This window comes from Actinomadura sp. KC06, assembly GCF_004348735.1.
GTDB lineage: Bacteria > Actinomycetota > Actinomycetes > Streptosporangiales > Streptosporangiaceae > Spirillospora.
This window is the reverse complement of sequence record NZ_SMKT01000036.1, coordinates 1-54,104: the sequence shown is the minus strand read 5'-3', so window position 1 is coordinate 54,104 and position 54,104 is coordinate 1. Positions and strand designations below refer to the sequence as shown.

General features: G+C 69.6%; 62 protein-coding genes, 2 tRNA genes and 1 pseudogene (1 of these 65 running past the window's edge). 27 read left to right on the top strand and 38 right to left on the bottom strand.

The features are described from left to right. The 5 genes from E1287_RS14435 to E1287_RS14415 form a co-directional block, all read left to right on the top strand. Window positions 1-565: the 3' portion of a bifunctional 4-hydroxy-2-oxoglutarate aldolase/2-dehydro-3-deoxy-phosphogluconate aldolase gene (locus E1287_RS14435; RefSeq protein WP_131965429.1), read on the top strand. The gene continues 77 nt to the left of window position 1, outside the view; the window shows 565 of its 642 coding nt (coding positions 78-642); its start codon lies beyond the left edge, outside the window; it ends in the stop codon at window positions 563-565. Beyond that, the gene (locus E1287_RS14430) at window positions 562-1,647 is read left to right on the top strand and encodes a sugar kinase (protein ID WP_131965428.1); all 1,086 of its coding nucleotides are present in this window, start codon (window positions 562-564) and stop codon (window positions 1,645-1,647) included. The genes E1287_RS14435 and E1287_RS14430 overlap by 4 nt, the downstream gene beginning before the upstream one ends. 18 nt (window positions 1,648-1,665) lie before the next feature. Next, window positions 1,666-2,049 carry a Rid family detoxifying hydrolase gene (locus E1287_RS14425; RefSeq protein ID WP_131965427.1) on the top strand — a complete coding sequence of 128 codons (384 nt, stop codon included), beginning with the start codon at window positions 1,666-1,668 and terminating at the stop codon, window positions 2,047-2,049. Beyond that, a complete protein-coding gene (locus E1287_RS14420; RefSeq protein ID WP_131965426.1) occupies window positions 2,049-3,194 on the top strand; it encodes a hypothetical protein in 1,146 nt (381 codons plus the stop codon). Before E1287_RS14425 ends, E1287_RS14420 begins: the two co-directional genes overlap by 1 nt. Before the next feature lie 116 nt (window positions 3,195-3,310). Continuing rightward, complete coding sequence (locus tag E1287_RS14415; RefSeq protein WP_207934214.1) at window positions 3,311-4,144, top strand: SAM-dependent methyltransferase; 834 nt, start codon at window positions 3,311-3,313, stop codon at window positions 4,142-4,144. Between the two features lie 9 nt (window positions 4,145-4,153). Here E1287_RS14415 and E1287_RS14410 read toward each other — a convergent pair whose 3' ends face one another. Together E1287_RS14410 and E1287_RS14405 are read right to left on the bottom strand one after the other, a co-directional pair. Further along, on the bottom strand, window positions 4,154-5,152 hold the full coding sequence (locus E1287_RS14410) for a sigma-70 family RNA polymerase sigma factor (RefSeq protein ID WP_243719007.1): 999 nt from the start codon (window positions 5,150-5,152) through the stop codon (window positions 4,154-4,156). Further along, entirely contained in the window at window positions 5,149-6,036 is an 888-nt protein-coding gene (locus tag E1287_RS14405; protein WP_131965424.1) for an alpha/beta hydrolase, read from the bottom strand. Before E1287_RS14405 ends, E1287_RS14410 begins: the two co-directional genes overlap by 4 nt. Window positions 6,037-6,199: 163 nt before the next feature. Here E1287_RS14405 and E1287_RS14400 point away from each other — a divergent pair, with 163 nt between their 5' ends. Continuing rightward, window positions 6,200-6,841 carry an SIMPL domain-containing protein gene (locus E1287_RS14400; RefSeq protein WP_207934213.1) on the top strand — a complete coding sequence of 214 codons (642 nt, stop codon included), beginning with the start codon at window positions 6,200-6,202 and terminating at the stop codon, window positions 6,839-6,841. Between the two features lie 45 nt (window positions 6,842-6,886). Next, entirely contained in the window at window positions 6,887-7,435 is a 549-nt protein-coding gene (locus E1287_RS14395) for an SUKH-4 family immunity protein (RefSeq protein ID WP_165969002.1), read from the top strand. A gap of 186 nt (window positions 7,436-7,621) precedes the next feature. On the opposite strand, the gene E1287_RS14390 is transcribed toward E1287_RS14395, so the two are convergent. The 3 genes and pseudogenes from E1287_RS14390 to E1287_RS14380 all read right to left on the bottom strand — a co-directional run bounded on the left by E1287_RS14390 (window position 7,622) and on the right by E1287_RS14380 (window position 9,862). Continuing rightward, window positions 7,622-8,356 (bottom strand): class I SAM-dependent methyltransferase, encoded by a 735-nt coding sequence (locus E1287_RS14390; protein WP_131965421.1) that lies wholly within the window; start codon window positions 8,354-8,356, stop codon window positions 7,622-7,624. A gap of 38 nt (window positions 8,357-8,394) precedes the next feature. Continuing rightward, window positions 8,395-8,648 (bottom strand): annotated as a pseudogene (locus E1287_RS14385) (hypothetical protein); the annotation flags it as partial. 155 nt (window positions 8,649-8,803) lie between these two features. After that, on the bottom strand, window positions 8,804-9,862 hold the full coding sequence (locus E1287_RS14380; protein ID WP_243719005.1) for a PP2C family protein-serine/threonine phosphatase: 1,059 nt from the start codon (window positions 9,860-9,862) through the stop codon (window positions 8,804-8,806). Between the two features lie 463 nt (window positions 9,863-10,325). Between E1287_RS14380 and E1287_RS14375 the strand changes: the two genes are divergently transcribed. Next, window positions 10,326-10,769 carry a hypothetical protein gene (locus tag E1287_RS14375; protein ID WP_131965420.1) on the top strand — a complete coding sequence of 148 codons (444 nt, stop codon included), beginning with the start codon at window positions 10,326-10,328 and terminating at the stop codon, window positions 10,767-10,769. Window positions 10,770-10,899: 130 nt separating this feature from the next. Here the strand turns inward: E1287_RS14375 and E1287_RS14370 are convergent, their stop codons facing one another. The 11 genes from E1287_RS14370 to E1287_RS14320 form a co-directional block, all read right to left on the bottom strand. Then, window positions 10,900-12,543 (bottom strand): ABC transporter permease, encoded by a 1,644-nt coding sequence (locus E1287_RS14370; RefSeq protein WP_131965419.1) that lies wholly within the window; start codon window positions 12,541-12,543, stop codon window positions 10,900-10,902. Next, a complete protein-coding gene (locus E1287_RS14365) occupies window positions 12,543-13,502 on the bottom strand; it encodes an ABC transporter ATP-binding protein (protein ID WP_131965418.1) in 960 nt (319 codons plus the stop codon). Before E1287_RS14365 ends, E1287_RS14370 begins: the two co-directional genes overlap by 1 nt. 389 nt (window positions 13,503-13,891) lie before the next feature. Beyond that, window positions 13,892-15,577, bottom strand: a complete 1,686-nt coding sequence (locus E1287_RS14360) for a Na(+)/H(+) antiporter subunit D (RefSeq protein ID WP_131965417.1) — start codon at window positions 15,575-15,577, stop codon at window positions 13,892-13,894. Then, window positions 15,567-15,836, bottom strand: a complete 270-nt coding sequence (locus E1287_RS14355; protein ID WP_131965416.1) for a hypothetical protein — start codon at window positions 15,834-15,836, stop codon at window positions 15,567-15,569. Before E1287_RS14355 ends, E1287_RS14360 begins: the two co-directional genes overlap by 11 nt. Next, window positions 15,833-17,326: a proton-conducting transporter membrane subunit gene (locus E1287_RS14350; protein WP_165969001.1), complete on the bottom strand. Its 1,494-nt coding sequence runs from the start codon at window positions 17,324-17,326 to the stop codon at window positions 15,833-15,835. Before E1287_RS14350 ends, E1287_RS14355 begins: the two co-directional genes overlap by 4 nt. Next, window positions 17,323-18,804 (bottom strand): monovalent cation/H+ antiporter subunit D family protein, encoded by a 1,482-nt coding sequence (locus tag E1287_RS14345; RefSeq protein WP_131965415.1) that lies wholly within the window; start codon window positions 18,802-18,804, stop codon window positions 17,323-17,325. The genes E1287_RS14350 and E1287_RS14345 overlap by 4 nt, the downstream gene beginning before the upstream one ends. Further along, window positions 18,801-19,217, bottom strand: a complete 417-nt coding sequence (locus E1287_RS14340) for a cation:proton antiporter subunit C (protein ID WP_131965414.1) — start codon at window positions 19,215-19,217, stop codon at window positions 18,801-18,803. The genes E1287_RS14345 and E1287_RS14340 overlap by 4 nt, the downstream gene beginning before the upstream one ends. Continuing rightward, window positions 19,214-20,224: a DUF4040 domain-containing protein gene (locus E1287_RS14335; protein ID WP_131965413.1), complete on the bottom strand. Its 1,011-nt coding sequence runs from the start codon at window positions 20,222-20,224 to the stop codon at window positions 19,214-19,216. Before E1287_RS14335 ends, E1287_RS14340 begins: the two co-directional genes overlap by 4 nt. Further along, window positions 20,224-20,547, bottom strand: coding sequence for a monovalent cation/H(+) antiporter subunit G (gene mnhG / locus E1287_RS14330; RefSeq protein WP_131965412.1), 324 nt, complete (start codon window positions 20,545-20,547; stop codon window positions 20,224-20,226). The genes E1287_RS14335 and mnhG overlap by 1 nt, the downstream gene beginning before the upstream one ends. After that, window positions 20,544-20,825 carry a monovalent cation/H+ antiporter complex subunit F gene (locus E1287_RS14325; RefSeq protein ID WP_131965411.1) on the bottom strand — a complete coding sequence of 94 codons (282 nt, stop codon included), beginning with the start codon at window positions 20,823-20,825 and terminating at the stop codon, window positions 20,544-20,546. The genes mnhG and E1287_RS14325 overlap by 4 nt, the downstream gene beginning before the upstream one ends. Beyond that, window positions 20,825-21,277 carry a Na+/H+ antiporter subunit E gene (locus tag E1287_RS14320; protein WP_165969000.1) on the bottom strand — a complete coding sequence of 151 codons (453 nt, stop codon included), beginning with the start codon at window positions 21,275-21,277 and terminating at the stop codon, window positions 20,825-20,827. The genes E1287_RS14325 and E1287_RS14320 overlap by 1 nt, the downstream gene beginning before the upstream one ends. 705 nt (window positions 21,278-21,982) lie before the next feature. On the opposite strand from E1287_RS14320, the gene E1287_RS14315 reads away from it, so the two are divergent. Both E1287_RS14315 and E1287_RS14310 read left to right on the top strand, forming a co-directional pair. After that, window positions 21,983-23,242, top strand: coding sequence for a cation:proton antiporter (locus tag E1287_RS14315; RefSeq protein WP_131965409.1), 1,260 nt, complete (start codon window positions 21,983-21,985; stop codon window positions 23,240-23,242). A gap of 99 nt (window positions 23,243-23,341) precedes the next feature. After that, window positions 23,342-24,013: a hypothetical protein gene (locus E1287_RS14310; RefSeq protein WP_131965408.1), complete on the top strand. Its 672-nt coding sequence runs from the start codon at window positions 23,342-23,344 to the stop codon at window positions 24,011-24,013. A gap of 103 nt (window positions 24,014-24,116) precedes the next feature. Here the strand turns inward: E1287_RS14310 and E1287_RS14305 are convergent, their stop codons facing one another. The 7 genes from E1287_RS14305 to E1287_RS14275 form a co-directional block, all read right to left on the bottom strand. Continuing rightward, window positions 24,117-24,509 (bottom strand): hypothetical protein, encoded by a 393-nt coding sequence (locus E1287_RS14305; protein ID WP_131965407.1) that lies wholly within the window; start codon window positions 24,507-24,509, stop codon window positions 24,117-24,119. A gap of 111 nt (window positions 24,510-24,620) precedes the next feature. After that, on the bottom strand, window positions 24,621-24,872 hold the full coding sequence (locus tag E1287_RS45620) for a hypothetical protein (protein ID WP_243719004.1): 252 nt from the start codon (window positions 24,870-24,872) through the stop codon (window positions 24,621-24,623). 118 nt (window positions 24,873-24,990) lie between these two features. Then, window positions 24,991-25,653, bottom strand: coding sequence for a TrkA family potassium uptake protein (locus tag E1287_RS14295; protein ID WP_207934212.1), 663 nt, complete (start codon window positions 25,651-25,653; stop codon window positions 24,991-24,993). Continuing rightward, window positions 25,646-26,944, bottom strand: coding sequence for a potassium transporter TrkG (locus tag E1287_RS14290; protein WP_347813971.1), 1,299 nt, complete (start codon window positions 26,942-26,944; stop codon window positions 25,646-25,648). The genes E1287_RS14295 and E1287_RS14290 overlap by 8 nt, the downstream gene beginning before the upstream one ends. Window positions 26,945-27,689: 745 nt before the next feature. Continuing rightward, window positions 27,690-28,799: an SPFH domain-containing protein gene (locus E1287_RS14285; protein ID WP_131965404.1), complete on the bottom strand. Its 1,110-nt coding sequence runs from the start codon at window positions 28,797-28,799 to the stop codon at window positions 27,690-27,692. 3 nt (window positions 28,800-28,802) lie between these two features. After that, window positions 28,803-29,234, bottom strand: a complete 432-nt coding sequence (locus E1287_RS14280; protein ID WP_131965403.1) for an NfeD family protein — start codon at window positions 29,232-29,234, stop codon at window positions 28,803-28,805. Between the two features lie 281 nt (window positions 29,235-29,515). Then, window positions 29,516-30,685, bottom strand: a complete 1,170-nt coding sequence (locus E1287_RS14275; RefSeq protein WP_131965402.1) for a helix-turn-helix domain-containing protein — start codon at window positions 30,683-30,685, stop codon at window positions 29,516-29,518. A gap of 112 nt (window positions 30,686-30,797) precedes the next feature. On the opposite strand from E1287_RS14275, the gene E1287_RS14270 reads away from it, so the two are divergent. Beyond that, on the top strand, window positions 30,798-31,022 hold the full coding sequence (locus E1287_RS14270; protein ID WP_131965401.1) for a hypothetical protein: 225 nt from the start codon (window positions 30,798-30,800) through the stop codon (window positions 31,020-31,022). Between the two features lie 38 nt (window positions 31,023-31,060). Further along, window positions 31,061-31,417, top strand: coding sequence for a tyrosine-type recombinase/integrase (locus tag E1287_RS14265; protein WP_131965400.1), 357 nt, complete (start codon window positions 31,061-31,063; stop codon window positions 31,415-31,417). A gap of 56 nt (window positions 31,418-31,473) precedes the next feature. Here the strand turns inward: E1287_RS14265 and E1287_RS14260 are convergent. Next, window positions 31,474-31,562 (bottom strand) — tRNA-Ser (locus E1287_RS14260). A gap of 155 nt (window positions 31,563-31,717) precedes the next feature. After that, complete coding sequence (locus E1287_RS43705; protein WP_165968999.1) at window positions 31,718-32,152, bottom strand: hypothetical protein; 435 nt, start codon at window positions 32,150-32,152, stop codon at window positions 31,718-31,720. Window positions 32,153-32,339: 187 nt separating this feature from the next. Here E1287_RS43705 and E1287_RS14250 point away from each other — a divergent pair. Continuing rightward, window positions 32,340-32,412 (top strand) — tRNA-Arg (locus E1287_RS14250). A 78-nt stretch (window positions 32,413-32,490) separates the two neighbouring features. Here E1287_RS14250 and E1287_RS14245 read toward each other — a convergent pair. Together E1287_RS14245 and E1287_RS14240 are read right to left on the bottom strand one after the other, a co-directional pair. After that, a complete protein-coding gene (locus tag E1287_RS14245) occupies window positions 32,491-33,786 on the bottom strand; it encodes a tyrosine-type recombinase/integrase (RefSeq protein ID WP_131965399.1) in 1,296 nt (431 codons plus the stop codon). Further along, entirely contained in the window at window positions 33,783-34,316 is a 534-nt protein-coding gene (locus E1287_RS14240; protein WP_131965398.1) for a hypothetical protein, read from the bottom strand. The genes E1287_RS14245 and E1287_RS14240 overlap by 4 nt, the downstream gene beginning before the upstream one ends. 141 nt (window positions 34,317-34,457) lie before the next feature. Between E1287_RS14240 and E1287_RS14235 the strand changes: the two genes are divergently transcribed. The 9 genes from E1287_RS14235 to E1287_RS43700 all read left to right on the top strand — a co-directional run bounded on the left by E1287_RS14235 (window position 34,458) and on the right by E1287_RS43700 (window position 39,399). Next, window positions 34,458-34,655 carry a hypothetical protein gene (locus tag E1287_RS14235; protein WP_207934211.1) on the top strand — a complete coding sequence of 66 codons (198 nt, stop codon included), beginning with the start codon at window positions 34,458-34,460 and terminating at the stop codon, window positions 34,653-34,655. Beyond that, window positions 34,655-35,065: a hypothetical protein gene (locus tag E1287_RS14230; RefSeq protein ID WP_131965397.1), complete on the top strand. Its 411-nt coding sequence runs from the start codon at window positions 34,655-34,657 to the stop codon at window positions 35,063-35,065. Before E1287_RS14235 ends, E1287_RS14230 begins: the two co-directional genes overlap by 1 nt. After that, window positions 35,062-36,318 (top strand): ArsR family transcriptional regulator, encoded by a 1,257-nt coding sequence (locus tag E1287_RS14225; protein WP_131965396.1) that lies wholly within the window; start codon window positions 35,062-35,064, stop codon window positions 36,316-36,318. Before E1287_RS14230 ends, E1287_RS14225 begins: the two co-directional genes overlap by 4 nt. After that, window positions 36,315-36,662 (top strand): hypothetical protein, encoded by a 348-nt coding sequence (locus E1287_RS14220; RefSeq protein WP_131965395.1) that lies wholly within the window; start codon window positions 36,315-36,317, stop codon window positions 36,660-36,662. Before E1287_RS14225 ends, E1287_RS14220 begins: the two co-directional genes overlap by 4 nt. Next, window positions 36,659-36,850, top strand: coding sequence for a hypothetical protein (locus tag E1287_RS14215; protein WP_131965394.1), 192 nt, complete (start codon window positions 36,659-36,661; stop codon window positions 36,848-36,850). The genes E1287_RS14220 and E1287_RS14215 overlap by 4 nt, the downstream gene beginning before the upstream one ends. After that, entirely contained in the window at window positions 36,847-37,092 is a 246-nt protein-coding gene (locus E1287_RS14210; protein WP_131965393.1) for a hypothetical protein, read from the top strand. Before E1287_RS14215 ends, E1287_RS14210 begins: the two co-directional genes overlap by 4 nt. After that, window positions 37,089-37,313 (top strand): hypothetical protein, encoded by a 225-nt coding sequence (locus E1287_RS14205; RefSeq protein WP_131965392.1) that lies wholly within the window; start codon window positions 37,089-37,091, stop codon window positions 37,311-37,313. The genes E1287_RS14210 and E1287_RS14205 overlap by 4 nt, the downstream gene beginning before the upstream one ends. A 178-nt stretch (window positions 37,314-37,491) precedes the next feature. Next, the gene (locus E1287_RS14200; RefSeq protein ID WP_207934210.1) at window positions 37,492-38,934 is read left to right on the top strand and encodes a phage major capsid protein; all 1,443 of its coding nucleotides are present in this window, start codon (window positions 37,492-37,494) and stop codon (window positions 38,932-38,934) included. Window positions 38,935-39,201: 267 nt separating this feature from the next. Continuing rightward, window positions 39,202-39,399, top strand: coding sequence for a ribbon-helix-helix domain-containing protein (locus E1287_RS43700; protein WP_165968998.1), 198 nt, complete (start codon window positions 39,202-39,204; stop codon window positions 39,397-39,399). Between the two features lie 249 nt (window positions 39,400-39,648). On the opposite strand, the gene E1287_RS14190 is transcribed toward E1287_RS43700, so the two are convergent. Together E1287_RS14190 and E1287_RS14185 are read right to left on the bottom strand one after the other, a co-directional pair. Then, window positions 39,649-39,873, bottom strand: coding sequence for a hypothetical protein (locus E1287_RS14190; protein WP_131965390.1), 225 nt, complete (start codon window positions 39,871-39,873; stop codon window positions 39,649-39,651). Window positions 39,874-39,901: 28 nt separating this feature from the next. Beyond that, window positions 39,902-40,132 carry a hypothetical protein gene (locus tag E1287_RS14185; protein ID WP_131965389.1) on the bottom strand — a complete coding sequence of 77 codons (231 nt, stop codon included), beginning with the start codon at window positions 40,130-40,132 and terminating at the stop codon, window positions 39,902-39,904. Between the two features lie 104 nt (window positions 40,133-40,236). Between E1287_RS14185 and E1287_RS14180 the strand changes: the two genes are divergently transcribed. Continuing rightward, window positions 40,237-40,485: a GntR family transcriptional regulator gene (locus tag E1287_RS14180; RefSeq protein ID WP_131965388.1), complete on the top strand. Its 249-nt coding sequence runs from the start codon at window positions 40,237-40,239 to the stop codon at window positions 40,483-40,485. A gap of 227 nt (window positions 40,486-40,712) precedes the next feature. Here E1287_RS14180 and E1287_RS14175 read toward each other — a convergent pair whose 3' ends face one another. After that, window positions 40,713-41,054, bottom strand: coding sequence for a hypothetical protein (locus tag E1287_RS14175; protein WP_131965387.1), 342 nt, complete (start codon window positions 41,052-41,054; stop codon window positions 40,713-40,715). 187 nt (window positions 41,055-41,241) lie between these two features. Here E1287_RS14175 and E1287_RS43695 point away from each other — a divergent pair, with 187 nt between their 5' ends. Further along, complete coding sequence (locus E1287_RS43695) at window positions 41,242-41,394, top strand: hypothetical protein (protein ID WP_165968997.1); 153 nt, start codon at window positions 41,242-41,244, stop codon at window positions 41,392-41,394. A 390-nt stretch (window positions 41,395-41,784) separates the two neighbouring features. Here E1287_RS43695 and E1287_RS14170 read toward each other — a convergent pair whose 3' ends face one another. The 4 genes from E1287_RS14170 to E1287_RS14155 all read right to left on the bottom strand — a co-directional run bounded on the left by E1287_RS14170 (window position 41,785) and on the right by E1287_RS14155 (window position 45,030). Then, entirely contained in the window at window positions 41,785-43,116 is a 1,332-nt protein-coding gene (locus E1287_RS14170) for a HAMP domain-containing sensor histidine kinase (RefSeq protein ID WP_131965386.1), read from the bottom strand. After that, window positions 43,113-43,808 (bottom strand): response regulator transcription factor, encoded by a 696-nt coding sequence (locus tag E1287_RS14165; protein ID WP_131965385.1) that lies wholly within the window; start codon window positions 43,806-43,808, stop codon window positions 43,113-43,115. The genes E1287_RS14170 and E1287_RS14165 overlap by 4 nt, the downstream gene beginning before the upstream one ends. Window positions 43,809-43,862: 54 nt before the next feature. Further along, on the bottom strand, window positions 43,863-44,366 hold the full coding sequence (locus tag E1287_RS14160; RefSeq protein ID WP_131965384.1) for a DUF5666 domain-containing protein: 504 nt from the start codon (window positions 44,364-44,366) through the stop codon (window positions 43,863-43,865). Window positions 44,367-44,442: 76 nt separating this feature from the next. Continuing rightward, window positions 44,443-45,030, bottom strand: coding sequence for a TetR/AcrR family transcriptional regulator (locus tag E1287_RS14155; RefSeq protein ID WP_131965383.1), 588 nt, complete (start codon window positions 45,028-45,030; stop codon window positions 44,443-44,445). Between the two features lie 61 nt (window positions 45,031-45,091). On the opposite strand from E1287_RS14155, the gene E1287_RS14150 reads away from it, so the two are divergent. Continuing rightward, complete coding sequence (locus tag E1287_RS14150; RefSeq protein WP_131965382.1) at window positions 45,092-46,432, top strand: flavin monoamine oxidase family protein; 1,341 nt, start codon at window positions 45,092-45,094, stop codon at window positions 46,430-46,432. Here the strand turns inward: E1287_RS14150 and recQ are convergent. After that, complete coding sequence (gene recQ / locus E1287_RS14145; RefSeq protein ID WP_131965381.1) at window positions 46,429-48,261, bottom strand: DNA helicase RecQ; 1,833 nt, start codon at window positions 48,259-48,261, stop codon at window positions 46,429-46,431. The two genes, E1287_RS14150 and recQ, sit on opposite strands and share 4 nt — an antisense overlap. 43 nt (window positions 48,262-48,304) lie before the next feature. Continuing rightward, on the bottom strand, window positions 48,305-48,964 hold the full coding sequence (locus tag E1287_RS14140) for an HAD family phosphatase (protein ID WP_131965380.1): 660 nt from the start codon (window positions 48,962-48,964) through the stop codon (window positions 48,305-48,307). A gap of 219 nt (window positions 48,965-49,183) precedes the next feature. On the opposite strand from E1287_RS14140, the gene E1287_RS14135 reads away from it, so the two are divergent. Then, window positions 49,184-49,684 carry a hypothetical protein gene (locus E1287_RS14135; RefSeq protein ID WP_207934209.1) on the top strand — a complete coding sequence of 167 codons (501 nt, stop codon included), beginning with the start codon at window positions 49,184-49,186 and terminating at the stop codon, window positions 49,682-49,684. 120 nt (window positions 49,685-49,804) lie between these two features. Continuing rightward, window positions 49,805-50,221 carry a phage holin family protein gene (locus E1287_RS14130; RefSeq protein WP_131965379.1) on the top strand — a complete coding sequence of 139 codons (417 nt, stop codon included), beginning with the start codon at window positions 49,805-49,807 and terminating at the stop codon, window positions 50,219-50,221. A gap of 4 nt (window positions 50,222-50,225) precedes the next feature. Here E1287_RS14130 and E1287_RS43690 read toward each other — a convergent pair whose 3' ends face one another. Both E1287_RS43690 and E1287_RS14115 read right to left on the bottom strand, forming a co-directional pair. Beyond that, window positions 50,226-53,048, bottom strand: a complete 2,823-nt coding sequence (locus E1287_RS43690) for a hypothetical protein (RefSeq protein ID WP_165968996.1) — start codon at window positions 53,046-53,048, stop codon at window positions 50,226-50,228. Between the two features lie 81 nt (window positions 53,049-53,129). Next, window positions 53,130-54,104, bottom strand: a 975-nt coding sequence (locus E1287_RS14115) for a cation diffusion facilitator family transporter (RefSeq protein ID WP_347813970.1), incomplete at its 5' end; no start/stop codon positions are given.

Genomic DNA, 54,104 nt, shown 5'->3' with positions numbered 1-54,104 from the left:
CCGCGTCGCCGACGTCCTGGACACCCTCGCCGACGCCGGCGTCCGCTGCCTGGAGATCACCCTCAACACGCCGGGCGCGCTCGCCGAACTGCGCGCGGCGCGGGACCGGCTGCCCGGGGACGTCGAACTCGGCGCCGGGACGGTGCGCACCGCCGCGGACGCGTCCGCGGCCGCCGGTGCCGGGGCGTCCTTCCTCGTCGCGCCCGACACCAGCGCGGAGGTCGCGGACAAGGCGGGGGAGCACGGCGTCGCCTACTTTCCGGGCGCGCTGACCCCCGGCGAGGTCGCCCGCGCCTGGGAGCTCGGCGCCACCGCCGTCAAGGTGTTCCCGGCCAACGCGCTCGGCCCGCGCTACCTGCGCGACCTCGCCGAACCGTTCCGCGACATCCCGCTGCTGCCGACGGGCGGGATCGGCCCCGACACGGCCGCCGGCTACATCGAGGCGGGCGCGGTCGCGGTCGGCGCGGGCGGCTCCCTCATCGGCGACGCCCTCGACGGCGGCTCCCTGACGGAGCTGGCCGACCGGGCCGGACGGCTCCTCGCCGCCGTGGAGGCCGCCCGATGACCGCGGCGGAGCGCCACTGGCCGGACGGGTCGCGGGGATCGTCGGACGGCTCGTCGCCGGACGGCTCGTCGTCGGAAGATTCGGGGGCGTCCTCCCGAGGGCGCCGCCCGGAGCCGGAGCCGGGCCCCGACCTCGTCACCTTCGGGGAGACGATGGCGCGGCTGGAGAACCCCGTCGTCGGGCCGATGCGGCATGCCCGCACCCTCGACCTCGGTGTCGGCGGCGCCGAGTCGAACGCGGCGATCGGGCTGTGCCGCCTCGGCGGGACGGCCGCCTGGTTCGGCCGCGTCGGTGACGACGAGTTCGGCCGCCTGATCACGACCGTCCTGGCGGGCGAGGGCGTCCGGCTGGGGCACACCGTTGTGGACCGGTCCGCGCCGACCGCGCTGCTGTTCAAGGAGCGCCGGTCGGGGACGCTCACCCGCGTCCAGTACTACCGGACGGGCAGCGCCGGGTCCCGGCTGCGTCCGTCCGATGTCCCCCACGATCTGATCCGTTCGGCGCGCGTGCTGCACGTCACCGGGATCACCGCGGCGATCAGCGGCACCGCCCGGCAGGCCCTCGACGACGCGGTCGAGACCGCGCGGGACGCGGGCGTCCCCGTCTCGCTCGACCTCAACTACCGGCGGGCCCTGTGGACGCCCGCCGAGGCCGGCGAATGCCTGCGGAACCTCACCAAACGCGCTGACCTCGTCTTCGCCACGGAGGAGGAGGCCCGGCTGGTCGTGCCAGGCGACGAGGCCGCGGACGAATTGGCGGGGCTCGCCGCGTCCCTGGCCGCCCTCGGCCCCCGGGACGTCCTCATCAAGCGCGGCGCCGCGGGCGTCGTCGCGTTGTGCGAGGGCCGCCTGCACGTCCAGCCCGCGCACAGCGTCCCGGTCATCGACCCGGTCGGCGCGGGCGACGCGTTCGCCGCCGGGTACCTCGCCGAGTTCGTCCGGGGACGTCCGGTCGCCGAGCGCCTCGACACGGCCACGGCCGCCGGCGCCTACGCCGTGACCGTCCGCGGCGACTGGGAGGGCCTCCCCAGCCGCGCGGACCTGGATCTGCTGAAATCAGCCGAAGACACCGTCACCCGCTAATTCATCAAGGAGACAGACATGGGCAAGCGTGAACTCCGGAGCTCGGCCGCGCCCGCGCCGCTCGGCACGTATTCGCAGGGCCTGGTGGCCGGCGACTTCGTCTACACGTCCGGCATGGGCCCGATCGACCCGAAGACCGGCGAGGTCGTCGGCGCGGACGTCGCCGAGCAGACCCGGCAGGTCCTGGCCAACCTGTCGGCGATCCTCGCCGAGCACGGCCTGGGCCTGGACGACGTCGTGAAGTCGACCGTCCATCTGCAGGATCTGCACCGCGACTTCCCCGCCTATGACGAGGTGTACCGGGCGCATTTCAACGAGCCGTACCCGGTGCGCACCACGGTCGGCTCCGACCTGATGAACATCCTCGTCGAAATCGATTTCGTGGCTTACAAGAGGAGCTGATGGACTCGTCGCTCTACGTCCTGGTGGAGGATCTGCACGGCGGTGTGGACGCCGCGCAGATCCTCTCCCACGGCGTCTCGTCCATCACCGTCGGCGCCGCCTATCACCGCGCCCGCGACGTGACACCCCGCGGACGCACCCGCGTGACCCTGCGCCACGACGGAATCCATTTCCCTCCCGGCGACCTGTTCGACGGGCTCCGCCTCGTCCCGCCCGTCCAGCGGAACGCCGAAAGGGAACCTCTACGCGCCCTCCGCGAACAGACTCGCGAGCTGGGCGTTCCTCTGCACGGCTGGGGCGTGTTCTTGCATAACACCACCCTCGGCCTGGCCTTTCCGGACGTCACCCAGGAGAACTGCTTCGGCGATCGTGCCGCGCCCGCCGACCTGTGCCCGTCCAACCCGGACGTCCGCGCCTACGCCGTCGCGCTCGGCCGCGCCATCGCCCGCCAGGGAATGGACTCGGTCGTCACCGAGTCGCTCCATTTCGGGACGTTCGGGCACGGCTACCATCACGAACGCTCATTCGTCGACCTCGGCCCGGCCGCCGAATTCGCTTTGGGCCTGTGCTTCTGCCCGCACTCGCGGGGCCGCATTCCCCTCGCCGAAAAGGCGCGGGACGCCGCGTCCCGGCTGACGGCCTCCGTTCTCGACGGCGGCCCGCCCGCCGAAACGCTCCCCGCCGTCCTTGAGGACTACGCCCGCGCCCGCACCCCGATCGTCACGTCGCTGGCCGCCGAGGTCGCCGAGGCCGTGGCGGACGAAGGCTCCCACCTCACCTTCCTCGACCTGACCGGCGCCGTGAAGGGCTACGCCGACGGACGTCCCACGGGTGCCCCGGCCGCCGACTCCGCCTGGCAGATCGGCGTGGATCCCGGGGCCGTGAGCGAGGTCGTCCCGTCCTACGCCATCCTTTGCTACGCCCGCGACGAGGCCCGCACAGCCGAGGACGTCGCCGCCTACCGAACCGCGCTCGGCCCGCAGACGACGCTCCGAGCCGTCCTGCGTCCCGGGCTTCCGGACACGGAGTCGGCCGAGCATCTGGCGGCCAAGGTCAAGGCGGCCCGCACGTCCGGCGCGGACACGGTGGACTACTACCAGTACGGCTTGGTCCCGTTGCCGACCCTCGCCCGCATCCCGCGCTGACTGTTCGAACACCGCACGGACCCCGGCGGCCGATCTTGGACACGGCGCCCCCCTCCACCGGACGTGCGGTTACGGTGAGCCCCGGACAAGAGGACTTCTCCGTACGGGAGCGCAGCGTGACCTACGACGAAATCCCGGACGACATCCCCACCTCCGCACGCGTCTACGGCTGGTATCTCGGCGGCAAGGACAACTACGAGATCGACCGGCAGTTCGCCCTGGCCCACCTGCCCGACTTCCCCGAGGGCCTGGACATCACCAGGGCGAACCGGCAGTTCCTCTACCGCGCCGTCCGCTACCTCGTCCGGGACGCGGGAATCCGGCAGTTCATCGACATGGGCTGCGGCCTGCCGACCGACAACAACGTCCACCAGGTCGCGCAGCAGTTCGCCCCGGACGCCCGCGTCGTCTACGTCGACATCGATCCCATCGTCCTGATCCACGCCCGCGCCCTGCTGGCCGGGGACGGCTCCACGACCGTCATCACCGCCGACATGCGCGACCAGGACACGATCCTGAACCACGACGACACGCGCCGCCTCATCGACTTCAGCGAGCCGGTGGCGGTCCTGTTCCTCTCCGTCGGCCACCACCTGCCCGACGCCGACGATCCGCGCCGCGTCCTGCGCACCATCCTCGACCGCGCCGCCCCCGGCAGCCACCTGGCGTTCTCCCAGGCCGTCACCGAGAACACCGCCCGCGGCGCCGACCTGCAGGCCCGCATGACCGGCGCCGGAATCCCCTGGCAGACCCGCTCCCGCGCCGAGGTCGACGCCCTCCTGGACGGCCTCGTCCCCGTCTCCCCCGGCCTGGTCGACGTCGGCGACTGGCGCCCCGACCCCGACCAGCCGCCGTTGGCCCCCGCCCCCGTCGAGGTCGAGCACTTTCTGGGCGCGTCCAAACTCAACCGGGACTTCCGCGAATACGGCGGCATCGTCCGCAAGCCGTGACACGACGCCTCAAGGGCCGGGATGGACGGGCGGAAGCCCGAACCCGCCGACCAGGTCCGGGCCGCCGCCGAAGACGAGGATGCGCGCGATGCCCTCGTCCGTCACGGTGAGGACGCCGAGCCCGAACGCGCGGTGCACGCCGTCCTCATCGCGCCGGTAGGCGGCCGCGGCGGGCTGTCCGTTCGCGACGGTCGGGATCATCCGCCAGTCCCCGGGCGAGCCGATCACCCGGGTGAGGAAGCGCAGGCAGGTCGCGCGTCCCGAGAACCAGGTGCGGGTGCCGACCAGCTCGATCGCCGCGTCCGTGCGCAGCGCCCGCTCCAGCGCCGCCGTGTCGGCGTTCTCGAAACCGGCGACGTACTGGTCGAGCAGCGCCCGCGTCCGCGGCTCTGTGGGCTCGCTGATCCGCGTCCGCTCCGGGTCCACCTCGTCAAGGCGGGCACGGGCCCGCTGCAACGTGCTCTTGACCGCCGTGACGGTGGTGCCGAGCATGTCCGCGACCTCGGCGGCCGGGAAGGCGAGGACCTCGCGCAGGATGAACACCGCCCGCTGCCGTGGCGGCAGATACTGCAGGCTGGCGATCAGCGCCAGCCGCAGCCCCTCACGAGAGGCGACGATGGTCGCCGGGTCCCGCGACTCCGGCGCCACCGGCGCGTCCGGGAACGGCTGCAGCCATGCCACATCGGACCCGGCGGGTCCGGGCGGGACCTCCGGGTCACCCGCCGGACCGCCCAGACCGGACGGCAACGCCCGCCGACCACGGTTCTTCAAGGCGGTCAGGCAGGCGTTGGTCGCGATCCGGTACAGCCAGACCCGCAGTGACGACCGTCCCTCGAACGCGCCGTAGGAGCGCCACGCCCGCAGATAGGTCTCCTGGACGAGGTCCTCGGCCTCGTCCGCCGACCCGAGCAGCCGGTAGCAATGCGCCAGCAGCTCGCGCCTGAACGGCTCGGCACGCTGGGCGAACTCACCGGCCTCGGGCACCGCGCCCTCCTTGTCGATCGTCAAAGTCCGAGCCTTGGACGTACCCAGTCCGCCATGCGGCGGATCGCGTCGTCCGCCTCCGGCGCCCGTCCGGCGGCCATCTGGAAGGTGTGCTGCATGCCGGGGAAGACGTCGAGCCGGACGTCGACTCCGGCCTTGCGGGCGTGCTCGTCCAGGCGCCGCGCGTCGTCCAGCAGTACCTCGTCCCCGGCGGTCTGGATGTAGATCGGCCCGAGCCCGGACAGATCGGCGTACAGCGGGTTGGCCATCGGATCGCGAGGATCGCCGCCTTCGCCGAGGAAGGCGCCCGCCAGCTCGCGCACGCCGTCCCTGGTGAAGAAGGCGTCCTTCTGCCGGTTGGTCTCGTACGACTCGCCGACGGCCTCCATGTCCACCCAGGGCGAGAACGGCAGCGCGGCGGCCGGAAGCGGCAACCCCTGCTCCCGGGCCCGCAACTGCGTGGTGATCGAAAGCCCGCCACCGCAGGAATCCCCGGCGAACGCGACCCGCTCGGCGCTGATCCCCTCGCCTAGCAGCCACCGGTAGACGGCGGTGGCGTCATCGACCTGCGCCGGATGGACGTGCCCCGGCGCGAGGCGGTAATCGAAGATCAATGCCCGCGCCCCGGTCGCCTTGGCGAGATGGCCGAACATCTTGCGGTGCGAGTACTTCGACCCGCCCACGAACCCGCCGCCATGAATGCACAGCAGCACGTGCTGCTCGCTGCTCCGCTTCGGCACCGCCCACATCGCGGGCACACCGCCCGCGTCGGTCTCGATGTAGTCGACCTGGCGCGGCTCGGCCGTCAGACCGCCCCACGCGTCGTCGGCGACCTCGGCGTCCTGCGGTCCTGCCAGGCGCAGCGCCGCCCAGTGCCTCTTGACTGCTTCAGACTGCTCACTCGGCATGATCACGTCCCCTTTCCCTCGCCAATGCAGACCACCGACGTCCGAAAAGGAATCGTCGCTCGGTCAGAGACCGAGGAGGCGACGTGGATGCCAGGAAGGTGCGGCTGCTGCGGCTCAGAGCTTTCGACCATGCGCGGGCCCGAGATCGGTTTGAATGATCGGCATGCAGATGATCAAAAGGCCGTGGGGCGTGGCCGCGTATGGCGCGTCAAGTGTGAAGGCGATGCCCGACCTGGTGCGGGCCAGGTTCAAGGTGATCCGGGTCGAGCAGACGCCCTCGCAGGCGTTCGCCGCGGCCAGCGACGCCGTGCAAGCGGTGCGGCAGACGTTGCGGCGGCACGGGATATCGGACGCCGCCGTCCAGCATTCGCGGCTCGGCCTGAAGAGTTCGTGGAGCTACGGCGGATCGGAGCGCAAGTTCCTCGGGTACGAGTGCCAGGCCTCATTCGCCGTCGAGTCTGGAAATCTGGACGACGTCCAATCCCTGCTGGTCGATCTGGTCGCCGCGGGCGCCAACGAGATCGAGGGCGTCGACTTCGACGTCTCCGGCAAGGGCGAACTGCGAGCCGAGGCCCGCCGCCAGGCGGTCGGCGCGGCCCGGCGCAAAGCCGAACTGTACGCCGAGGCCGCCGGCGTGCGACTCGGCGCCCTTGTGCACATCGATGACGTCGACCCCGAGCAGGTCGGATTCGAGCGGTATCGCGGGCACGGCTCGGGCGGCGCGGCCTCGGCCCAGGACCTGGCACCCGGACACGTTGTGGTGTCCGCCGCGGTAACCCTGGGCTTCTCCATCACCCACGACTGACAAGCGCCGAACCCAGAGACCCCCTATCTGGATAGCCTCAGCGGCGTGCCTTCTGATGAACTCCCGGCCCCTCCTGCATTCGAAGCGGTCATCTCCTGGGCTGGTGCCGGACGAGTAGTACGTGCCGCCGAATCCGACGTGGCGACCTGGCGGCTTCCCAAACCACAAAAGGCGGCCCTGGTCTCCTGCGGCATACCGCTGATCGCCGACCTGGTGGACGCGGTCTCGTTCAACGCGGAGCCGACGACCTACAGGTTGGCACGCGTCGGCGACGAGTCATCCGACCTGGGCTGGGAGTACGCCGCCGTGCCGGAGAGCGGCAAGGTGCTACAAGCAGTCTCGTCGGACGGCAGCACAAAATTCGTCAACTCAACAATCAACCACTGGCTGCGCTCGCTACACCTGGTCGGCAGCCACCTGGCCGCCTCCACCGCCCTCAGCCACTGGGACGAAGACGACCAGGCCGAAGAGGAAGCATTGGCGGAACTCGCCGACCTCCTAGACCAGATCAGAAAGCTCGACCCACCCGCCTTCGCCGACGGCAACCACCAAACCCACTTCTGGCCCGCCACGCTAGACCGATGGCTCTACTAATCGACCCAGACCCCTCCTTCTCCCGCATGTACTCGGTGAACTGGCCGAGCCCGGGATCTGCAGGTGACCAAAGTAGGTAAACCCGATCCGGCCGCATTGGTGTGCGTGGGCGCTACGTACACCCGTGGTACTGCGGTCGTCGGACTCTCGAACCCAGGACTAAGGCCGACGATGCGGAAGGTGTGTTCAGGGGGTGGCTGGTTTGCGGGCGGTGAGCAGGCGGGTCGGGACCCACGGGCTGCCCCACCACGCGCGCCAGCCGAGGCCGCGCACGCGGATGTCCTGGGCGTTCAGCCGCGCCAGCACCGCGGCGTACTCGCGAGGGGTCCGCGCCAGGTCGGCGATCAGCAGGCGGCCGCCCGGCCGCAGCACCCGGTACGCCTCGGCGATCGCTTGGGCACGGGCGTCCGCGCCGAAGATGGTGTGCACCGTCAGGCTGGACACGACCAGGTCGAAGCTTGCCTCAGCGTACGGAAGTCTGCGCAGGTCACCCCCTTGCACGTGGACGCGGTCGGCGACGCCTTCGGCGCGGGCGTTGCGCAGGGTCGCCGCCGGGGTGTTGCCGGACTGGTCCCGTCCGCGCCACAGGTCCACGCCGACCGCCCGGCCCTGCGGGAGGCGCCGGGCGGCGGCCAACAGGACGGCGCCGCGTCCGCAGCCGAGGTCGAGCAGCCGTTCGTCGCCACGCAGGTCCAGCTCGTCCAGAACGTCCCGCCAGACCAGGAACTTGCCACGCAGCGTGGCGTGCAGGCTCAAGGCCAGGCATCCCGCCAGCAGGGTGCCGGAGACCAGTGCGGGTAGCGCGGCGGCCAGACCGGCGGTGACCGCCATCACCAGCCCGGTCACCCAGAACCCCAGTACGACCAGGCCCACGAAGCCGAACCCGTAGGGCGCATCCATCCCGTACCGCGCGCCAGGCATCCCGCCACTCTGCCACGAACCGGCCGCTCGGTGGCCGGCTACGACGCACTGGTCCACCGTGCCTGGGCCTGGCGCTCGCGCTGGTCGCCGACGACGTTGAGCTCGCGGTTTTGGAGGACGTGGATGGCCTTGGCCAGGTGACCGGCCTGGTGCGGGCAGCAACGTAGCTTGGTCAGGATCTTCCTGCTCTTGAGCTGCGCGTTCGCGCGCTCGCCGGGGGCCGCGGAGCTTGGCGCGGGAGCGGTTAGCGTCCTTGAGCGGCTCGGGGCTTGTCCTTGCCCTTGTAGGGCGTGCGGGCAAGGGCCGACGTAGCCCTTGTCGCCAGCACCAGGAACCCGGCTGCGGCCAGTTAGCGGATCAGGACGGCCGAGCGGAACCCGGCCGCGTCTGCGGCCTCGACGTGATCTCGGCTCGCCGGCCCGAGGCGCTTGGGGAGAGCGGCGCGGGTCACCGGGTTCGGTGCCGGAGCAGGAGCATGGCGGCGTCGTCGGTGAGCGGTGCGCCGACGAAGCGGGTCAGATCGGCCTGCAGTTCATCGAGCGCCGCTTCGGGATCGGCGGCGTCGAGGATTTCTGTACGTTCGGTCAACGGGTAGAACGCGCCCTTCTTGTTGCGAGCCTCGGTGACCCCGTCGGTGTAGAACAGGATTTGATCACCGGGCGCGAACGTCCGGCAGTGCGCCGGGTCGGGGTCGGCGGTGAAATTGCCCAGGCCCAGGGGCGGCGCGGGCGCCGACGCGTCCAGCGTCTCGGAGGTCTTGCCCGAGCGGATCAGCAGCGGCGGCGGGTGACCGCGGTTCAGCAGCGTGATCGCGTCCCCCTGGAGCTCGGCGAGGACCGCGGTGACGAACTGTTCGCTGGTGAGGTGACGCGCCAGGGCCTTTTCGATCCGCGCGGTGACGCTGGGCAGGTCGGGCTCGTCGTAGGCGGCTTCCCGGAAGGCGCCCAGGACGACCGCTGCCGTCTCAACGGCTTCCAGTCCCTTGCCTTGCACATCACCGACGATGACGCGGACGCCATTCGGTGTCATCACCACTTCGTACAGGTCGCCGCCGATCGTCGCCTGGGCCGCCGCCGATACATAGCGAACGGTCGCGCGGATCGGGCCCACACGCCGAGGTACGGGCCGCAGCAGGACGCGCTGGGCGACCTGAGCGACGGTGCGAACATCGGCCAGCTCGCGTTCATGGCGCACCCGATAGACGGTGGCCAGCATGCTGGCGGCGACGACCCCGACGATCGAAACGAAGGTGAGGTTGCTGTTGCGGGTGCCGAGCAGATTGTCGTATTGAGCCAGGACGGCGTAGAGCACAAGGGCGAGCCCGCCCACGGCGGCCGTTCGGCGGACGCGGGCGGAGAGACTCGCGAAGGCGGGCCCCAAGGACAACAGCGGCAGATAGCCAACGCTGGGTCCCGCCAGCACGTCACCGACCGCGACCACCGTCATCATGGCGAAGGGGAGGGCGTCGAGAAATGCCCTTTCGCCGCGATCCGTCCGTGGCCCCACCCATCTGTCCCCTGATTGCAACCGCCTTGATCGTTCACAGCCTAGCGTCACCCTCGCTGATCACGTGAAACGCACGGCGAACCCGTCCCGCCATCGTCGGCTGGAAGACCTGCCAAAACGTGCCGCTCCTGTACATCCTGAGCGTGCAACGTCACCTGCACATCGTCGCCTGCGCCGCTTTTGCTGAGCCTCCCCACCCGACAATGCAACGATCGAGTGAACCGGCCTTTCGGTAACTTTAATAAGAGAAGGCCGAAAAGGCGTCGCAGCCTGGCGAAAGATCTAGTGCGACGTGAGGCAGGCATTGGCTCACGACGGAGACGGCTGTGATCTGCAAAGTGCGGTCCCCGGTATGCAGAAATCCGCAGACCGTCGCTGTGCGGCCGGTTAGGGTCGGGCAGCGAACCGCGCGGAAGGGGATTTTGTGGCGCGTTTAACGAGGGCCGAGAAGGACCGAAACAAGATGGTGGCCTGGTGGAGCTTTATCATCCTGCTGGGTGTGTTCGCGTGGCAGTCGGGCCGTCCGGAAGTAGGGCTCCTGCCGATCCTTGGCTGGTCCTATTATCAACTGTTCTCGGCACCCAAGCTCTGCGGCGTGGAAACCACCAGGGGCCACCCTTGTAAGAACCGCGCATACGGCAGGCTGATGGCATGTAAGAACGAACCCTCGCATGACATCTACAAAAGAGACGCCTTCCTGCGGCTGCTCGGCGTCCACCGGGGAGGACGGCCGATTACCGCGCCCGCATCGCACGAGCGGACTCCACGCGCCTCCACGGAGTCGCACACGAACGCTTCGCCTCCGGCGACGGTAGAGGCGAGACAACAAGCCCTCGCGATGCTGACGATCGCCCTCACGCTCATCGGAACGGCGGCCACCGTCGTCCAGACCGTACTGACGGCATGAACCGGCGGTGCGCCCGGCGACCTGGCGAACTCCATGAGCCGAACCCGCGCGGTGGCAGTGGCCCGGCCGTGAAGGCCGCGGCGTGCCGTTCGGGCGGCGTTGAACGGCACGCCGCGGGGCTGGGCGTGCGTCAGGTGGCGATGTCGCGGCGTCGGAACCCGGCTAGCCCGACCGCGATCAGGGCGGCGGCGATGGCCAGAAGGATCACGATGGGCAACGCGCTGACCTCGGCGCCCGGGAGTTGCGGGACGTGGCCGAAGGGGGAGAGGTCGGCCATCCAGTCCGGCCATTGGAACAGCCCGCCGAGCATGCCGACCACCAGGGCGTACACCAGCACCGCCCACGCGAGTGCTATGGCCCGTGGCAGCAGCCCGTACAGCGCGATCGCCAGCGCCGCGGTGATCCACATCGCCGGGACGTAGGCCAGCGCAGCGCCGAGCAGCCGCGGGATCATTCCCGGGTCGTCCAGCGCGGTGGCCGCGGCGACCCCCAGGCCCAGGGCGCTGAGCAGCAGAAGGAAGGCCCCGCCGAGCAGCGCGACGGTCAGGTGGGCGGTGGCCCACCGGGTCCGGGACACGCCGGTGGCAAGGACCGGTTCCGCGCGTCCGGCGGCCTCTTCGCTCTGTGCGCGCTGGGCGGCCAGGATCGCGTAGACCGACACGAACATGGCGAGGACGGAGACGATGATCGTCAGCCATGAGTCGACGATGCTTCCGCCCGGAACGTCCTGGATCCAGTCGCGGACCGTCCCGCTGTCGGCGGCCATGTCCTCCACGCTGCTCACCAGCGACCCGTACATCAGGCCGGTGATCAGCATCGCCAGGCTCCACCAGAGCAGGGCGGCGCGCTGCAGCCGCAGCGCGAGCCCGAGGGGTGTGGACAGCAGCGGTGACGCGGTCGCCGGTCCGGGACGCGGCCGTACCAGCCCGGCGCCCAGGTCGCGCCGGGCGGCCAGGCGGTAGGCGACGGCGATCAGCGTCGCGGTGACCGCGATCGCGATGCCGAGCGGCCACCAGCGTTCGTCGACGTACGCGCGGGTGGCCTGCGCCCAGCCGATCGGGGACAGCCAGGACAGGGCGCCGTTGCTCATGTCGCCGGCCGCCCGCAGGGCGTAGGCGGTGCCCAGCAGTGCTCCGGCGATTCCGGCCGCGCCCCGGGCATGCTCGGTCACCTGGGCGGTGACGGCGGCGACGCCGGTGAACACCAGCCCGGCCGCGGTGACCGACGCGGCGAAGGCGATCGAGCCGGCCCAGGTGATGGACTCCACGCCGCTGGAACCGAGGCCGAGGGCCAGCAGCGCGCCGAGCAGGAGGTTGGCTCCGGCGACCACGATCAGGGTGGCGGTGAGCGGGGCGCGTCGCCCGACCACGCTGGCGCGGACCAGCTCGGCGCATCCGGTCTCCTCCTCGGCGCGGGTGTGCCGGGTGACCAGCAGGACGCTCATCAGGGCCGCGAAGATCGCGACGTAGAGGAGCATCTCGTTCGAGATCATCGCGCCGTAGGTGTAGCCGTCCAGGCCGTGGCCGGGGCCGGCGAGGGCGGCGCCGGTGGGGGAGTCCATGAGCTCCGCGCGGGCCTGCCGCTCCTTCGCCGAGGGGTAGGTGGTGGTGAAGCTCGACACCGAGGAGACCGTGCTGAGCACCAGGGCGGCGATCCACACGGGAAGGCGGACTCTGTCACGGCGCAGCGTGAACCGGACGAGCGTCGCGGTTCCGCGCAGGGAGCCGCCGCGGTGATGCCTTGGCGGCGCCGCGGCCACGGTCGCGGCGGCCATCACGCGTCATCCTGTTCGCGCCGCGCGTCCGGCGCGGTCGGCGGGCCGGGCCGGGCCGCGTGCGCGGCCGGGGCGGGATCGTCTTGGTAGTGGCGCAGGAACAGTTCCTCAAGCGTGGGCGGTCGGCTGGTCAGGGACCGGACGCCGGTCCTGGTCAGCAGCTTGAGCGCCTCGTCCAGGCGCTCGGTGTCGACTTCGAAGTCGATCCGGTTGCCGTCGATCTTCGGGTCGTGCACGCCGGGCAGCCGTGTGATGCCGTCCGGAGGGCCGGCCAGCTCGGCGTGGATGGACGTGCGGGTCAGGTGGCGCAGGTCATCGAGCGTGCCCGTCTCGACGCTGCGGCCGTTGCGGATGATGGTGACGCGGTGGCACAGCGCTTCGACCTCGCTGAGGATGTGGCTCGACAGGAGCACCGTCCGGCCGTCGCCTGCCCGTTCCAGGACGCAGTCGCGGAAGACCTCCTCCATCAGCGGGTCCAGCCCGGAGGTGGGTTCGTCGAGGATCAGCAGCTCGACGTCGGAGGCCAGCGCGGCGACGAGCGCCACCTTTTGCCGGTTGCCCTTGGAGTAGGCGCGTCCCTTCTTCTTGGGATCGAGTTCGAAGCGTTCGAGCAGGTCGGCGAGGCGGGTCTTGTCCAGTCCGCCGCGCAGCCGGCCGAGCAGGGCGATCGCCTCACCGCCGGACAGGTTCGGCCAGAGGGTGACGTCGCCGGGGACGTAGGCGAGCCGCCGGTGAAGTGCCGTGGCGTCCGCCCAGGGGTCGCCGTCCAGGAGACGGACCGTTCCGGCGTCGGCGTGCAGCAGGCCGAGCAGGACGCGGATCGTGGTCGATTTCCCGGAGCCGTTGGGGCCGAGGAAGCCGTGGATCTCGCCGGTGGCGACGTTGAGGTCGAGGCCGTCCAGGGCATGGGTACGACCGAACGATTTGTGCAGGCCGGTAATGGATATGGGGTCGCTCATCGGGACTCCTTCTGCGTCAGTATTCGACAGCGAAACGGAGTTGCCGGTACACACGGGAAATCCACCGGAGTGCAGGCGCGAATCATCGCCGACCACGCATTCCGGAGGCGTGATCGAACGGAATTGCGGCAGCTACCGGCGGTGGTGTCCGGCTCCCGGGCGGGGCGGGTCGGAGTCGGCTTTGCGGGCCGCGGCGTGGGCGGACGACAGCCGCCCCATCGGACCTGGCGTGGAAGGTGCGAGCAGCTCTAGAACGGCAGGTCGTCCGGCTACGTGGACGACGCACGCGGCCGGTCGATCCGAACCGGCACCCTGCGATGTGCTCACAACCCTAAGCTACACATCGTCCAAGGCCTTTTAAAGGCGAGAAACTGCAAGGTCGCACTGAATCAGAGAAGAGAGACCAACAGGAAGAGGCCGAGAAGCAGCGCCACCCACAAGACCATGACGTCGGTGGGCCACGGGACCCCGAGCCACCCTCGCGCCTGCAGGGGCCGGAAGGCGATGGCGGAGGCGCGTTCGGCCCTGCGCTGTAGGGGCTTGGCGATCTGGTCCCGCGCGCGCGTCGCTCCCCGGAGTCCCGTGCGCCAGAAGCGGGGCAGGTAGCGGCGGTAGAGCACGTCGGCGTCCAGGTTCACCGAGGGCAGCTCGGGCGGGTAGAGACCGGTCCGCATCAGCACGGTGAACGCCATCGAGGCGAGCAGCAGCAGCTGCACCTGGTTGACCACGTGCGGAACCGTGTAGGCCGAGTAGTCCATCTCGTAGGGCAGCAGGCCGTACAGCAGGTTCGGCGCCACTCCGATGGTGATGGAGCAGGCCGCGGCCAGACCCATCGCGAGGCGCATGTTCAGCGGCGCTTCGGCGACCCGGTGCCCCCGGTCATGGGCGAAGAAGGCGAAGAAGGGGATCTTGATTCCGGCGTGGTGGAACACCCCGGCCGAGGCGAACAGGAGCAGCAGCCAGACGGCGGTGCGGTGCTCCTCCGCGACCGCCTCCATGATGATCGATTTGGTGGCGAATCCGGAGAAGAGCGGGAAGGCGGAGATGGACGCGGCTCCGACGACGCAAAGGATCATGGTCTGCGGCATTGACTTGTAGAGCCCGCCCAGTTCTGATCCTTTGGTCGTCCCGGTGCGCAGCAGGACCGCGCCCATGCTCATGAACAGCAGGCCCTTGAACAGGATGTCGGCGAACGCGTGCGCCGCCGCGCCGTTGACCCCGAGCGCGCCGCCGACCCCGACCGCGGCGACCATGAAACCGAGCTGGTTGATCATGCTGTAGGCCAGCACCCGGCGCAGGTCGTTCTCGATCACGGCGTAGAAGATCGGGAAGCAGGCCATCGCCACGCCCACCCACACCAGCGCCCCGGTTCCGGGGAAGCCGCGGGCCAGCACGTAGACGGCGAACTTGGTGGTGAACGCCGACAGCGCCACGGTGCCGACGATGGTGGCCTCCGGGTAGGTGTCCTGCAGCCAGGCGTGCAGGACGGGGAAGGCGCACTTGATCCCGACGGCGAGCAGGATCAGCACGCCGCCGGCTCCGGTCACCCCGATGAAGCCGAACTCCAGACCGGCCCCGGACTGCACGTGCAGGACGATGCCGCCCAGCATCAGCAGGCCCGAGGCGACCTGCGCGACGAGATAGCGCATCCCCGCGCGGTAGGCCCGCTCGGTGCGCCGCGCCCAGATCAGGAACACCGAGGACAGGCCGGCCAGCTCCCAGAAGACGAAGAGCGTGAGCAGGTCGCCGGCGAGCGCCCCGCCGACAGCGGACGAGGCGTAGATGGGGATCACGGTCTGCTGCATCCGGTCCCGCACGTTCAGGGCGTAGATCATCGAGATGAAGGCCGCCACGAGGAAGGCCGTCGCGAAGACTCGCGCGAGGGCGTCCACCCGCAACGGCTCCAGCTCAAGGCCGAGCATCTCGAAACCGCCGTGGACGCCCTCGGGCAGAGTCCACAGGGTCACCAGCGCAACGAGCGGAAGCAGCATCATCCAAGCCGCGCGCACCCGGCCGTTCAGCAGCGGGATGGGCAGCGCGCCGACGATGAGCAGCAGCGCCGGGTTAATCGTCATCGTCGGTCCGCTCTGGCCGCTCGTAGAAGTCCTCGCGGCGCATCAGCACCCGGCGCAGTTGCTTGGCCACTAGCACCAGAGTCACGCTGCCGAGGAAGCCGAAGGCGGCGTAGAAGCCGAAGAGATTCTCGACATCGAAGAACGGGTGCTTGGTGTAGAGCAGATCGACGAGGAACACCAAGGCGCACAGGCCGTAGAGGCCATGGACGAGACGGTCGACGTTGCGGGGCTCGTCCAGCCAACGATGATCGTCTTTCACGGCGACTCCAAGACCTCGTTGAGGGGGGCGATGACCGCATCGACTCCGGCGAACAGGGCCACGCAGGCCACGGCGGTCAGGACCAGCGGGAGCACCAGGGTCCACGGCGCCTCACCAGAGCCGCCCGGCCCTGCGGGCGGCTCGGCGGGCGGTCGGAAGAACGCCCGCACCGGGATCGGCATCAGGTAGGCCAGCGACAGCAGGGACCCCACCAGCAGGACGCCGAACATCACGGTCTGCCCCGCGTCGGCCGCTCCCAGAAGGAGCAGCCATTTGCTCCAGACACCGCCCAGCGGGGGCAACCCGACGATGGAGACCGCGGCGACCAGGAAGGCCCCGAACGTCCAGGGCATGGCGCGGCCGAGCCCGTCGAGCTCGCTGACCCGTGTCCGGTTCGTCGCGGTGTAGACGGCACCGGCGCAGAAGAACAGAGTGATCTTGGCGGCGGCGTGGTTGACGATGTGCAGCGCGCCGCCCGTGGCGGCGAGGTCGTTGGCCAGCGTGGCGGCGAGCACGATGTAGGCCAGCTGGCTCACCGTCGAGTAGGCCAGCCGCTCCTTGAGATCGTCGCGCGTGACCGCGATCAGGCCCGCCCCCAGCAGCGTGACCGCCGCGACCCACATCATCGGCTCCGCCGCTCCGGTGACGTCGAGGGTGTCCAGGCCGAAGACGTAGATCGAGACCTTGAGCACCGTGAACACGCCAGCCTTGACCACCGCCACCGCGTGCAGCAGGGCCGACACCGGCGTGGGCGCCACCATGGCTCCCGGCAGCCAGCGGTGGAAGGGGAACAGCGCTGCCTTCCCGATACCGAACAGGTAGAGCGCGTACAGCACCGTCAGGGTGGCGGCGCCCGTCTTGCCCTCCAGAATCCCACCGGGCACGAAATCGGTGGTCCCGGCCAGGATCGCCGTCCACACGAGAGCCGGAAGCAGCAGGCCGATCGAGGTCGTCAGCAACAGCACCAGATAGACGCGTCCGCCGCGTTTGGCCTGTTCGTTGCCCGAGTGGATGACCAGCGGCCACGTCGACAGCGTCAGGACCTCGTAGCCGATGAACAACGTGGCCAGGTTGCCGGCGAACGCGATCCACAACGCCGCCGCGATGGACAGGGCGAAGAAGAAGTAGAAGCGGGTCTGGCGGCGCTGCAGGTTTCCGCGCATGTAGCCGATGGCGTACAGGGTCGTCACCGGCCACAGCAGCGCGGCGACGGTCGCGAACAGCAGCCCGAGCGGTTCCAGTGTGAACACCAGCGAGATGCCCGGCAGCCAGTCCCACAGCCGGAAACGCAGCCCGTCGTCCACCGCGGGCCACAGCGAGAGAACCATCGCCGCCACCACCACGCCGGCCACCAGCGAGGCCGCCTCACGCAGGTTGGAATGGCGCCGGAGGGCAAGTACCGCCAGACCGCCCAACAGCGGCACCGCCACAGCGGCCGGCAGGGCGACCGCGGCGTCGGGCGACAGCCAGCCGGCGGACTGGACGCTCATTCCGCGACTCCCAGCAGGGCGGCCGCAGCGTCTTCGGCCAGGCTCATCGGCCAGCCCGGCGCCAGACCGAACACCAGTGACAGCAGGACGAGCGACCAGGTCGCGGCGGCCATGGACAGCGGTGGTCTCGCCGCCGTCACGGGCTCCGGCTCGGCGGGACGGCGAAACCAGCCGATCTCGATGACCCGCCCCACATAGACCAGGGACAGCAGGGAACTGATCAGCAGCACCGCCAGGACCGCCCAGCGCCCTTCCTCGATGAGCGCCTCCGCGAGCACCCATTTGCTGACGAACCCGGCCGTCGGCGGCACCCCGACCAGTCCGAGCCCGGCCAGGACGATCGCGGCGAACGTCCACGGCATGCTCCGGCTGAGCCCCGCCATCGCCGGCAGCCGCGCCGAACCGAGCCGCAGCACCACGATCCCCGCCGCGGCGAACAGCGCGCCCTTGATCAACGCGTGGTTGATGATGTGCAGGTAGGCGGCGGTCAGGCCATCGGCGGTCGCGAGACTGAACCCGGCGACGATGTACCCGACCTGGGCGATGCTCGACCAGGCCAGCAGGTACTTGAAGTCGGTCTGGAAGCAGGCGACTGCGGAGGCGACCAGCATGGCCAGGCAGGCCAGCAGGAGCCCGATCTCGGTAATCGGCATCCTGCCGAAGACCAGCGCCGCCCCGAAGACGCCGAACGCGAAGCGCAGCAACGCATAGATCGCCACCTTGGTGTTGGTGGCCGACAGGAACATGGAGACCGCCGACGGCGCCTCCGCGTAGGCGTCCGGCAGCCAGGCGTGTAGGGGGAACAGGGCCATCTTGATGGCCAGCCCCACGAACACGAAGATGACCGCCGCGGCCAGAGCGCGGTTGCCGTAGATGTCGGGGAGCCGCTGCGCCAGATCGGCCATGTTGAGCGTCCCGGTCACGGCGTAGGCCAGCCCGATCCCGATCAGCACGAACGTGGCGCCGATGGTTCCGACGATCAGGTACTGCAACGCGGCCAGAAGCGCCCGCTTGCGCCGTCCCATGGCGACCAGCGCGTACGAGGACAGCGAGGTGATCTCCAGGAAGACGAAAGCGTTGAAGGCGTCGCCGGTGGCCGTGATCCCGAGCAGACCCGTCAGGTTCAGGCAGAGGCAGGCGTAGAACAGCGGAACCTTCGGCGCCTCGATCTCAGCCGCGATGCTCCGCCGGCTGTAGACGGCCGCGGCCAGCCCGATGGCCGACACCAGGATCAGCACCGGAACGTTGGCCTTGTCGATCACGTACTCGATGCCCGCCGGCGGCCGCCATCCGCCCATGGCGTAGCGGAACACCTCGCCCCGGGCGACGTGCCAGGCCATCACCGAGGCGCAGGCCAGCGATGCCGCCGAGGCGATCAGGAACAGCAGCCAGGCGACCGTCCGGGAACGCAGGAGCGCGCACAGCGGAGCGCACAGCAACGGGATCACGACCTGCAGCGCGGGCAACTGGGCCGTCACGACGAATCCCCGTCGAGCGGAGCTCGTCCATTGGATGGCGGTGGGTGGCCGGAGGACGGTCCGTCGTCGGCCTTGTCCCGCTCGATGACCTCGTTCTCCTCGAGCGTGCCGTAGGCCTCATAGATCCGCACCGCGAGCGCGAGCCCCAGCGATGTGGTGGCGACACCGACGACGATCGCTGTGAGGATCAGTACATGCGGCAATGGATGGGAGTAGGTTTCGACGCCCTTTTCGATGATCGGTGCCCGTCCTCCCTTGACCTTCCCGAGGGAGATGTAGAACATGAACACGCCGATCTGGAAAAGGTTCAGGCCGATCAGCTTCTTCACCAGGTTGCCGTGGCTGATGACCGTGTACAGGCCGATCACCATCATGGTGAAGGAGAGCCAGTAGATATAGTGGCCGCCGATCACCGACGCGCTCCACGATTGGCGAAACTGTAGAACACCGCAATCAGCACGGCGGCCACCGTGATTCCCACCCCGGTCTCGATGACCAGAATGCCGAGATGCTGACCTTCCTTGGGATGGTCGGGCACGAGAGTGCCGTAGTCGAGGAACGAGCCGCCCAAGGCCATGTTCACGATACCGAGACCGGCGTAGAGCAGTACGCCCGCCGGCAGGAGGGCCAGCATCACCGGCCACGGCAAGACACGTTCGACACTTCTGATGCCGAAAACCAGCCCGTAGAGGACGAAGCCGGCCGCGAAGATCACACCTGCCTGGAATCCTCCGCCCGGACCATAATCGCCGTGGAAGAGGACATAGCACGCGAAAATAAGTATGAAGGGTATCAATATCTTGCTGGCGACACGAAGGACTCGGTACTCGCTCATCACGTTCGCTCGCGCTTCGTCGCGCTCTTCATGCCCGTCGCGGTCGGTGCGCCGCCGTGTCCGCATCAGCAGAAGCGGCACGGTGACTCCCGCCGTGAAAATCACGACCAATTCGCCTAGAGTGTCATAGCCGCGATAGCTGGCCAGAACTGCTGCGACGGTGTTCGGAATACCGACGTCCTTCTGTGAATCCTGAAGATAGGTCTCGGTCACCGGATGGGTCTGTACGGGCGTGTCCGGTTCGGCGAAGGACGGCAGGTCCTGGCTCGCGTAGACCAAGGTGGCGCCCAGCAGCAGGGCCACCGCCGCGCCCGACCAGAGTTTGCGGCGAGGCGTGACCGCCTCACGTGAACGGGTCAGCGCCAGCGCCACGAGGAACAGGACCGTGCTGATCCCCGTCCCCACGGCCGCTTCGGTGATGGCCACGTCCAGCGCGTCCAGGGATACGAACAGGCTCGCCGACAGCAGTCCGGCCAGCGCGGTCAGCATGGTCGCCTCGTAGAGCGCGCGCAGCCGCGTGACGGCGATCGCGGTGGCCACGAGCAGGGCGAACAACGAGACGTTCATCAGCACCAGCAGCGACATCAGCGACGGCTCTCGCCTTCGGCAGGGAGCCGCTCGCCGTCCCGGCGCGCCGCCTGTGCGAGCGCATGCGCGGCGGTCGGACCCGTCAGCATCATGAACAACAAGATCAACACCAGTCTGACCGCGCTCTGCCAGCTCTCCACCTGCAGGAGCAGACCCAGGATCAGCAGGCTCGCTCCGGCGGTGTCGGTGAGGCTGCCGGCGTGCGTGCGCGTGTAGAAGTCCGGGAACCGCAATAGGCCGACGCCCCCCGAGACCACGAGCGCGCAACCGGCCAGCAGCAGCGCGCCGCTCGCGGCATCGATGAGCAGGGAGACGTTCACCGCGCCTTCCCCACGCCGGTCTCGGGCAGCAATTCCTCAAGGTGGGTCAGGCGCAGCACGGCGATCGTGGTCACGAAATTGACCAGTGCGTAGAGCAATGCGATCTCGAATATGTACGATCGGCCTGAAATCGTTCCGACCACCGCGATGAAGAGAACGGTCTTCGTTCCGAATACATTGATCGCCAATATCCTGTTGTAAAGCCTGGGTCCCAGGAATGCTCGGGCCAGGGCCAGGGCCATGGCGACGAGAAGCGCGACGACGGCGGCGACGAGCATCAGCGCGCCTCCAGCCTTGTGACACGGTCCAGCATCGCGCCGCCCTCTAGTTCGGTGATGCCCTCCTGGTGAATGCTGTGAACCTCGATATCCTCCTCCCGAAAAGAAACCGAGAGCGTTCCCGGCGTCAATGTGATCGAGTTCGCGTAAACGACCTTCGACAAGTCCGGCAGGCCGGTGGTCGGTATCGTGGCGACGACGGGACGGGGCCGCCTCCGCGGCGACCACACCAGTCGCACAACCGTCAGCGCCGAAAGAAGGATCTGCCCGCCCAGCCACAGCAGATAGCGCGGCAGGCGCGGCAGAAGCCGCAGTGGGAGACTCTCCTCATCGATGACCGCCATTCGCAGTACCACCCAGATCACCAGAACCACGGAGAATGCGCCAAGTATCAGCAGCAGCGGCGTATAGTGCCCGGATATCATCAGCCAGAAGGCCGCGAGCAACGGCATCAGTTTCAGCGCCGTGGCGCGACGCCTCGAATCTCGCACATTCCTTGTGGACATCCTTCTCCCGTACCGATCTTCCACCTGGACTGCGGACGATCTTCGAGCGTGGCGAGGGGGCCTGCCGTTGTATGACTCCGCCGATCATGCGCCGTTCGGGGCGCGATCTGTTTCACCGACGCGCATGGTCCGCGGGACCGGCGCAAGGAACGAGGTGACGAGTGCGGCGTTCGCCCAGATGATTCGCTCATCTGGTACACCGAGGCGGGGGAGCCTGGCCGGTCTCGGCGATGCGGGGCCACCGGCTGCCCGCGGCCGAGCCGTGAAAGCGGTGAGTGGGAAGGTCATAGACGCACTCCGAGAGACGTTCGGTCAGGACTCGCCGACCAGACTTCCCGGCACACCAGTTCACGACCCTAACGGGATTCGCGCCAGATGACCACACAGGCTCTCTGGTGATCATCACGTCATCTCCGCGCCGACCTGCTCGTGTGCCGAACCTGGAGCGACACGGCAGCCCACCTGCTCGGGTGGTGCCAGCGTGATCGCGTGATGACGCCGAAGGTGGCGACGGACGATCGTCGCCCGGCGGCCCCGGGGTGCTTGGCCTTTCTCGTTAGGCAATCGGTGGAGTTCCCGTTAAGGTCGTGAGTCGGTGTGCCGGGAAGTCTGGTCGGCGATTCTGTCCGATCGTCCCCCGGGAATGTGCCGATGACTGCACTGCTCACCGTCTTCGCGGCCCTGCTGCTGTTGGCCGTCCTAGTGTCCAGCCTGGCCAACCGCACGGTCCTGTCCACCGCGGCGCTATTCCTGGTCGGCGGCTTCCTGCTCGGTGACGGTGTCACCGGGGTGGTGGAGGTCCAGCCGGGCGACTCGCTGGTCTACGGGTTGGCCGAACTCGCGCTTTTCGCCGTGCTGTTCACCGATGGGATGCACGCCGGGTGGCAGGATCTGCGCAGCGCCTGGCGCCTGCCGGGACGCGCCCTGGGCTGGGGATTGCCGCTGACCTTGCTTGTGACCACCGGTCTGGCGCACTACGTGGTGGGCTTGGGCTGGGTGGAGTCGCTGCTGATCGCCGCGGTGCTCACCCCCACTGACCCGGTGTTCGCGGCCGCGCTGGTCGGCAACGAGCGCGTGCCGCCGCGTCTGCGGCATCTGCTGAACGTCGAGTCCGGCGTCAACGACGGGATGATCCTGCCGTTCGTGGTGCTGTTCCTGGCCATCGCCCAGGGGTCGGACGACCTGCATCTGGGCGAGCTCGGCTCCGAGCTCGCTCTCGGGCTGGTCATCGGCGTGGCCGTGCCGTGGGCGGCGATCATGCTTGAGCGCACCCGGCTGTTCGCCATCTCCGCCAAGTACGAGCCGCTCAACGCGGTCGCGATCGGCCTGCTGGTCCTGGCGCTGGGCAAGGCCACGCACGGCAACCTGTTCCTGGCGGCCTTCGCGGCCGGTGTCACCGTCGCCACCATCGGCGACCAGCATCGTCGAGCGTTCGAGGAGTTCGGGGAACTGGTCGCCGAGCTGCTCAAGCTGGCCGCGCTGCTGATCTTCGGTGCGCTGCTGAGCCCGGCGTTCCTCGGCGATGTCGGCTTGCGGGGCTGGGTCTTCGCCGTGCTGGCCCTGGTGGCCGCGAGGCCGGTGGCCATCTGGCTGTCGTTCCTGCGTTCCGGGTTGACCGCTCGCGAGCAGGCCGCGGTGATGTGGTTCGGCCCCAAGGGTTTCGCGTCGGTCGTGTACGGGCTGCTGGTGCTCGAATCGGGCATCTCGGCCGCCGACCAGATCTTCCACCTGGTCGCGGCCACCATCGCATTGTCCATCCTGGCGCACTCCTCGACCGATGTCGTGGTCGCGCGGGGCTTCGACGACGAACGCGAGGTGCCCGCCTGGTTCGGCCCCGTGCTCGGCAGGGCGCGGACACTCGTGCGCAGACCCAAGCGAACCGACCCGCCCACCGAAGAGCACTCGTTGTGACCAATTCCGGAAGGTGACGTCAAAGGCGAGGGCCTTCAGCCCCACGTGCGTCACCGATTCCGTAGCAGTCCGCCACAGTGGAGATCGCTGGAGTCTCACATGACCGCATCCGGACCGCCGCAGCCGGCCAAGCCCGGATCTGAACCTGATGACTTCGAGACCAAGGCCGAGTTGTTGCGGCTGCTCGCGGACGGTGCCGTCCAGGGCATCGACTGGTACGCCCCCGACAACGATCGATTCGCCAGTCTGGTCGGAAGAATCGCCGCCACCGACAGCCTGTGGATGCTGCGCTGCATCGCCTGGCTGCGCGCCTCTGAAGCCCTGGCCCCGGCCGCGATCGTCGGCGCGGTCGAGATGGTGCGAGCGCTGTTGGACACGGGCGGGGACGCGGGCGGCAACCGGAGGATCATCGATCTCGTCCTGCAGCGCGCCGACGAGCCCGGCGCCATGCTCGGCTACTGCCTCGACCGGCACGGCGGACGCCTCAGCAAACCGATCCAACGCGGCATCGCCGACGCCGCGAAAAGGCTCTACAACGAGGAATCCGCCACCGAGTTCGACCTCCCAGGGCGAGGGCCCCGGTTCGCCGACGTCCTCTCGACCACTCACCCGAAGCCGGATTCGCGCTGGCAGGCTGACTTCTTCCGCTATCTCCTCCAACGCCGGACCTCGGTCACCCGGCCGGCGCCGGCCCCCGCAGAGCCCATGGCCGATCCCGCGCTGGGAACGGTGCTCGCAGACGCGGCCAGGACAGGACGGACCCCATTCTGAGCCTCTGGCCACAAGCGAGTCACACCCTTGGGGCGCCTCTCAGCTACAGCGGTAAGGACGAACAGCTGCTTCCATTGATATCCGGATGCCGCCCGCCGGTCCTCTAGAGATCGTCCTGCCAGGCCGTTACCTCCCGGACACTCATCAGCGCCGCGACCGCGAGCAGCAGGACGGTGAGGACGAATGCCATGATCAATACGGGAATCCACGGTCCATCGGGCGGCATGCCGAACAGAACCGCCCCGGCCAGGAGATCGGCGATTCCTGCGGCCAGGAGCCACGGTCCCGCCACGGCTTGGGCGGCGCCCCATGCTCGCGTATCAGGTCGTTCATCGGACGTGCCGCTGCCGTCGCGACCGCCGTGGACGGGCTGTGCCTGAGCCCCCAGCAGCCCGGTCACGCTCAAGGCGAACCCGACGAACACGCCGAGGAGTGCCGGGATGTCGATCATTGCAACCTCGCGCTGTCGCCGCAGATCTCCATCGTCCACCACCATGCCGGTCGACGCACCCATAACGACCCGTTCGGCGGCTTCGACTCGGTGAAACCCCTGGACGACAACCGGTGTCGTGGCGGAATCTCGCCCTAATTCGTCAGAGATTGGTCGTCAGGACCGGCGTGTACCGTGGAAGCCGTGCGCGCACGTGAACTCGCCGTCGAGTTTCCCACCGTCACTCCTGACAGCAGCGCCGCCGAGGCCGCCCGGTTGCTGGCCGAGAATGGGCTTCCCGGCTTGATCGTGGTCGATGAACGGCACCACCCCAAGGCCGTTCTCCCCGGAACGCAACTGCTTCGTTCCGTCATACCGCACTACGTCCGCGACGCTCCGACACTCGCGCGTGTCTATGACGAAGGCCATGCCGATAGGTTGTGCGCGCATCTCGCAGGTAAGAGTGTCGCCGACCTACTCGGTCATGAACGCACACCGGTACTCGAGAGGATGGCGGTGGCGCTAGGCCACGTAGCCGCCCTGCCAGTCAGATGCGTTCGGTGAAGCGTTCGACCTTGGCGATGGGCCCGGCGACCAGGATGACATCGCCGTACTGCAGGACGGTGTCGGCGGTGGCATACGTGAACTGCTCACCGACGGACTTCACGCACACCACCGTCACACCGTGTTTGGAGCGAAGTCGGGTCTCGCCCAGCGGCACATTGACGAGGTCGCGGGGTGGATGGGTCTTGACCAGGGCGAAGTCCGCGTCCACCTCGATGTAGTCGAGCATGCGGCCGCTGACCAGATGCGCGACGCGCTCGCCCATGTCGTTCTCGGGCAGCACGATGTGGTGGGCGCCGATCCGTTCCAGGATGCGCTTGTGCTGATGGGTCACGGCCTTGGCCCAGATGTCGTCGACTTCCAGCTCGGCCAGCAGCGACGTGGTCAGGATGCTGGCCTCCAGGTCACTGCCGATGGCGACCACCGCCCGGCGGAACTCGGTGACGCCGAGTTCGCGCAGCGCTTCCAGGTCGGTGGCGTCCGCGGCGACGATATGCGTCAGCCGCCCCGACAGCGCTTGGACGATCTTGGGGCGGTGGTCGATGGCCAGCACCTCGGTACCGCGCTTGGCCAGCTCCAGCGCCAGCGCGGTGCCGAACCGTCCCAGCCCGATCACCACGACCGGGTCGTTTCCGTGGTCAGCCAACGATGGGTCGCTCCTCCGGTAGCTCGTAGCGGGCGGCGCGCTCGCGCAGCGCCAGCGCGGTGGCGAACGTCAGCGGCCCGATGCGTCCCAGGAACATCAGCGCGATCAGCAGCAGGTGCCCGGCCGCCGGAAGGCCGGCGGTGATGCCGGTGGAGAGGCCGACGGTGCCGAACGCCGAGGTGACCTCGAACAGTACCTGGTCCAGCGAATGGTGGGTCATGGCCAGCAGGGCGAATGTCACGGCGGTGATCAGTCCCAGGCTCAGCAGCACGATCGCCATCGCCTGACGCTGCGTGCCTTCGGGGAGCCTGCGATGGCTGACGTTCACGTGGGTCTCCCCGCGCATCTCGGCCCACAGCACGAACCCCAGCAGCCCGAAGGTGGTGACCTTGATCCCGCCGGCGGTGCCGGCGCTGCCGCCGCCGATGAACATCAGCACGTCGGTGATCAGCCAGCTCTCCGGCCGCATCGCGGCGACGTCGATGGTGTTGAAACCGGCGGTGCGCGGCATCACCGCCGCCGCGAAACCGGCCAGCCACCGCTGCGGCTCCTGCATCCCGCCCAACGTCGCGGGGTTCTTCCACTCGGCCGCCGTCAGCACCACCGTCCCACCGGCGAGCAGCACCCCCGTCATCCCGACCGTGACCCGAGTGAGGATCGTCCATACGCGCGGACGCCGCCAGTTGCGGGCCAGGTCGAACACCACCGGGAAACCGAGCCCGCCGACGATGATCGCCGCACAGATCGTCAGATTGATCCAGGGGTCGGTCGCGAACCGCACGAGGCTGTCGGGCCACAGCGCGAACCCGGCATTGTTGAAGGCCGACACCGCATGAAACACGCCCAGATAAAGGGCACGGCCAAACGGTTCGCCGTAGCCCAGCACCAGCCGCGCGGTCAACACTCCCGCGACCAGCGTCTCCGACACCAGGCTGAAGATGACCACGTTCCGGACGACGCGTCGCACGTCGGTCATCCGCATGGTCTTGGTCTCGGCCTGCGCCGCCATCCTGACCCGCAAGCCCAGTCGCCGCGACAGCAGTACGGCGAACAAGGTCGCCAGTGTCATCAGTCCCAGGCCGCCCACTTGGATCAACCCCAGGATGACCAGCTCACCGAACGTCGACCAGTAGGCGCCGGTATCCACCGTGACCAGACCGGTCACGCACACCGCCGAGGTCGCGGTGAACAGCGCGTCCCGCCAGTGCGCCCCCTCCGCCTCCGCCGTCGCCTGCGGCAGCGACAGCAGCAGCGTCCCGGCCGCGATCGTCACCACGAACCCGGTGACCACGACCTGGCCCGGATGCTGGAACCGCTCCAGCAGCGCCGACCCCCGAGGACCCCGGCGAAGCCTCAACCGACTCGATCGAAACAGTGCGGCTCCCCAACGAGATCATCAGTGCGCGATCACATACCACCACAACCGCCACCGAAAGACACGACCGGCTCTCCGCCCGGCGCATTGTTCGCCTTGCCGCAGTCGGCAGGCCACACCACACCTCACCGGCCGCCCGTCAGATCAGGCGCGCCCACCTGATCGTCTTCGTCGATGGCCACGAGGCCACTTGCGTCCCCCGGAAGTGACCGCCACGCCCCGTCTACTTGACGACTCGCGAACGTCGTCACGCACCTGCCTGCAGGAACAGGACGCCGAGAGGCTCGCCAAGGACACGGGAATCGCGCTTTCTGTCCAGTCCACGACTGCCGTGCGTCAGGCGTGGGCTCAGCCGCCGCGGCGACGGCGCGCTTCGTGCGTCCAAGACAAGTCGGCTCCGCTGTGTCCTTGCGAGCCTCTGTCCCATGCACGCACGTCGCGACGGTTCTCGCGCGCCTGGGCCGACAGTGCCGCACCGTCTCGGAGCCGATGACCCCGCCTGCGGAGACGCCAATCGAAAACGGCTCCAAAAGCGAATGTCAGAGCGAAAAATCCGAGGACTGGCCACCACCACATGCCATCAGCCCCGCTCTAATCTGCGATTCAGGAAGGCAAAGATGCACATACCGCAATTGCTGTCTTGTCCTGTCGGCACCGATGGTCAGGGGCGTGAGGATGACGTGGTCTGGTTGTTGTCGGCGTGGCTGGTCGATTGCACGTCGCCGCTGTTGGGGACGGTGTCAGGTCGGGGTGCGCCGGGGGTGATGGGGGTCCCGTCGACCTCGGCGGCGTCGGCGAGCGCTTGCGCGGCGGCTTGCGCGGCCTGCGCCGTGTCGGCGGCGGCCTGTTCGGCCAACTCGTCGGAGGAGGTCTCTCGGGTGGCCGGTGACTTGGGCAGGGCCTGAGTGAAGGCGCGGGAGACGTCTTGCAGGGCCGAAGTGACCTCGCTGGGGATCACCCAGAACGTGTTGCCAGGGCCTTGGGCGAGCTCGGGCAGCATCTGGAGGTACTGGTAGGCGAGCAGCTTGGGGTCGGGGTCGTTGCGGTGCACGGACTGGAACACCTCGTCGATGGCCCGGGACTGGCCCTCTGCCTTGAGGACCTGCGCGGTCCGGTCACCTTCGGCGCGCAGCACCACGGCCTGCTTGTCGCCCTCGGCGGTGAGGATCTGGGACTGGCGCTGGCCCTCGGCGCTCAGGATGGCGGCGCGCTTGTCCCGCTCGGCCCGCATCTGCTTTTCCATCGCGTCCTTGATGGACTGCGGAGGATCGATGGCCTTGATCTCCACCCGGTTGACCCGCAGGCCCCACTTGCCGGTGGCCTCGTCCAAAACACCTCTGAGCTGGTTGTTGATGGTGTCGCGGGAGGTGAGCGTACGTTCCAGGTCCATGGAGCCGACGACGTTGCGCAGGGTGGTGACCGTGAGCTGCTCGACGGCCTGCAGGAAGTTGGCGATCTCGTAGGCGGCCGCACGCGGGTCGGTGACCTGGAAGTACAGCACGGTGTCGATCTCCACCACCAGGTTGTCCTCGGTGATGACCGGTTGCGGCTTGAAGGAGACGACCTGTTCCCGCAGGTCGATGACCGGGTAGACCCGGTCGATGTAAGGGATGACGAAGTTGAGTCCGGGTTTCAATGTGCGGTGGTAGCGCCCGAGTCGTTCGATGTTGCGAGCGCGTGCTTGGGGCACGATGCGCACCACACGCAGCACGGTGATGCCCGCGAATACGGCGATGATCAGGCCGGCGATCAGGATGGCCGAGTTTTCCATGGTTCACTCCCGGGGGTAGATGAGTGCGGTACTGCCGCTGATCTCGATGACGTCGGCAGTCGCCCCGGCGGGAATCACCAGGGTCTGGTCATAGGCGCGGGCCGTCCATTCCTCGCCGCCGATGCGGACTCGGCCCTTGAGCCCGGTCACCTCCTGGGTGACGTAGGCGGGCTGACCGATGAGTGCGTCAATGCCGAAGCGCTGACGCTGAGGCCCACGCATGTGCCGCCGGGCGACGGGGCGGACGAGCAGGACCCCGGTCGTGGCGGCGATGGCGAAGATCAGCAGCTGAGCGGGCGCCGGGAGTCCGATCGCGGCGAACCCGGCGGTGATCAGGGCGGCGCCGCCCAGTATCCCCAGGGCGGCGGTGAGGGTGAAGAACTCGGCCACGCCCAAGACCCCCGCGATGATCAACCAGATGAGCCACTCGTCCATGGGCGCCCCTCCCGAGGAAGTGACGCGGTCCGCGATGGCGGACCACGCTCCCTCAACCCCATCCTCCTCGGGAGGACGACGTACGCATAAGGCTCGAAGGCGGCCGAGGTCATGCCGCTTTGCTTTCCGGTTCCCGGCAATGGGAGGTTCGGCGCCGTCATGGCACGGGAGCATGGCCGCGCGCTCGGCCAAGGCCGCCGACCAACCGGTGACGAGCTATGAACGACCTCGGTCACCTGGGGGCAAGTACGCTCGTCCGGCCGGCGGATAACTTTGGCCGCTCAGTCGAATGTCGGCAGCGCCTGCCTCGGCCAGTCCAGCAGGCGGGCTCCCAGCACGGCCGCCTCCAGCGTGAACCGTTGGGTCGGGTCGTCGACGTCCTGTCCGGTGAGGCGCTTGATCCGATCGAGTCGGTAGGTGACGGCGCGAACGCTGAGATGCAGGCGGCGAGCCGCGGCGGCGGTCACCCCTCCCGACGCGAAATACTCCGTGAGGGTGTCCAGCAGAGGCTCCGCGCCGCCCCGCGCCTGTTCTAGCGGGCCCAGCACGGTGGTGACCAGATCGGTGATGGCGACACGATCGCGAAGCAGCACCTGGAAGACCAGGAGGTCGGTGGCGTGCAGCACCCGGGCGTTCAGGCCGAGCGCTTCGGCCAGCTCAAGGGTTCCGCGGGCCTCCTCATAGGAGCGCACGGCACCGCCCGGTCCCGCATGGGGGCGTCCCAACCCGACGCACCAGCGGGCGTCGGCCGCTAGTGCCAGCTCCACCTGCCGGGCGAACTCAGCGAGCACATCGTCGGCAGTGCCGGAGGCGATGCAGACCAGCAGGCCGTCCTTGGCGGTGATCAGGACGTCCCGTGAGCGGAACCGCGCCAGCATGTCGGACTCCACGCGGCGGGTCAGAGCGTCACCATCTACGAAACCGCGGTCCCCACCGGCGACGGCGACGGCGAGACGGCCCGCCAGTTGAAGACCGAAGCGCTCAGCCGTTTCGGCCAGGCGTCCGAGATCACTGCGGCCATGCAGCAGGTCATCGATGAACTCGCGACGACGTGCCTCCTCCTGCCGCACCACCAGGCGCTGCGCTTCCTCATAGCCTTCGGCGAGAGCGACGATGGCGTCGTCGGCGGCCCGCATCACACTCTCGGCAACGGCCCGCACCGCACCCTCGTCGGCCCCGGCGGCGCTGGGCAGCTCGCGCCAGGTCAGCCAGTTCGCGCTGAGATACAGATCGACCAGCGCGCGCAGAGAGCAGTTCTGCTCGGCGGCGGCAGCCCCGAGGACACGCCGGGTGCCGAGCTCCTCGCCTGTCAGCCTGCGACCGGTCGCGCTCACCGCGACCAGCATCTCGATGTAGCCGTCCAGGAAGACAGCCGACTCGGCGCCGGCGTCCCTGGCGGCACGGGCGGCGATGGCGGCCGCATCCAGTTCCACAGGCTCGTGCTCAGCCATCACGACCGCTCCGCGGCGCGCCCATTCATTGCCGGGCCCTGGCAAACTGCACCCACCCAGCGTAGCCGGGTGGATGCCGTGGTACCGCACCGGACGCACGAGGGAGCCAGCCGTGGTGATGGCCTCGCCGATGGCCTGGTCGAGCGCGACCCTCGGCCGCGAACGGCGCGCGTCCCTCACCGGCCTGTGCCGCGACGTCAACCCCATCATGAGCCCCATCTCCTGCCACGCCCCCGGCAACGACGGGAAACCCCACGGCATCGGCGGAGAACCCAATTCCGGCGGCCACGTCTACCGAGGCAGACCCTTCCAATACAACCCAGGCAAATACCACTGAAGGGTGGGCGTGAGCGGCTGGCGGCCGGTGACCAGTGGATGGATTCGGGGTGCGTCTTCACCGCGGAGAACGGAGCTCCGCTGCGCGAGGAGTATCTCTCCGAGCACTTCGTGACGCTGATGAAGGCTGCCGGGCTCCCGCCGATCAGGTTCCACGATCTAAGGCACTGCGCCGCGACGCTGATGCTCGCAGCCGGGGTGGACATGAAGGTGGTTCAGGAGTCCCTGGGGCATGCGCGATACGCCTTCACCGCCGACGTTTACGCCTCGGTCGTCCCGGAAGTGGCTGCCGAGGTGGCCGAAGCGACGCCTCGATCACCCCAGGAAGCACTTCACGACGGCCTGAAGGAGGAGATGTGCTCACAACGTGCTCACGCTGTGCTCCAAGGGCATTAGCATTAACCTGGGGCCTCTTTCGTTTGCTCTATCCGAAAGAAGCCCCAGGTCAGAGGCGGAGGATCGGGGATTTGAACCCCGGATGGGCTTGCACCCAAACCGCATTAGCAGTGCGGCGCCATAGACCGGACTAGGCGAATCCTCCAGTAGCCGTGAGGCCCAGACAGGTTACCGGGTTGGCGCGCCTACCGGCAAAGTCTGGCCCGCGGGTCCCAGCAGCATAGTGCGAGACGGCGCCGCTACGCGAAGATGACGGGCCGGCGTTCCGCTCCCGGGGCCGCGGGAGCGGATCGCCGATGGTCAGCCGCCCAGCCGGAAGGCACTGAATCCGCAGGCGTCGGCCAGGTCGTTGCCGTGCCGCTGCATGGCGGCAGTGTCCGGCTGCCGGACGCCCGACATGTCGCCGGAACTCAGCTTCCGCAGCATCTCGGCCGTCTCGTCGAGGTCGCCGGCGAACGCGGTCGCGGCGGTCTCGACGTCGCCGCCGGCGTTCTGGCCCTCGGTGCGCACCTTGGCCGCCGTGTCGGAGAATTTCTGGGCCGTCGTCGAGGCGCCGCTGGGCGACGTCATCGACATGGAACCGGTGGAGAAGGTCCGCAGTTCCTTCTCGATGTTCTTGCACGCGGTCGTCTTCTTGCCGCCGGCGATGGCGTCGACCGCGCCGCAGCCCGTGGAACCGAGCAACAGGCCACCGACGGCGAGAGCGCCGACCAGCTTGGTGGCAGACATGCGCATGGGGATTCTCCTTCAGGGGGATTGGGCAGAGGACGAGCTAGACCTCACAGGTCACACTAGTCACTGGTACCACTTTGGCGTACCTTGACCACCGAGGGTTCCGTGACTCAAGTCACACTCGCGCAACGATGCGTCGGCCAACCGATTCGCGGTCGGGTCGGCGGAGCCGGTACAGTAAGCCCGGCAAGCACCCGTAGCTCAACGGATAGAGCATCTGACTACGGATCAGAAGGTTAGGGGTTCGAATCCCTTCGGGTGCGCAGCAGGTCAAAGGCCCCTTCCGATCTTCGGAGGGGGCCTTTTCGATCTTGTATGTAGCAACGCATGTAGCAACGCGCTCAGGATGCCGACCGGCGCCGCTTCTCTCGCTCCGTGGTGAGGTCGACGAGCATCCCGTCCATCACCTCGGCCGCGCCGTCCTTCACCTCGTCGAGCAGGTGCACGTAGATCTCGCTCGTCGTCGCGAGGCGGGTGTGCCGTAGGACGCCCTGGATCACCTTGAGGTCGACGCCGTCCGCGAAGAGGAACGACCCGCAGGCGTGGCGCAGGTCGTGAATGCGGCAGCGCTCGACACCAGCCGCCGCGCAGATGTCCTCCCACATGCGATTGACGTTCCGCGGTTCGAGCGCCGTCCCGATCGTCGTCGTGAAGACGAGCCCCTCGTCGACCCATAGGCGCGCGTTGCCCTGTTCAGCCTCCTGCGCGGTGCGGTGCTCGCGCAGGGCGGCCACGGCGAACGCGGGGAGCTTCATGGTCGCCTTGCTCGCCTGCGTCTTGAGCCCCTTCGCGACGAGCTTGCCCTTCCGGCGACCGGTCTTCTCGTCGACATCGCCGCGCAGGCGCTGCACGGACAGCCGCAGACGGACCGTCCCGGCGTCTAGGTCGACGTCTTCCCAGCGGAGGCCGAGTCCCTCGCCGCGACGCAGGCCGAGCGCGAGCAGCAGCAGCCAGTACGCCCACAGCCGATGATCGGCCGCCGCAGCGAGCAGGGCCCGCGCCTCATCCTTGGACAACTCTCGCGGCGGCTTGCGCTCGACGGTCGGCGCGTCGACGAGCAGGCAGACGTTCCGCTTCACGCTCTCGTCGTCAACGGCGTCGTTCAGCGCCTTCCGCAGGACGGCATGCGCGTAGGCGACCGTCCGCGTCGAGAGCCTCTCCGGTGGCGGGAGCTTCTTCTCGCCCGGGCGCAACTTCTTCCGGCGGCGGCCGCTGGGCTTCTTGGCCAGCTCCAGCAGCCACGCCCGGATGTGAGTCGTGCTGAGGTCGACCAGGCGCACCCGGCCGAGGTGGGGAACGATGTGCTTCTCGCAGGTGTCTTGGTAGGAGTCGAGCGTGCTCTGTGCGAGCTTCCCGGCCTGGACGCGCTGAGGCAGCGTCACCGGCAGCCAGACGCGCGTCAGGTAATGCTCGATGGTGTCCGTTCGCCCGGCCGTGACTGGGAGGTTGTCCTCTATCTCCCGTTCGGCCGTCTTCCGCTTCTCCAGCACCTCGTCCCGAGTGTCGCCGTACACGGGCTTGCGCTTGCCGTTCGGGAGGTAGACGGTTGCGACCCATTTCCCGTCGCTCTTGCGCTGGTACGGGCGCGCCTCGCGGTTCGCGCGTGACCGCGGCTTCCTCGTCGGCTTCTCGGTCATCCCGCCTTGCCCTTCTCTCCGGCAGGCAGGAAGCCGCGGCGCCGCGCTTCTCGAACCCAGCGGTGAACCGTGGTGACGGGCACTCCAGCCTCTTCGGCCAGAGCCTTTGCCGGCGACCGGGTGACCGCAGCCTGGTCGGCATAGGCCGCTGCTACCTGCTTGTAGAACCGATCCGGATCCTGTCCCGTGGGCCGCTGGAGCTTCTCCATCAGGCGCTGTCGACCACGCTGCGCGTGGCGGGTGCGTTTGCGCAGAGCTGGCAGCGTCAGCTCCTCGTCGGCCGCGTGATCGGTACCGCCCTGCGCCCACGAGTCGAGCGTGGCCCTATCGGCCGCCGATAGGGCGTTGATCTGCGCCTCAAGGCGGCTGATCGAGATCCCCCGGAACTGCTCGGGCTCGATCTCACCACCGTGCAAGAACAGGTCAGTGATCTTGTATCGGCCGCTCTCGGTGAGCTTCACGCGGACGTGGAGACCCTCCACGCCCTGCGGTGGCTCGACGGAGACCCAGCCGTCATCCACGAAGTACATGCGCCCACCCTAGTTAGGTCGCTGAGGTTCAGCAAGGTCCGCGCGTATGTTCACGGACTTGCGCATCACCTGCCCCGGCTGGTAGTTCTGATCCCCGAGCCGCGCAAGAGCGTGGACCTATACCCCGGAGGTGGGCTTGCCGTGGCGGAACCCCTTGCGTATCGGGCTGAGAGGGTGCCCGAGGTCTTCCCGATCGGAAGGACGACCCTCTTCGCCCTGCTGAAGACCGGCGAGATCGAGAGCTTTACCGAGGGGCGCGCGAGGTTCGTCCCGCACCAGGCACTCGTCAACTACATGCAGCGCAAGATCGCCGAGCAGCAGGGCGGGACGGCCGCCTGATGACTACCAACGAGAGCGCCCCCGGCGAGGAGACCAGGGGCGCTGAGGACGAGCGGCTGAGCGGCGGCTACGTCACGTCCGAGAGTACCCGTCACCCCTACATCGTGGCCGTGGAGATGCTCGCAGACTCCGCCGACCGTGAGCGCGCCATCTTCGAGACCGCATGGTCCGCCGGGTACGCGGCCGGGTTCGACGCCGGGACCGAGATCGGATACGACTGCGCCGAGGCGCAGATGGCCGAAGCATGGGCGCCGGTTGCCGAGAGCGTGCGCCGTCTCGGCCGCACGCTGAACCATGCCGAGCTGGAGCTGCGCCGCTGGGACGGCCGCCGCGAGGAGTTCGGCAAGCCGCGACCGGGCGACTACATGGGCGGTCCCGTGTCCTGGGACGGACGGAGGGCGTCGGCGTGAGTCATCCGCTCGACTTCGTGCCGGGGTTCGAGTCGGTGCGCCCTGGCACCCCCTCTGACATTCCTGGCCAACTTCTGGGCGAGACTCGCGCGCTGTTCCGGCGGTGGCTCGGCAACGACTACGACACCGGGGCCCTTGACGCCGTCCTGGCGACGGCGGCGGCCGAGCGCCTCCAGGGTGACCCGTGCTGGCTGCTGGTGGTGTCCGGGTCGGGCGCGGCCAAGACCGAGACCGTGATGCCGCTGCAGGGTGCCGGGGCGGTCATCGTGTCGACGATCAGCGGAGAGGCCGCCCTGCTGTCGGGCACGTCCGAGAAGGAGCGCAGCAAGGACGCGACCGGCGGTCTATTGCGCAAGGTCGGACCGCGCGGACTGCTGGTCATCAAGGACGTCACCTCGATCATCTCGATGCACCGCGATACCCGCGCGTCGGTCATGGCCGCACTGCGCGAGGTCTACGACGGGCGATGGGACCGCGACATCGGCGCCGACGGCGGCAAGACCCTCACGTGGAAGGGCCGTCTGGTCGTCATCGGTGCCGTGACCACGGCGTGGGACTCGGCGCACTCGGTGATCAGTGCCATGGGTGACCGGTTCGTCCTGGTGCGGGTCGACTCCGCAGAGAGCCGGGGTCGCCGCGCCGCCGGCCTCCAGGCCCTGCGCAACACGGGCCATGAGGTCACGATGCGCGAGCAGTTGTCGGGCTGCGTCGGTCGACTGCTCGACGCTGTCGAGCGAGACACCGATGTCGACCTGTCGGAGATGGAGATGCTCGCGCTGCTCGATCTGGCCGACATCGTGACCCTGGCCCGTACGGCGGTGGAACGCGACTACGCGGGCAACGTCGTCCAGGCCCACGCCCCGGAGGCGCCGACCCGGTTCACCAAGCAACTCGGTCAGATCGTCCGGGGCGGCGTCGCGCTGGGCATGGGGCGCGCTGAGGCGCTCGGCGTCGCCGTCCGGTGCGCCGGAGACTCCATGCCGCCGCTGAGGCTGCGCGTCCTGGTCGACGTCGCTGCGCACTCCGACACTCCGACAAAGGATGTGGTGAAGCGGCTCCAGCTCCCGCGCAAGACCGTGGACCGGGTGCTGCAGGAGTTGCACCTGCTCGGCCTGCTCACCGTGGACGAGATCGAGTACGGCCAGGACCGCGTCAGGTGGATCTACAGCCTGGCCGATTCGATCAGCCGTCCTGCCGTCGAGAAGTTGGCCAGGAATGTCACACCCCCCGCTAGGAACGGAGACGGATCATGACCAAGAACACGCCGACCCCCGAATGCCCCGACCTGTTCCCGCACGTGAGCATCCTGTACGCGCCCGGCTCCCCGCTCGACGGCGAGGTCGTGATGAGCCCGCGCGTCATGGGCCTGCTGATGGCGCCGAGCGTCGAGGAGTTCCGGGAGTTCTGGGACCAGAACGCCGAGCGGGTCAAGGACGGCATCCTCGCCGGACGGCTGGAGTTCCCGCAGCACTGGCAGCGCTGGGCCCGTCGCCGGTCCAACGAGCTGCAGGCGACCTACGACTCGACGAACGTCGTGGACATCCTGCGCGGCCTGCACCGCGACTACGGCCTCCTGCCGACCGGCGGTGAGGTGTGACCCGCGCGCAGGTGTTGAGCCTGCTCGACAAGGTGACGCGCCCCGCGGTCGTCGATCTCCTTCGGGAGGCGCAGACGACCCTCTGGGAGCTGGAGGCCGAGGAGGGCAGCGAAGCGGCCGAGGTGCTCGACGCCGTCGAGAGCCTCCTCTCTGAGGCGCTCGACGAGCTGGAGCGTGATGCGGCATGAGCGACGAGCTACGCGCCGCACTCGGCCGCCTGCGGCCGGAGGAGCGCCAGGTGCTCGCCGTCCGCTGGGCGGAGAACGGGCAGAAGTGGGCGGAGACGTCGCCGCAGCTCGGCCGGGTGTGGGTCGTCCTGGCCGACCTGGTGGCCGACGTCGATCGCATGGAGCGCGTACGCGCCGCCGGTCTCGCGGGCGCCGTGGACGAACGGCCGGTCATCCGGCCTGAGGGACGGGGACGGCGATGAACCGGGACGACCTCCAGGCCCTGGCGTGCGAAGACTGCCCCGCCGTGGTGCACGTGAGCCGCGGGCAGGGGCTCAGCGGGCCCGTGCGCGTCGTCGTGGTCGAGCATGAGGCATCGTGCCCGTGGCTGACGCGCGTCGCCCCGGACGGCGCCACGGTGCCCGGGGCGCTCGGCGTGCTGACGCATCGGGCGCGGCGGGACGACGAGGGCGGACTGTCGTGACCCTCCGCTACCCTGGTGATGCGGGACGCTCGGACGCCGGTCTTCACGACCACCTCCGGGCGACCGCCCCTCATCCCCTCCGCCAGCGGCGGACGGACGCAGCACGACCGGCAGGCCAGCGGCCCTAAGCCCGGCACGGCGCATCACCTCTGACCGACCGTGCCCTGGGAGGGCCCACATGTCTGACCTGACCGTTGACGAGCTCGCCGCGATGCTGACCACCCCTGCCGCGTGCGTCGGGCGGATGCAGGAGATCAAGACCGAGACCGACCGCCTCAAGAACTTCGGCAAGCTGACCGGCGCGCAGGAGATCCGGACGAGTCAGCTACTGGAGGAGTTCGCCGCCGTCGACAAGCGGCGCCGGGAGCTGGAGCGCGAGGAGCAGCTCGACAAGGTCCGCGCGGCCGCCGGCGGAGGTGCCGTCGAGCACGGGACGCCGTTCGGCTCGTACCGGCCGAGCGTGGGCGGCACCGAGCGGGACAACGCGATGCGCGTTCTGGACGGCCTCACGCGCTCCGGAGAGCTGCCGGACTACGGCGCGGAGCGCGTCGAGCGGCTCATGACGAACGGGGCCCGCCACGAGCAGGGCGTTACCGCGCAGTGGACGACGGCGACCGGCGACCCGGCCTATCTGCGGGCGTTCGCCAAGCTGTGCGCCGACCCGGAGCGCGGGCACATGGAGTGGGACGAGCAGGAGCGCGGCGCGTATCAGCGCGTGCGCGAGGTGCAGGGCCTCATGCGCTCGATGAGCCTCACCGACAACGCCGGTGGGTACATGGTGCCGCTGACGCTCGACCCGGCGATCCTGCTGACCAACAACGGCAGCATCAACCCGCTGCGGCAGATCTCCCGCACCGTCCAGACCGCGACCGACACCTGGAACGGCGTCACCTCCGCCGGAGTGACCGCGGAGTGGACGGCGGAGGGCGCCGAGGTCGCGGACGCATCCCCGACGCTCGGGCAGCCGTCCATCCCCGTGCACAAGGGCGACGCGTACGTCGAGTACTCGTTCGAGGTCGGCATGGACGCCATGAACTTCCTGGCCGAGCTGCAGGGCCTCCTGGTGGACGCGGCCGATCAGCTCAACGCCACGGCCTACACGACCGGCACGGGCTCGGGACAGCCCACGGGCATCATCACGGCACTGGACGGGACCTCATCCGAGGTCGCCCCGGCGACCCCCGAGACCCTCGCCTCCGGGGACGTCTACGCCGTCCAGAACGCCCTGGGGCCCCGTTGGCAGGCTCGCGCGCAGTGGTGCGCCAACCTCGCCATCATCAACACCCTGGCGCAGATGGAGACCACGGCGGGCGCACTCAAGTTCCCCGGCCTCCAGGCCACACCGCCCACCCTCCTGCGCAAGCCGCTCAGCGAGCTGTCCAACATGGACGGCACGTTCAGCACCTCGGCCACGGCGGACAACTTCCTGCTGCTCTACGGCGACTTCCAGCAGTTCATCATCGTCGATCGAATCGGAGCACAGCTAGAGTTCCTGCCGATGGTGATCGGCGCCAACCGCCGTCCGACCGGCAAGCGCGGCGCGCTGCTGTGGTGGCGTACGGGCAGTGACGTGGTCGTGGACGGAGCTTTTAAGGTCCTCAACATCGCCACGACTGCGTGACGTGAGCACCGTGCGGCCGAGGTGTTCCCCTCTCCTCCATCTCGGCCGCACGGTCACGCGTCCCATGTCCTGCCGATGGGGACGGGGGACGCACCCGAGCCGCACACCTTCGCGGCGACGCGCGACCCCAAAGCAGTCAACAAAAGTGTGTGGCCGGGGCGGGGGGCGGCGGCTGGCCGTACGTTCCCGCAGGTCGCCGCGACCCCAAGTACAGTCACCGTCTCCCTCCGTTACGACGGAGCGGGTCTACCGCCACCGGAGGCACGCATGGCCACCTTGAGCACGAAGGTTCCGACCCAGCTCGCGGACGCGTTCGAGCAGATGGCGGAGGAGTCCGGCCGCTCGACGTCGGCCGCGCTGCGTGAGCTGGTCGAGATGGCCGTCCGGTGCCGCCGCATGGAGGTGCTCGACCCGGAGGTCGGGCCGCCGGTCGGCTGGGTGTTCATGCAGGAGCCGGACGACTGAGAGCCCTTACGCTGCGTGACCGGTCCCAGATGTGGGAACCGTACATCCTGCGAGAACCCTGGCTTTGGGGTCACGGCGGCCGGGTTCGTCGTGCGGCTCGCCACCGCCCCCGCCACCCTCTGTGACAACCCCCTGACCTGCACAAACAGACCACACCCCCGAGAGCCTGCGCGGGCTTGCTCGGGGGTGTGGCGTGGGGGCCGCGACCCTGGGACCCGCATCGGGCTTCCCTCCCAGGGTCGCGGCGTCTTAGGGCCGGTCGTCCGCGGCGACCTGACGCGCGACCCACGCCGCCGCGTTCGGCACACCGTCCGGCGGCGTGATCGAGCGGACACCGGCGCCGGGGATCCGGCAGCGCCACGACCCGTCCGGCTGCGGGACCAGCGTCCCGGCGATCCACTCGTCGTCGCCGAGCAGGAACCACATGCCCTTGTCCTCGACGAGCCGGTACGCGCCGACCTTCACCTCAGACATTGATCCCGCTTCCCGGTCCGTTCGTGCGCTACTGGCGGCCGGGCTCGGCCATGCGCGCGGCGAGTTCCTCGGCCGCCTCGCGGAACTCGGTGACCATCCGGGCCGTGACGCACAGCCAGAACAGGTCTCGCCAGTCGGTGTGCTCCAGTCGTAGGTCGTGGTCGCGCTGATGGACGGCGAGCCATCCACGGTCGGTCTCGTACACGTCGAAGTGCGCTATCTGTCGCTCGGCCGCATCCACGCGGCGTGCCTCGTCCATGTCCGGGGTCCCTCCGGTGTCGCTGAACGTGATGCCTACCGTACAGAAGTTGTAACTTGTTGTCAGTAGTTAGCCATTGTCGCAGGTCACCTAGTGTTTGGATCATGACGGTTGACCTCGACGGCCCCGATCCGCTCTGGCAGCAGATCGCCGGCGTCCTGCGCAGCCGCATCGAGAGCGGGACGTATCCGCCGAACCGCCGCATCCCGAGCGAAGAGGCGTTGTGCGAGGAGTTCGGCGTCGCTCGACCGACCGTCCGCCGCGCCATCTCGACGCTGCGCGCTGAGGGCCGTCTCCGCGCGGTCCGCGGCCGGGGTACGTTCGTCATCGAGCAGGCCGGAGACGGCGAGTAAGGGCGCTCAGATTGTGAGCACCCCCCGTCCGCACGGGCCGCACGTCCGTCACTTTGCGGATCTGAGCAAAGTGATGCCTGTCCCCCCGTCCGCACGGGCCGCACGGCGATGACGCTTCGTCCAAGTTGGACGAAGCGCCTGTCCCCCCGTCCGCACGGGCCGCACCCTCTGCGACGTGCGAGAACCCCGCCGATACCTGACCGGCGGGGTTCTGTCGGAGGGCTGTGCTACGACCGGCGCTCCAGCCGCTCGATCTCCTCGCACGTGTCGAGCATCCTGCCCGCGAGGGCGAGCACCTCGCGCACGTTCGTCTCGGCGCGCCGGAGCAGGTCGGCGTCTCCGGCCTCCAGCGCCTCACCCAGGACGCACACGGCGTCGGATGCGGCCTTGATGGCGTCGCGCATCTCCGCGCGGTCATCGAGGGCCTGGGCGCGCTCGGCGACCTCGGCGAGCTGTCCGGCGAACTGCTGCAGCCAACGGACTCCCGCTGGCTCTCCGTCGGGCCATGTCCCCGGCACGGTCGCGGTCGGCTGCTCGTCGTTGGTCTGGTCGGTAGGCTTTGTGTTCACGGCGGAGGTCCCTTCCGTCGAGGCCCCGGCCAGCGGCGCAATCGCTGGGTCGGGGCCGACCTCTTTTGCGGGTATTGTCCCCGCTCATCCGGCGTTTGCGGATATCCACAAGCTACGCCGGGTGAAGACAAGTAGCAAGAGGTCAGGCATCATTTGCGGATATCCACCTGTGCGAGGGAAGTGCATCATGGGCGATGACCGCCACAAGAAGGAGTCGCTGGGCGGCGTTCGCGTCCCGGCCGAGCGGAAGCGGCAGGCTCAGGAGAAGGCCGCCAAGGAGGGCAAGACGCTCACGGAGATCGTTGACAATTGCTTGGAGAAGTACATCAAGAAGGGGTAGGCCCCGGCATTCCATGTAGCAACGCGTGTAGCAACGCGCCGAGGTTCGCTAGGGTCCAGTCAGGTGCACGTAGGTGCATTCTCGCAGGTCACGAACTTGCGCGTACCTCCGCGAACCTAGTGCCTAGGGCTACGGATCAGAAGGTTAGGGGTTCGAATCCCTTCGGGTGCGCCACCTCAGAGGCCCTTTCCGATCATGGAAGGGGCCTTTGGTTTGCCCTCTTGGCCTGCCAACTCGTTGTCCTTGCAGATGTCGATGCCCTGACGTGTCCCGGCTCCGCCTCGGCTGGGCGCCGCGGGCTCGGCCGGTGCCCTCGGACGGTCTGTTGGTGGGGGATTCGCGGACCTTTCATCTTCTGGTCTGTGGTCAGATGCTCTATCCGCGGGGCGGTTAGTGGGGGAATGTTAGGCGGACGGTTGTTCCCCTGGACGGTTCTGAGAGGAGTTCGGCGCGTCCGCCGTGGGCGGCGGCTATGGCGGCGACGATGGGGAGGCCCAGGCCGGCTCCGGGGGAGTTCTGGTCGGTGCGGTGGAAGCGTTCGAAGGCGCGGGCGGCGTCTTCGGGGGGCATGCCCGGTCCTTGGTCGGTCACTTCGATCAGGCCCGGTGCCAGGCGGATCGTCGCGGGTGTGCCGGGGGGTGTGTGGGTTCTGACGTTGGCCAGGAGGTTTGCCAGGACCTGGCGGATGCGGGGTTCGTCGACGTGGGCGATGAGGGAGTCGGGGGCGGCCAGGGTGACGGGGTGGTCGGGGTCCGCGGCCGTCGCGTCCGCTATGGCGTCTCGGGCCAGGGGGACCAGGTCGGTCGGGGACGGGGTCAGGGACGCCTCGCGGTCCAGGCGGGCCAGTTCCAGCAGGTCGGTGACCAGTCTGTTCATGCGGCCGGCCTCGTCCTCGATGCGGCGCATGGCGTCGGGGAGCTCGTCGGGGCCGAGGGCGCCGTGCCGGTACAGCTCCGCGTAGCCCTGGATGGTCGTCAGCGGTGTGCGCAGTTCGTGCGAGGCGTCGGCGGCGAACTCGCGGACGCGGGACTCGGAGCGGCTCCGGGCCCAGAACGCCTGCTCGATCCGTTCCAGCATCACGTTGATCGCGGCGGCGAGCCGGGCGGTCTCGGTGCGGGAGCCCGGGCCGGGCATGCGGGCGCGCAGGTCGCCGGCGGCGGTGATGGCGTGCGCGGTGGCGGCCATCCGGTCGAGCGGCAGCAGGCCGCGGCCGATCAGGCGGCGGCCGAGGACGATCAGGACGGCGAGCAGGAGCGACGCCGTGGCGATCTCCGAGAGGACGAGGTTGCGGACGGCCGAATGGATCTCGTTGAGCGGCGAGGCGACGACGAGTATGCCGTTCCGCCAGGGGCGTGCGACGGCGCGGAGGCCGGGGAGGGAGAACGGTTCCAGGGTGCGGGCGCGCGTTGACAGTTCGGCCTGGCCGAGTTTCTCGATCTCGGCGACGGCGCGGGCGGGGGACGGCTGGTCGCCGCTCAGGACGCTGACGCGTCCGGCCCGGCCGATGGCCAGGACCACGAACTGGGCCGGGGCGACGCCCTGTTCCGGCAGGCCGGGGCGCAGGAGGCGGGACACGGCGCGGTCGCGGGTGCCCTGGAGCTGCTCGTCCACCCGGTGCATCAGGTAGCCGCGCAGGACGAGCGCGCTCACCAGGCCCATGATCGCCAGCCCGGTGAAGGTGACGGCGAGCAGGCCGGTGAGCAGCCGGGCGTTGAGCGTCATGGCCGCAGCGCGTAGCCCACGCCGCGCTGGGTGTGGATGAGCGGCGTGCCGAGCGGGTCGAGCTTGCGCCGCAGGTAGCTGATGTAGGTCTCGACGACCTGCGGGTTTCCGTGGTCCCAGCCCCACACGCCCGCGAGGAGCTGCGTCCGCGACAGCACCATGCCCGCGTTCCGCATCAGGTAGGCGAGGAGGCGGAACTCGGTCGGCGAGAGGTCCACGTCGACGCCGCCGCGCCGGACCCGCCAGTGCGCCTCGTCCAGTTCGAGGTCGGCGACGCGCAGGACACCGGTGTCGGACGGCGCAGGCGAGGCGGGCGGCGGCGCGGCCCGGCGCAGGACGGCCCGCACGCGTGCGATCAGCGCCTCGATCGAGAACGGCTTGGTGACATAGTCGTCGCCGCCGAGTGTCAGCCCCGTGACCGTGTCGGACGGGGTGTCGCGCGCCGTCAGGAAGATCACCGGGACCTGGTCGCCGCCCGCGCGGAGCCGCCGGCACACGTCGAAACCGTCCAGGTCGGGGAGCATGACGTCCAGGAGGACCAGGTCGGGACGCTCCTCGCCCGCCGCGCGCAGCGCCTCCTCGCCGGTGCCCGCGAGGACGGTCGCGAAGCCGTGGAAGCGCAGCGCGACGTCGATCAGGTCGCGGATGTTGGCCTCGTCGTCCACGACGAGCACCCGCCCGTTCTCGCTCATCGGCTCCCGCAGATCGTGCCGTACGCCCTGGTCGTCGCTCCGACCGTACCCGTCCTAGCGGGGCTTGGGGACGCGGACGATCCGTGCGTTGCGGGTGTCTCCGGAGCGTTCGCCTGCCACCAGGACCTGGTCGCCGGCGGCGAGCGACGTGAGCGCGGACTTCTCGCCGTTCTTGCTGACGCGGGTGTTCGCGTTGGCCGTCCACGTCCAGGAGGCGCCGTCGTCGCTGCGGACGGTGAGGGTCGTGGCCGAGAGAGCGGTGATCTTGCCGCGCTGCCAGGTCGCGAGGTGGAACCCGTCCTTGCGGCGGACGGTGGCCTCGCCGTGGACGCCGCGGAAGGGGCGGACGTGCCGGTGGGGGTGCCGCTTGCCCGGGTGGCCCTTGCCGTCGCGCCATTTCTGGCCTTGGGGGCCATCGCCTTGGTACGTCTTCGTCCCCGACTTGGACGGCGACGGTGACGGGTCTGCGGCGGCCGCGGGGACGGCTATGTAGAGGCCGAGTCCGAGGAGACCGGCGGCGCCGACCCCGGCCGCGATCGTCTTGCGGTTGGTTCGCATGGGGCCATTCAATCGGTGGTGACTGGTAGAAGTCTGTGCGGAATTCTGGGAGATCCCTGGGAATCTCCTCCACGGGTCATCTCAGGGCGTCGAGCATGGTGGTGATCAGGCGGACGGCCTGGTCGCGGGCCTGGGACGGGTCTTCGGCGTCCGCGACGGACAGGGCGAGCTCGGTCAGCGCGCCGTAGAAGGCGGCGGTGGTGAGCGCGAGCGGATGCGGGCCGTCGTCGCCGAGCAGCGCGGTCAGGCGGTCGGTGAGGACGGCGCCGAGGTGGCGCTGGTCGAGTTCGCGCCAGCGCCGCCAGCCGAGCGCGATCGGGCCCTGGAGAAGGACGATCTCGCGGTAGTCGGGGTCGGAGCAGATCTCCAGGAAGGCGCGGATGCCTTCGGCGGCCTGGTCCTCGGGGGCGTCCGCGCGGGCCATCGCGGTGGTGATCCGGGTGGCGGCCTGGGCTTCGAGGTCCTCGAAGACGGCCTCGAACAGGCCCTGCTTGCCGGCGAAATGGTGGTAGAGGGCGCCGCGCGTGAGGCCGGCGGCGCGGACGAGCTCTTCGGCCGAGACATCGGTGAAGCCGCGTTCCGCGAAGAACCGGCGGCCGGCGTCGAGGAGGGCGGCGCGGGTGCTCTCCACATACTGGGCGCGCCGGGCCTTGACCTGCTCCATGCGGCATGTATAACACATACAAGGCGTATGTCAGATGCGTCCTGCATGCGGGGGAGGGGACATGGTCGACGTCGCGATCGTGGGGGCGGGCGTGGCCGGGTTGGTCGCCGCGCGCGACCTCGTCCGGGACGGGCGGGACGTGGTCGTCCTGGAGGCGCGCGACCGGGTCGGTGGGCGGCTGCTGAACGGCGAGCTGCCCGGCGGCGAGCCGATCGAGGTCGGCGGCCAGTGGGTCGGGCCTGGTCAGGACCCGGTGCTCGACCTGATCGGCGAGCTCGGGCTGTCCACGTACCCGACCTACGACGAGGGGCGGCGCATCGCCGAGATCGGCAGGACGCGCGGCGAGTACACGGGCCGCGTCCCGCGCCTCTCCCCCGTCACGCTCGCCGACGTCGCGCAGGGACAGTGGCGCATCGACCGCCTGATACGCGAAATTCCGGTGGACGCGCCGTGGACCGCCCCGCACGCTGCCCGCCTGGACGGCCAGACCTTCGAGACCTGGATCCGGCGGAACCTGCACACCGCCGGGGGACGCGCCTTCATGCGCCTGATCACCCAGGCGGTGTTCTCCGCCGAGGCCGGGGACCTGTCGGCGCTGTGGGCCGCGTTCTACGTCGCGTCCGCGGGCGGGCTGGACCCGCTGATCGAGACGACCGGCGGCGCGCAGCAGGACCGGGTCTCCGGCGGCTCGCAGCGCATCGCGCTGGCACTGGCCGCCGAACTGGGGGACCGCGTCGTGCTGGACGCGCCGGTCAGGGAGATCGAGTGGACGGACGACGCCGTCCGGCTCCGCATGCCCGGCCGTGCGGAGGTGCGGGCGCGGCGGGCGATCATCGCCGTCCCGCCGCCGCTGGCGGGACGGATCCGCTACACGCCCGGGCTGCCCGGTGACCGGGATCAGCTCGTCCAGCGCATGCCGATGGGACGCGTCATCAAGGTCAACGTCGTGTACGACGAGCCGTTCTGGCGCCGGGACGGGTTCAGCGGCCAGGTGACCAGTGACCGGCGTCCGTTCGGCATCACGTTCGACAACACGCCGGAGAGCGGCTCGCCCGGTGTGCTGGTCGGCTTCCTGGAAGGACGGCACGCGGACATCGCAGCCCGCCTGACCGCCGAAGAACGCCGCGCCCAGGTCGTCGCCGACCTCGCCGCGTACTTCGGGCTGCGCGCCAAGGAGCCCGTCGCGTACATCGAACGGGACTGGGCCGCCGAGGAGTACTCGCGCGGCTGCTACGGCGCGTTCGCCACACCCATGACCCTGACCCGCTTCGGCCCGTCCCTGCGCCGCCCCGTGGGCCCCCTGCACTGGGCCGGTACCGAGACGGCGACCAGATGGGCGGGCTACATCGACGGCGCCGTCGAATCAGGCCACCGCGCCGCCCGCGAAACCACCCGGCTTTAGTCGGTGGGGGTGGCGAGGGTTTGCAGGACCTCGTCGCCGTATTTGGCGAGTTTGTTTTCGCCTACGCCGTTGATGCGGCCCAGCTCGGTGAGGGATGTCGGGACGGCGGTGGCGATTTCGCGGAGGGTGGCGTCGTGGAAGATGACGTAGGCGGGGACGCCCTGCTCCTTCGCGGTGGCGGCGCGCCAGGCGCGGAGGCGCTCGAAGATCGGCGCCGCTTCGGCGGGCAGCTCGACCGGGGCCTTGCGTTCCTTGGCGGTCTTGGCCGCCTTGGTGGCGGGACGTTCTGGTTCGCGGCGCATCATGACCTGGCGCTGGCCGCGCAGCACCTCGGCGCTCGCGTCGGTCTGGAGGAGGGTGCCGTGGTCGCTCTCGACGGCGATCAGGCCCTGCGCGAGGAGCTGCCGGACCACCCCGCGCCATTCGGCCTCGCGCAGCTCGGCGCCGACGCCGAACGACTTGAGGGAGTCGTGGTCGAACTGGATGACCTTCGCGCTCTTCTTGCCGAGCAGGATGTCGATGATGTGCCCGGCGCCGAACTTCTGGCGCCGTTCCCGGTCGAGCCGGACGATGACGGACAGGACCTTCTGCGCGGGGACGGTCGCGTCCCACGATTCGGGCGGTGTCAGGCACGTGTCGCAGTTTCCGCACGGTTCGGCCGACTGGCTGAAGTAGTTCAGGAGCTGGACGCGGCGGCATTCGACGGTTTCGCAGAGCGCGAGCATCGAGTCGAGGTGGGTGGCCTGGCGGCGGCGGAACGCGGCGTCGCCCTCACCGCCGTCGATCATCTTGCGCAGGTTGACGACGTCCTGGAGGCCGTAGGCGAGCCAGGCGGTGGAGGGGAGGCCGTCGCGTCCGGCGCGTCCCGTCTCCTGGTAGTAGCCCTCGACCGACTTGGGCAGGTCGAGGTGGGCGACGAAGCGGACGTCGGGTTTGTCGATGCCCATGCCGAACGCGATGGTCGCGACGATGACCAGGCCGTCCTCGCGGAGGAAGCGCGACTGGTTGGCGGCGCGCGTCTGCGCGTCCAGGCCGGCGTGGTACGGGAGGGCCTCGATGCCGTTCTCGGTGAGGAACGCGGCGTGCTTCTCCACGGAATTGCGTGAGAGGCAGTAGACGATGCCCGCGTCGCCCTTGTGCTCGGTCTGGAGGAGGCGCAGGAGCTGGCGTTTCGCGTCGGTCTTCGGCTCGATCCGGTACTGGATGTTCGGGCGGTCGAAGCTGGCGATGAAGTGGCGCGCTTGTTCGAGCCGGAGGCGGGACGCGATCTCGGCGCGGGTGGCGTCGGTGGCGGTCGCGGTGAGGGCGATGCGCGGGACGTGCGGCCAGCGTTCGTGCAGGCCGGACAGCGTCAGGTAGTCGGGACGGAAGTCGTGCCCCCACTGCGACACGCAGTGCGCCTCGTCGATCGCGAACAGGGACACGTCGGCCCGGTCGAGCAGATCGATGGTCGCGGGGAGGCGGAGGCGCTCGGGCGCCAGGTAGAGCAGGTCGAGCTCGCCCGCGACGAACTGCGCCTCGACGACCCGGCGCTCGTCGAGGTCCTGCGTGGAGTTGAGGAATCCGGCCTGGACGCCGAGCGTGCGGAGGGCGTCCACCTGGTCCTGCATGAGGGCGATGAGCGGGGAGACGACGACCCCGGTGCCCTTCCGGACCAGCGCCGGGATCTGGTAGCACAGCGACTTCCCGCCGCCCGTCGGCATGAGGACGAGCGCGTCCCCGCCGCCGACCACATGCTCGATGATGTCCCGCTGGCCGTCCCGGAACGCGTCGTACCCGAACACGCGCCGCAGGACGTCGAGGGTCTCCGGGCTCTCGGGGGAAGTCATCGGCCCATACTATGAGCCGCCGCCGACACCGTCCCGGGAACTCCTACCTGTGGATAACCTCCACCAGCTCGGGGGTGATTTCGTCTAGGTCGTCCGCTATGTGGGCCGCCAGGGCGAGCGCGTCGGCGGCGGGCGGGTGCGCCGGACGGGGGACGGCGATCACCGTCATCTCCGCGGCGTGGGCCGAGCGGAGGCCGTTGGCGGAGTCCTCGATGGCCACGCAGCTCCGGGCGGGCACGTCCAGCTGCGCGGCCACGGTGAGGTACCCGTCCGGCGCCGGTTTGCCCCGGTCGACCTCCTCGGTGGACACGGTGGCGTGGAACAGCCCGTCCACCCTGAGCTGGCCGAGCACCAGGTCGATGAGGGCCCGCGGGGACGAACTGGACAGCCCGAGCGGACGGTACTCCGCCATCCGCCGGACCGCGGCCTCCGCTCCCGGCAGCAGCGGCAACCCGTCCTGGTACCGCTGGGACATCCGGTCGACCACCTCGTAGGCGACGTCCTCGGACGTGACGCCGTCGACGAGGTCGTTCGCGATGTACGCGGCCCATTCCAGGGTGCTCATGCCCATGAGGCGTTCCTGCGTGTCGGGCAGCCAGCGTCCGCCGTGCTCGGCGACGTACGCGCGCCGCACGTCCTCCCACACGGGTTCGGAGTCGATCAGGACGCCGTCCAGGTCGAACACGATGGCCTGCACGGGCATGGTCCCCTCCGCGATCCGTCTCGGTGCGCACCCGTCCGTCTCGGTGCGCGTCGCCGCGATCACTACCCGATGCGACCGGGACGGAACCGTGCGCATTGGAACGGACTAACCTGCTCTGACATGGATTAATCCGGGCGAATACGACATGGTCCAGTTTCGGTCTGGCATGGTGGAATCTCTCCGCCCCCTCCGGAGTCAACGCGCAGAGGAGAGCTGCCCATGGTGTTCCTCGGTTTTCTGCTGGTCGCGGCCGCCATCGCCATCGTCGTCGGGGTCGTCCTCGACAACACCGAGCCCGCGAACCTGATCGTCTTCGGCCAGACCGTGCCCGGTGTGAACGAGCAATGGCAGATCTTCCTCGCCGGCGCGGGCGTGGCCGTCGTGTTCTTCACCGGCATGATGCTCACCTTCATCGGCGCGGGACGCCGCGTGCGAAACCGCCGCGATCTGCGCGACCTTCGCGAGGAGCACGAGGAGTCGCTGACCACGCTGGAGATGGAGAAGCGGCGCCTGCAGCGGGAACTCGCGCGCGTCCGGCAGAACCCCGGCGCCCGTCCCGGCCCCGGGCAGGCCCCGGTTCCGCCGTCCGGTCCGGGCGGCCATGTGGGCGGGCACCGGCGGTCTGCGCGACGGGAAACGGCCTCCGCCGTCCAGGGGACCCATATCGCTGGACGTTCGCAGATCCCGGCCAGTTCCCCGTTCTTCGACCGTCAGGACTGACCCGTCCGGCGAATCTCCTGGCAGAGACGAGCGAGTCGTTCTGGATGATGAGCAGGGCGTTCGCGCTAATCGCCGCGCAGAGGGATGACGGGTCCGGTTCGCGCCGACCAGGATCGTAGTGTGCGGATTCTTCTCAAGGTGGGCATCACCGCGGTCGCCCTGTGGGTCGCCACGGTGCTGATCGGCGGCATCTCGGTCGACGGCGACACGGGCGCTCGCCGCGCCCTCACGCTCGTCGCCGTGGCCGCCATCTTCGGCCTGGTCAACACCTTCATCAAACCGGTCATCAAGACGCTCGGCTGCGCCTTCTACGTGCTCACGCTCGGCCTGATCGGCCTCGTTGTGAACGCCCTGCTGCTCTGGCTCACCAGCGAGCTCGCAGGGGAGCTCGACCTGCCGTTCCACGTCGACGGCTTCTGGCCGGCCTTCTGGGGCGCCATCGTCGTCGGCGTGGTCGGCTGGCTGCTCCACCTTGTCGTCCCCGAGAAGCACGAGAGGCACGAGAGGTCCAGGAAGGACGACAAGAAGAGGGACTGACCCGTCAGCGCACGTCCACGAGATGTGGAGCGGCGCTCGCGGCGCGCTCGAACGGGCCGGCCTCCAGCCTCCCGGCGGGCGCGTCGGCGTATTCGCGGTAGTCCGGTGGACGGACGCCCGGCGCGCTCACGAGGATCCAGCGACGCGTCCGGACGGCGCCGATGAGGAACTCCGCGTCCGTGAGCGCCCCCGCGTCCGCGACGATCAGCGCGTCGAACTCCTCGTCGCGGGCGGTGAGGCCGACCCCGGTGGGCGTCCCGACGACGAGGTCGGCGGTGCGGAGCAGGACGTCGCCCTCCGCTGTCCGCCGGCCGTTCGTGTAGGCGGTGAGCTGCTCGATGCGGGCCATCGCGCGGCGCTGGTGGGCGGGAACGGCGTCCGGGTTCTCGGCGGGATCCGAGCCGCAGATCTCCAGGACGTTCTCCCGCGACCGCGCCTCCGTCGTCTCCGCCGTCTCCAGATCGGCCTCCCGGGCGGACAGTTCCGCCGCGGCCTCGGTGATGTGGCGTTCGAGCGCCGCCTGCGTGTCCGCCGCCCGGGCCGCGGCGGCCTCCGCGTCCGACCGGGCCTGCCGCGCCGCCGCCAGGGCCTCCTCGCGGGCCGTCCGGGCGGCGTTCACCCGCTGCTCGATGGCCTGCGCGGCCTGCTGCGCGGCGTGCGCGCGCCTGCCCTCCTGGTTCGCCTTCTCCACCGCCGCCGACGCCAGCCGCGCCTGCTCCTGGTGCTCGCGGCCCGCGGTCTCCCGCTCCGTCGCCAGCCAGGTCAGCTCCGTCCCGAGCCGCTCCTGCGCTTCCTGCGCCTGCTGCAGCCGCGCCCCGCCCTCTGACACGAACGACGCCAGCCCCCGCCGCACCCGCTCCGCGTGCTCGGCCGCCTCCTTGGCGTCCCGTGCCCGCTTCGCCGCCTCGTCGGCCTCGCGCGTCCGGGCCTTGACCTCGGCGCGCACGCTCCGCAGCTCGGACGGCGGCGACGCGACGTGCAGCCGCTGCCCGAGCGTCATCTTCCGGCGTACCGCCGACAGCGCCGACTCCGCCGAAACCAGCCGGTAGTACGCGGCGTGCCCTTCGGCCGCCGCGTCCGCGTCCGCGGCCGTCAGCCGGTGCGCTTCCTCTGCCGCCCCTGGGAGCGCCTCCCGTGCGCGTGCCAGCTCGTCCGTGAGCGATGCCTCTGCTTGCCGTGCGCCCTGCAATTCGGCCTGCGCCGTCTTGGCGCGTTCGTCGAGCTGGACGCAGCGCGCGTAAGAGGCGTCGGCCGTCCGGGTCACCGCGTTCGCCTCGGCTGCGGCCTCGTCCGCGATCGTCCGCAGCCGCTCCGCCTCCGCGCGGGGACCGGCCAGCTCCGCCTCCGCCTCCTCCTGGACGGCGGTGAGCCGCTCCGCCTCTGCCTCCGCCCGGGCCGCCGCCTGCTCGGCGGTTTCCGCGATGTGCCGCGACTCCTCGATCGTGCCGGTCAGGGCCGCCCGCTCCGCGTCCAGCGCCTCGCGACGACGCAGGTTCTCGGCCTGGACGGCCTGCAGCGCCGCGGAGTCCCTCGGCCACTGCTCCAGCCACATCAGCCCGCGCCGCAGCAGCCGCGCCTCCGTCTCCCACGACAGCCGCCACGCCTCCCCCACCGGCCGCAACGCCGCCGACCGCACCCGCGTCTCCGGCGCCGACGGCCCTTCCACCGGGACGATCGGCTCCCCTTCGGGCGCTGCGGGAAGCGGCTCAGCCCGTGTCGCCCCTGCCTCCGCTTCCACTGCGGCGGTGTCGCTTGCCTCGGTTTCGGTCGCGATCTCAGGTTCGGACGGTCCGGTCAGGGGCTTGAACTCGACCGTCCCGTTGGATCCGTGCTCCCGCACCGGCGACGGCTCGGGGATCGCCTCGTCGTCCACCGGCGGCAGGGCCTGCGTCTCCACCGAACGAGCCTCCGCCGTCGCCGGCTGCGTCTCGATCATCAGGGAGAACACCTCGGGATCGTCCTCCAGGCGCCGCAGCAGCTCGGCGGCCCGCTCCGGCGTGGGCGCGACCAGCAGCGCCCGCCCGTCCGCCGCGGTCAGCTCCTTGACGCACGCGTGGACGACGTCGTCACCGTCCTCCGCCTGGACGAGCCGGAGCAGCTCCGTCTCCTCCAGCGTTCCAGGCGCGACGAGGAACCGGGCCATGACCTCCCAATCGCCTGTGATCCGCTCTTCGCGCAACGCCCGCAAGGCCGCGATATGCGGCGTCCAGCCGACCGGAGGAACGTCCTCGGGCACCTCTTTCAGGCGCGCGTCGAGTTGCTCGTAGTACGCGGTCAGCGACCCGTATACGTCTTCGACCAGGTCACGTCCGCCCCAGCCGTCCTCGGGGAGCTTCGTCCCGAGCGGCGGCGTCTCTCCGATCTCCGGCAGCGGCATCGTCCCGAACCCCGCCCGAGGATCCAGCAGCGCCTCGTCGTCGGTGGCCGCGTCCGTCACGTCGTCATCAGCGGCCGGCAGATCGGGCGCCGTCTCCGCGTCGGTGGTCGTCTCGTCGCGCAGATCCGAGTCGGCGACATCGGGGAGCGGTTCCTCGGTGGCCTCCGGTTCGGTGACGGAGGCGTCGTCGGTGGTCGGCAGGCCGGGGGCCGTGTCCTCGCGCAGCTCCGCGTCGGCAGCGTCGGAGGGCGGTTCTTCGACGGCCCCCGATTCGGCGACCCGCACGTCTTCGTCCGGTTCGTCCGGAGACGTGTCGGACGGGTCGTCGGGCAAGGGGAAGGTGACGGTCGGGATTTCGGACTCGGGGACGTAGGCGGGCGCAGGCTGCCCATGCTCGGAGGTCTCCGGGCTCTCGCCCTCGGGCCCGTTGCTTCCTGTGGGTTGCTTCACCAACGTCATCCCGTCCCAGTTCGACCGCCCGGGGCCGTATTTTCCCCTTCTGCCCGGGACTAACGTCTCACAGGTGAGCGATCACCGGTGGCCCGCCAGCACGGCGTGATGATCTTCACCGTCGCGGGCCTGCGGGTCCGGGTGGACGAGTGCGCCGGACAGGCGGGGCAGCGCGTGCAGCAGGCTGTGCTCGGCCTCGACCGCGATCTGATGCGCGCGGACGACGCTGGACGCTGGGTCGACGACGACAGCGCACTCGGCGCGGAGCCGGTGACCGGTCCAGCGGAGCCGGACATCACCCACCGCCAGGACACCCGGTGTCGACGAGAGAGCGGCCTCGGCACGGTCGACCAGGGCGGGGTCGACGGCGTCCATGAGACGGCGCCAGACCTCGCGGGCCGTCTGCCACAGGACGGTCAGGATCGCGAGGGTGATCAGCAGTCCAACGACGGGGTCGGCCCACGGCGCGCCCAACGCGATACCAGCGGCGCCCAGAAGAACAGCGAGGGATGCGAATCCATCGGTACGGGCGTGCATGCCGTCCGCGACAAGGGCGGCGGATCCGATCCGCCGTCCGACACGCATGCGGTACCGCGCGACCAGCTCATTGCCCACGAACCCGATGAGCGCGGCGCCCGCCACGGCGGCCACGTGATCCACAGGCTGTGGATGAGCGAGGCGCTGGACGGCCGCGTACCCGGCGGCCGCCGCGGACGCCGCGATGGCCAGGACGATGACCACCCCGGCCAGGTCCTCGGCGCGTCCGTACCCGTAGGTGTAGCGGCGGGTCGGCGGACGCCTGCCGAGGACGAACGCGATACCCAGCGGAACGGCGGTGAGCGCGTCGGCCGCGTTGTGGAGCGTGTCGCCGAGCAACGCCACCGACCCGGTGAACACGACCACCACCGCCTGAAGGGCGGTGGTCGCGCCCAGTCCCACGAGGGAGATCCACAGCGCACGCATCCCCTGCGCGCTCGCTTCCATCGCCGAGTCCACCTTGTCGCCCGCCTCATGCGAATGAGGCCGCAGCACATGAAGCACCCGCCCCACAAACCC

Bases quoted from the DNA above. Each gene is read 5' to 3' on its own strand.
- E1287_RS14390 (WP_131965421.1), bottom strand. From the start codon at position 8,356: ATGCCTGGCGCGCGGTACGGGATGGATGCGCCCTACGGGTTCGGCTTC.
- E1287_RS14320 (WP_165969000.1), bottom strand. From the start codon at position 21,277: ATGCCGTTGCTCGCGGCCTTCTGGCTGATGATATCCGGGCACTATACG.
- E1287_RS14315 (WP_131965409.1), top strand. From the start codon at position 21,983: ATGACTGCACTGCTCACCGTCTTCGCGGCCCTGCTGCTGTTGGCCGTC.
- E1287_RS14325 (WP_131965411.1), bottom strand. From the start codon at position 20,825: ATGCTCGTCGCCGCCGTCGTCGCGCTTCTCGTCGCCATGGCCCTGGCC.
- E1287_RS14430 (WP_131965428.1), top strand. From the start codon at position 562: ATGACCGCGGCGGAGCGCCACTGGCCGGACGGGTCGCGGGGATCGTCG.
- E1287_RS14425 (WP_131965427.1), top strand. From the start codon at position 1,666: ATGGGCAAGCGTGAACTCCGGAGCTCGGCCGCGCCCGCGCCGCTCGGC.
- E1287_RS14240 (WP_131965398.1), bottom strand. From the start codon at position 34,316: ATGTACTTCGTGGATGACGGCTGGGTCTCCGTCGAGCCACCGCAGGGC.
- E1287_RS43700 (WP_165968998.1), top strand. From the start codon at position 39,202: ATGGCCACCTTGAGCACGAAGGTTCCGACCCAGCTCGCGGACGCGTTC.
- E1287_RS14220 (WP_131965395.1), top strand. From the start codon at position 36,315: ATGACCAAGAACACGCCGACCCCCGAATGCCCCGACCTGTTCCCGCAC.
- E1287_RS14280 (WP_131965403.1), bottom strand. From the start codon at position 29,234: ATGGACGAGTGGCTCATCTGGTTGATCATCGCGGGGGTCTTGGGCGTG.
- E1287_RS14350 (WP_165969001.1), bottom strand. From the start codon at position 17,326: ATGAGCGTCCAGTCCGCCGGCTGGCTGTCGCCCGACGCCGCGGTCGCC.
- E1287_RS14285 (WP_131965404.1), bottom strand. From the start codon at position 28,799: ATGGAAAACTCGGCCATCCTGATCGCCGGCCTGATCATCGCCGTATTC.
- E1287_RS14170 (WP_131965386.1), bottom strand. From the start codon at position 43,116: ATGACGCTCAACGCCCGGCTGCTCACCGGCCTGCTCGCCGTCACCTTC.
- E1287_RS14150 (WP_131965382.1), top strand. From the start codon at position 45,092: ATGGTCGACGTCGCGATCGTGGGGGCGGGCGTGGCCGGGTTGGTCGCC.
- E1287_RS14165 (WP_131965385.1), bottom strand. From the start codon at position 43,808: ATGAGCGAGAACGGGCGGGTGCTCGTCGTGGACGACGAGGCCAACATC.
- E1287_RS45620 (WP_243719004.1), bottom strand. From the start codon at position 24,872: ATGGCCTTCGTCATAGACACGCGCGAGTGTCGGAGCGTCGCGGACGTA.
- E1287_RS14185 (WP_131965389.1), bottom strand. From the start codon at position 40,132: ATGGACGAGGCACGCCGCGTGGATGCGGCCGAGCGACAGATAGCGCAC.
- E1287_RS14405 (WP_131965424.1), bottom strand. From the start codon at position 6,036: ATGCCGAGTGAGCAGTCTGAAGCAGTCAAGAGGCACTGGGCGGCGCTG.
- E1287_RS14370 (WP_131965419.1), bottom strand. From the start codon at position 12,543: ATGGCCGCCGCGACCGTGGCCGCGGCGCCGCCAAGGCATCACCGCGGC.
- E1287_RS14365 (WP_131965418.1), bottom strand. From the start codon at position 13,502: ATGAGCGACCCCATATCCATTACCGGCCTGCACAAATCGTTCGGTCGT.
- E1287_RS43705 (WP_165968999.1), bottom strand. From the start codon at position 32,152: ATGCGCATGTCTGCCACCAAGCTGGTCGGCGCTCTCGCCGTCGGTGGC.
- E1287_RS14210 (WP_131965393.1), top strand. From the start codon at position 36,847: ATGAGCGACGAGCTACGCGCCGCACTCGGCCGCCTGCGGCCGGAGGAG.
- E1287_RS14205 (WP_131965392.1), top strand. From the start codon at position 37,089: ATGAACCGGGACGACCTCCAGGCCCTGGCGTGCGAAGACTGCCCCGCC.
- E1287_RS14190 (WP_131965390.1), bottom strand. From the start codon at position 39,873: ATGTCTGAGGTGAAGGTCGGCGCGTACCGGCTCGTCGAGGACAAGGGC.
- E1287_RS14200 (WP_207934210.1), top strand. From the start codon at position 37,492: ATGTCTGACCTGACCGTTGACGAGCTCGCCGCGATGCTGACCACCCCT.
- E1287_RS14155 (WP_131965383.1), bottom strand. From the start codon at position 45,030: ATGGAGCAGGTCAAGGCCCGGCGCGCCCAGTATGTGGAGAGCACCCGC.
- E1287_RS14400 (WP_207934213.1), top strand. From the start codon at position 6,200: ATGCAGATGATCAAAAGGCCGTGGGGCGTGGCCGCGTATGGCGCGTCA.
- E1287_RS14265 (WP_131965400.1), top strand. From the start codon at position 31,061: ATGGATTCGGGGTGCGTCTTCACCGCGGAGAACGGAGCTCCGCTGCGC.
- E1287_RS14360 (WP_131965417.1), bottom strand. From the start codon at position 15,577: ATGACGATTAACCCGGCGCTGCTGCTCATCGTCGGCGCGCTGCCCATC.
- E1287_RS14230 (WP_131965397.1), top strand. From the start codon at position 34,655: ATGACTACCAACGAGAGCGCCCCCGGCGAGGAGACCAGGGGCGCTGAG.
- E1287_RS14160 (WP_131965384.1), bottom strand. From the start codon at position 44,366: ATGCGAACCAACCGCAAGACGATCGCGGCCGGGGTCGGCGCCGCCGGT.
- E1287_RS14140 (WP_131965380.1), bottom strand. From the start codon at position 48,964: ATGCCCGTGCAGGCCATCGTGTTCGACCTGGACGGCGTCCTGATCGAC.
- E1287_RS14335 (WP_131965413.1), bottom strand. From the start codon at position 20,224: ATGTCGCTGCTGGTGCTGATGAACGTCTCGTTGTTCGCCCTGCTCGTG.
- E1287_RS14310 (WP_131965408.1), top strand. From the start codon at position 23,342: ATGACCGCATCCGGACCGCCGCAGCCGGCCAAGCCCGGATCTGAACCT.
- E1287_RS14135 (WP_207934209.1), top strand. From the start codon at position 49,184: ATGGTGTTCCTCGGTTTTCTGCTGGTCGCGGCCGCCATCGCCATCGTC.
- E1287_RS14305 (WP_131965407.1), bottom strand. From the start codon at position 24,509: ATGGTGGTGGACGATGGAGATCTGCGGCGACAGCGCGAGGTTGCAATG.
- E1287_RS14180 (WP_131965388.1), top strand. From the start codon at position 40,237: ATGACGGTTGACCTCGACGGCCCCGATCCGCTCTGGCAGCAGATCGCC.
- E1287_RS14275 (WP_131965402.1), bottom strand. From the start codon at position 30,685: ATGGCTGAGCACGAGCCTGTGGAACTGGATGCGGCCGCCATCGCCGCC.
- E1287_RS43695 (WP_165968997.1), top strand. From the start codon at position 41,242: ATGGGCGATGACCGCCACAAGAAGGAGTCGCTGGGCGGCGTTCGCGTC.
- E1287_RS14375 (WP_131965420.1), top strand. From the start codon at position 10,326: ATGGTGGCCTGGTGGAGCTTTATCATCCTGCTGGGTGTGTTCGCGTGG.
- E1287_RS14420 (WP_131965426.1), top strand. From the start codon at position 2,049: ATGGACTCGTCGCTCTACGTCCTGGTGGAGGATCTGCACGGCGGTGTG.
- E1287_RS14245 (WP_131965399.1), bottom strand. From the start codon at position 33,786: ATGACCGAGAAGCCGACGAGGAAGCCGCGGTCACGCGCGAACCGCGAG.
- recQ (WP_131965381.1), bottom strand. From the start codon at position 48,261: ATGACTTCCCCCGAGAGCCCGGAGACCCTCGACGTCCTGCGGCGCGTG.